The organism is Bhargavaea massiliensis, from assembly GCF_050480245.1.
In the GTDB taxonomy this organism is placed as follows: Bacteria; Bacillota; Bacilli; order Bacillales; family Anoxybacillaceae; genus Anoxybacillus.
The window spans coordinates 1-46,493 of sequence record NZ_JBCNEQ010000044.1 but is presented as its reverse complement, the minus strand read 5'-3'; the positions used below and the strand labels follow the sequence as shown (position 1 = coordinate 46,493).

The window sequence follows — 46,493 nt, the reverse complement described above, 5'->3', positions numbered from 1 at the left end:
CATGCCGAGCACACTAAAAGAAGCGGTTCAAGCCGCTTCTCGTTTTTTTCCTACATAAAGCATCATCGCTATATAACATACTAAAACAATAAAAAACGTCGATAGCATAGTGAAAACGCCATGAACCATATATGCAAGCAAAGCGAAGATAGACGCTTGACTCATCCCAATAGCAAACAATACGCGCATAAATGATCGTTGCGCTTCTATAGGCGACAGAGGATAAAGCAATAAAAGCGGGTGCCCACGATGGTACGAACGAAGCGAGAACAGTTGAACGGCTGTTGCATACGAACATAAAAGCGCAAACCACTCCACACCGCGAGGCAACGTAAAAATGAAAACACCACCAATTGCCGTCAAGCGAACGAACAAACCAAAATAGTCGCCCGCACGAAAAAATGTGCGCACATACAAATACGTATACGGTCGCATATGCCAACGATCAAGCAAATGGAAAACGAAATGAAGCCACATTCGTTTTTTTACCGTGTTTTTGATGTGAGGCACATCAACAAACGCATGCGCCAAGCGATAAAATGTTTGCATCCGTCTCCGTTCATCAGCAAGCAACTGCTCCCATTGAAGCCCAACTTTTTTTCCTCTACGCTCTACATATGACGCAATGACAATCATAAGCAAAATAATGATCGCCATAAATCCGTATTGCTTCACAAGCAAAAAATAAAAAAACAACACGTTCATTAAAAAACGAACGAACAACGGAAAGAGATGGCGCCCTATTCGTGCATCTTCATTCCATTGAATGAACATATTCCACCCTTTCAACGCCATCATCGCAATCATGACGACCAAAGGTGACTGCTCCGAAAACTTTAAATGGAGAGGAAGAAGCGTAACGAATACAATGAAGGAAACATACAAATGAACGAAAAAGCTATATATGCTTGCGCGCCAAAAATACGGACGAAGCTGTTGCTCTAACGGAAGAAGAAACACCGCATCCGCTTCCTTTAATAACGTGCGCACCCCGCTTTGTGTGCTAAATAAAGCGAACATAAACGCAGCAATCACGGCATACGGAAACGATATGAGTTCCTCGACCGCTCGCTTATAAACAACAGCCCCTCCCCCTATCCCGATAAACAAGACGAGCAATAAATGATCATTAAACATATGCCGACCATATCGTCTCACTTCTGCTACATAAGCAATAAACCGCTTTTTCCACAACTGTTTCCCATCAATCATCATTCGACTCTTCCTTCGTTAATTCGATATATATATCATCTAACGTAGCGTGAGGCATATGCAATTGCTCTTGAAGCATTGGTAATGATCCGCTTGCTTTTACTTGGCCGTTATGCAAAATGACAAACGAATCGCAGTATCGCTCTGCTGTCGCTAAAATATGCGTCGACATCAAAATGCCAGCTCCTTGCTTTTTTCGTTCATCAATAAGTTGAAGCAAGGCTTGAATGGCGAGCGGATCTAATCCGACAAACGGCTCATCAATAATGTAAAGCGGAACGTCCACTAAAAAAGCGCACATAATCATCACTTTTTGTTTCATTCCTTTTGAAAAAAAAGCAGGAAACGCGCCTAATTTTTTCTCAAGCCGAAACGCCTTTAGCAATTTAGGCACACGTTGTTCATATTCCTCATCACGTACACCGTACGCCATAGCAGTCAGGCGCAAATGTTCTTCTAGCGTTAATTCTTCGTACAACGCGGGCATTTCAGGAATGTATGTAAATTGTGCGCGATATTGTTTTGGGTTCTGTTGAAACGCCATTCCTTTCATCGTAATCGTTCCTTTGCGCGGTTGCATCAACCCGATGATATGTTTAATCGTCGTACTTTTTCCTGCTCCATTTAGCCCGATTAATGCAACAATCTCCCCTTCATGTACAGTAAACGATACGTCGTCTAAAACGTCTTGTTTCGTATAGCCTCCAGATATATGATCAACTTGTAATAACGCCATCATCGCTTTCCTTTCTTATATCATTATTTTTTATTTTAACAAATGAATAACGAAAAGAAAAACGGGTTATGATAAGTAGCGAAGAGGGACAAACAAGTAGCAAGTCGCAGTGAGCAACAAAGCAAGTTCAAGAACACGATGAAATGAGGTGTCTACGGGCCGCACATAAGCTAGCCTGTAACAACGAAAGCACTCCCTTAAAAAAGGGATGGTCATCTTGAACAACGTCGTACTCACAAACGCGTAACTGATTCTACTCGTAAATGAGGTGTTTCTAAAAGACACGTAATCATGAAGTTCCCTCTTCAATGGGCAGGATGCGATGCGCATCCTGCTCTTTCCGTTTTCCGAACAGCAATCGTGTGGTAAAATAAAGACAAACTGGAAAGAAAGGTGGCGTTATGATGAGCGACTGTATTTTTTGTAAAATTATAAACGGTGACATTCCTTCGGCAAAAGTATTTGAAAATGATCATGTCATCGCCTTTTTAGACATTAGTCAAGTGACGAAAGGGCATACGCTTGTCGTACCGAAAGTACATAAAGAAAATATTTATGAATTAACGCCAGAAATGGCTCAACGTGTATTTGAAGTTGTTCCTACGATCGCTAATGCGATTCGCGAGCAATTTTCCCCTGTCGGCGTAAATATTTTAAGCAATAACGGAGAATTTGCGGGCCAAACGGTGTTCCATTATCATATGCACATCATTCCGCGCTACGGTAAAGGAGATGGATTTGGTGCGGTATGGAAATCACATCAAAGCGACTATACGTTTGACGAGCTGAAAGACATTGCCGCACAAATTAAACAAGCCTTATAAAAAAGAAGGTGTCCAACGCGGACACCTTCTTTTTACACATCTGTTTATTCGCTCTTTAGCGCATCTTTTAACGCTTTGTCTTTAATGTCTACATTTGCGTCTTTCATCAGCTCATCTAACTTCGATTGCACTTTCGATGTATCGAGCTTACTTTTCTTTACTTCGTATTCGATTTCTTCCCTCATTTCATCAAACGACTTTTTCTTTTCTTTATCTGTCACTTTAATGATATGGTAACCAAATTGCGTTTTCACCGGATTGCTAATTTCACCGACGTTTAACGTATAAGCTGCCTTTTCAAATTCTTCGACCATTTTTCCAGGTCCAAACCAACCTAAATCTCCGCCATTTTGTGCCGACCCTGTATCTTTTGAATATTGTTTCGCTAATTTCGCAAAGTCTTCGCCTTTCTCCAATTTCGCTTTAATTTCTTTTGCTGTTTTTTCGTCATCGACTAAAATATGGCTTGCTCTCACTTTCGGCTTATATTCATTGTAATATTTTTTCAATTCTTCATCCGTTACTTTGATGTCGTCCATCGCTGCTTTTTGTCGCAACAAATCGAGTTTCACCATTTTGCGAATCGCTTCTTCTCCGCTTTGTTGCACCGCTAAGTCATATTGAACGCCATACATCTCTTTCAAATTTTCGATTTCTTGGTCGATTTCTTTATCCGTTACTTTAAATTTTTTACTTAGCACTTTTTCATGCACAAGATCGCGCAAAACTTCTTTACCATACCGCTCTTTCATTTCGTTGTACAATTCTTCTTTTGTAATGTTGCCTTCCTTCGTTTCGACGACAACTTCTGATCCGTTATTACAAGCCGAAAGCGCAAGCATCGCTGCTGCCGACATAGCAACTGTCCATTTTTTCATTACCTCACAACTCCTATCTATAAATGTACACAAAACATACTATACCATATTTTTTCCGAAAGCTAAAATAAAGTATCATTGCGCCCATACCTTTTTGCTTCTTTTGACATACAATACATTGTCAAAGCGTTACAACGCCTTCATATATGAAAGGAGGTGTCGTCCATGGGTGCTGGCGTAGGATATACAAACGGATTCGCGTTAATCGTCGTGTTGTTTATTTTATTAATTATCGTTGGAGCTGCTTGGTTATACTAACCGAAAGAAAGCTGACAGGGACACTGTCAGCTTTTTTACGCAAACAATACTTCGATATAAGAAGAAATAAGTAAAATGGTAATAAGGACATTAATCGTGCGAAATACTTTTGGTTGCTTTTCTTCGGGTATTTCTTTTTGAATACAAAGTGAATTCGTGAACTGATTAACCAGAAACAATACGATAGTCGCAAGGGGTATAAAATAAAGCGCCAAACCAAGTCCCCTCCTGTTTTATGTATTTACTCCCCTACTTTACAACGATTTTTTCGATAAATCAATAATGGACATTTCATTTGTGCAACAATTCCTGTAAAATAATACATACAAGTACACAAAAGGAGTTTCGAAAGATGAGTATTGAACAACGCATTGAAAAACTCGAATATTATTGTTCGCTTATGTTGGACATGATTGTTCCTGAAAAAAAGCCGTTTTACGCGCTTGTCATCCGCTATGGTTTAACGAAACAAGAAGTGGAAGACACATTACGTCTTTGCGAACAGTTAAGCGAGCAATATAAGCAACAAAAAGAGGAAGGCTTCGTTATCTTCACCACGCTCTTTACTGAATTTGCGGGTGCGCTTCATCCGAACCTTCCACTTGCTGAAACGATTGATGCGTTAAAACAGCAACAGCTATTTGTTCCGCTTATGACAGAGTTTCAACGCCTATTACATACGCTCAACGAATGAAGTGATTTCTGTTTGTTGCTCATCTTTCTTTTTTAACTTTCCGTTTTCTTCAACAAACTCTCGTTCAATATTTTCAAAGGAACGTTCAAAAATTTCCATAAAATCGTCTCCATACACATTTCGGGTCATACACATCATTTCTAACATTTCTGGAAATTTTCCATACAGCTCGTAAAGTGGTTGAATCCCTTGAAGCACAGACGTCCGTTTCGGATCGTATGACTCTATTAATTTCAATAAAATGTCTTCCCCTTTTTTTGTCAATTCAATATACGTATTTCGTTTATCGTCTTCCTTTTTCGAAAATGACAACAACCCACGCTCTTCTAATTTTTTTGAGAAGTTAAAGGCGGTCGATACATGCATCACTCCAAACTTCGCAATTTCAGAAATGGAAGCCCCTTTCAAATGGTATGCAATCCATAAAATATGATGTTCGTTAATGTTTAAATCAAACGGTTTAATCCATTGCTGCCAATCTTTTTCGATTGACTTCCATAACGCTTTGCTTAGTTGCGCTACCCTTTGACTAAATAACATCGCCTCTTTAACAGAATAATGTCGTTCCGTACTTTTCATCTCTCCACCCACTTTTCATATTTCCTTCTTTTTATCTTTTATTATGCCAGTAAAACAATAAATAATAAAGTATTAAATATTAGAATTTTTTAATAAATTTAAATATCAAATTTTTTAGATTAGGAGGAACAGCTATGGTGATCGCAACGGCAACGCTTGGGCTCATCTTTTTATATTTGACGATTGCCACATTTTCTATGTTGAATAAAGCGCGCATGTATCCACCAAAAAAAGTGTTAAAGCAGCGCATAAGTGTGTTTGGAAGCCTTGCCATTTTTTTTATCGCCATCACCTTTTTACTCGTTCGCCTGCAGTAAGAACGATATAAGGAAAACCCGATCATAAACGATCGGGTTCTTTTTATTGTTGTGGAACGGTGTATGTTCGTCTCATGAGCGACTGCACGATCGGATAAATGACGGTCATCGCAATCGTATTGACAAACGCCGTTGGAACGACAACAGCGACGAACAATCCGCTAAACGTTGTTCCGCCTGGTAAACCAACAACTGCTAATGCGACAGCTAAAAATGTCGCCCCAGAAATCAATGTGCCCACCGCAGTAAGCAATGCGGCTTTCATTGGCGTTGCTTTCGTCTTAAACAACATAAACAATCCGAAAAAGAGCGCGGCTGTCACTACTTTATCAACAACGTTCGGAACAAATCCCCCTGGGAAACTTGTCGTCACCCCAGAAATGATGCCCGTTGCAATGGCTAATAAACTAACAGCCGTTTTGTTCGGGACGAGCATAATTCCTAAAAACATCATTGTCAACATCATATCGGGCTTCATCCCGAAGAAAAATCCCGGAATAACAGCGTGCAACACCGCACCGATCCCAACAAAAAGCGATAATAAGACTAATGTTCTCGTATTCATTTCTCATCTCTCCTCATCTCATTCTTTTCTCTGCTCAGCTTGTAAACAAGTTTAACAATATTATAGCACTTTAGAGTGTCAAGGTAAAATAAAAATTTTCAAAAAATATTTTTCCGGAACGTTTCCATAAATTGTACTAGCGCTTCGCACGCCTCCATGTCAACCGCATTATAAATCGATGCGCGACATCCGCCAACGGAACGATGACCAGCTAACCCGATCAATCCTTTTTCTTTTGCTTCTGCTAAAAATTTCTTAGTGAGTTCTTCATTTGGTAACGTAAATGTGACATTCATATGCGAACGGCTCTCTTTTTTTGCATGTCCTTGATAAAAACCGTCGCTTTCATCAATACAACGATACAACATCGCTGCTTTTTCCGCATTTTTCTTTTCGATCGCTTGAACGCCGCCTTGTTCTTCGACCCACTCAAGTACGAGCGATAACATATAAATCGCAAACGTTGGCGGCGTATTGTACAATGAACGGCTTTCGCTATATGTGCGATAGTTTAACATCGTCGGCAAATGGTCGTCTCCTTTCGCTAACAAATCTTTACGAATGATGACAACCGTCACACCTGAAGGACCTAAATTTTTTTGCGCACCAGCGTAAATGAGCGCAAAACGATTCACATCAATGTCACGGCTTAAAATATCGCTCGACATATCCGCAATTAAATCAACAGACACATTCGGAAATTCGCGCCATTGTGTCCCTGCAATCGTGTTGTTTGACGTAATATGCAAATAAGCAGGGCGTTCGGATAATTCGATATTCGTCGGAATATATGTATATTTCTCCTTTTTCGATGAAGCTGCGACGTGCGTTGCCCCTACTTTTTCTGCCTCTTTCATCGCTTTATCCGACCATGAGTCCGTTAAAACGTAGTTGCCGACTTCCCCTTCTTTTAATAAATTCATCGGCACCATCGAAAACTGCAAACTCGCTCCCCCTTGTAAAAAGAGCACATCATGTGTGTCTGGAATGTTCATGAGCTTGCGCAACAACATCTCGGCACGCCCATGCACCGCATCATATTCTTTGCTTCGATGGCTTAACTCCATGACAGACATACCTGTTTGTTGAAAGTTGAGCAATTCTTTTTGTGCTCGCTCTAAAACAGCAAGCGGCAAAGCAGAAGGCCCTGCATTAAAATTGTACGCTCGTTTCACGATTTTCTCCCCCTCATGTCATGTAATAATATATATCCTAACATGAAACACAAAAAAATGAAGAAAATTTTTTGTGAATTTTTTAAAAAAGAAAAGACCTTGTTTATTCCAAGGCCTTTTGTCGCTGTTCACGCGCTTGCCGAATACGTTCCATATACACTTCCCCTTCTCTTTCTAACAACTTTTCATCTATTTTCTTTTCTTCTCTTGCTGTGCGAATCGCCATATATCCGCTAATAACAATACCTGCAAGAAGCAATGTAATAAGCATGTGCATCCTCCTTTAAGCTTGTCTTACTTTACACATATGCAGACAAGCGAAAAAATAGACGTATAAAAGAAGGAAATGCTCATGAAGGAGCGAATATATGCGAAAGAAAGGGGTGGGGAAGATGAAAACATATACGCTTACTGTTTTTGAAAAGACGGGTGAAAAATTGCTCGATGAAACATTTACTGCCGCAAATGATGAAGAAGCAAAACGAATTGGCGAACAAAAACTAAAAGAAAAACAATTTGAACATAAAACGCATCGCTGTACAACATCGAGCGGCAAACTCATTTTGTTCCATCGTTAAAGCCCCGATCGTCTCGGGGCTAAAATAATTGTTCCATCATTTTTAACTTTTCGTTCGTGTAATGTTCGTAATTTTCGTTATACGCTTTCGGCTCTTTCGGGTTAGCAAAATGCGTAATCGCTTTTGTTTCTGGATGCACAAATTTGCTCGATGCCCCACATCCTAATCCGATGATCGACTGTTGCTCTTCCATAATCATAATGTTATAAATGCTTTCTTGACCTGGTAAAGCGTAACCGACGTTTTCTAAATTGCCGAGAATATTTTTTTGGCGATATAAATAGTACGGCACGTATCCGTTTTCCTTCGTCCACTGTTCCGCTAGCTTCATCATTTCATTAATTTCATCACGATCCGCCACTTTATACTTTTCCTTATTTTTCGTCATCTCGGAAGCGCGCTTAAACGACAACGTATGCACCGTTAACGACTCCGGCATAAGCTTTTCCGTTTGCTCAAGCGCATAGTGAAACTGCTCAACACCTTCTCCAGGTAAGCCGATAATTAAGTCCATATTAATATTGTTCATCCCTGCTTCGCGAGCAAGATGAAACTTTTCAATCGTTTCTTCAACGGTATGATGACGACCGATCGCTCGCAACGTTTCTTGAATGTATGATTGTGGGTTAATGCTAATGCGATCAATGTTCCATTTTTTCAACACCGCAAGCTTCTCCGATGTAATCGTATCTGGCCTTCCGGCTTCAACTGTAATTTCACGCACGCGTTCGATGTTTGGAAACACACGATACATGTGCGCATATAATGCATCCATTTCCTCTGCGGTAATGCTTGTCGGCGTTCCGCCACCGTAATAAATTGTCGTAATCGGAATGTTTCGCTCTTTTAAAAAGCGGCCGATTTGTTCCATTTCGTAATGCAGTCCAAATAAAAATGCATCGACTGATCCTTGTTTTCCTTGAATCGCATATGCCGGAAACGTACAATATGCACATTTCGTCGGGCAAAATGGAATGCCAATATAAATGCTTACTTCTTTCGATAAATCGTAAAGGTCTGGCACGACCGTCAACTGGCGATCAACAATTTGTTGCATTAATTGAATTTTCTCATCTGTTACTAAGTAATCTTCACGAAGCTGACGATGCGCTTCTTCTTTCGTTAAACCAGACCGCAACTTTTGATGCAATAATTTGACCGGACGGACACCTGTTAAAATACCCCATTTTTGCACAAATCCTGTATATTGCTGCATTAACGTTAAATATATATACGAAACCGCATGTTTCACTTGCTTCATGCGCCCTTTTTCTTCTTCTGTGTTCCATGACCGTTCGTAATGAGCGGAATACGTATGGTCATGCTCATCTTGTAACGTCCCATGAACGACAAGTTCGTCCTCTTCTTGGACAGACATAGTTATTCGCACGTTTGCTTCTTCTGTTGGTACAAAAGAGAGTGTCCGCTCTTCAAAAAATAAACCGGTAATCACCTCAAGTGAACGTTGAAAACGATCAACCGGCTCAAGTCCGCAAATGTCAATACGCAATGAAATCACCTTTCGCTTCAAAGTATTAGACTCATTTAAGTGTACAGAAGAAGCGAAAAGCTCGTCAAGAAACGGAAATTATTTTTTCTCGATTGTGCGAATTTGCCGCAAAAATTGCGGACGATGTTGTTTGCGAAAATGCTCTGTAATCATATAGGCAACGCCAAGTTGTTCGTTTGAGCGCGTCACCCAATCGGCAACGGCTTTAACTTCCTTTGGAGCATTTCTCATTGCAACTCCAAGTCCCGCTGCTTCAATGGCTGGGATGTCGTCAATATGATCGCCGATGACGACCATTTCTTTTAACGAAATACCAAGCTCGTTTCCAAGACGAATCAACCCGTTTAGTTTTGAAACGTTTTCTGGCAACAATTCAATTTTCCCCTCGCTAACGGTAAGCAAAAGGTTTGGAAACGCCTGTTCGATCGTTTCGACAATTTCATCACATTCATCTTCATTCGAATAAAAGACGTCGATTTTCATCACATCAATTGGATCATCGCGTAACACATCGCTTAACGAATCAACAAATTGTGCAGGATAAAAAAACGGATCTCCTAAAATCGTTTTTGCAATCATGTTGTTTTTTATTTTCTTTCGATTTCCGATTGAATACCGCTCATGAAGCAGGCGCACGTTGCAGTTAAAATGTTCAAGCACATGTACAATATCAAACGCTTTTTGTGCCGGAATGACAGATTCATGTAATTTTTCATCTAGCGACTTCGCAATGAGCGCACCTTGAAACGTCACTAAATACGAATCTAATTTTAGCGCTTTCGCCACTTTTTTAGCGGACAAAAAATTTCTTGACGTCATTAATGTAATATATACGTCTTTTTTCTTCACAAACTCGATCGCTTCTTTCGTTCTTTTCTCTAATTTTCCATTTGATTTTAATAACGTTCCATCAATGTTTAGCGCAAGCAATTTATACATGGTCGTCCCCCCTTGATGTCGTGTCTTCATTCATACGTATGACAAGGAGATAAAAAAAAGAACACTCATTTTCATGAGTGCTCGTCATATAGCTGTTCAATTGGCTGAATCATCGCAGCCATCGCTTGCGCAAACAATTCGTTTAAACGTTCTTCTGCATGAATGAGCCGCGCAATGTTTTCGTTCATTTCAATGATGTGCAAATGTTGCTGGAGTAACTCTACATCTGCATCGCTCACCGGCAATCCACTTGTTTGTTTTTGTTGTAGCCGTTTTTGCAACGTGCGAAATCGCGCAAATAACTGATGCGCTATCGGATCGCGCTGCACTTGCTCATACGCATGACGAAGCTCCGCAAACGGTTCACTCATGCGAATCGCTGTCGAAAGTTCATGAATGGCTTGAAGGACGTTCATGCGACATGCTCCTCTCATTTTTCCTTTTCTTTTTACGATATGAGCAAAGCGGCCGCTGTATGTCTACGATTAAACGAAAAGCGTAATACATCCTTGAAGAAGTCCGATGATCCCGCCTAACAAGGCACCTAAATACGTAATCATTTTAAACTCGCGGCTCGAAATCGTTAAAATCATCTCCTCTAGCCGTTCAACAGAAAACGATGCGACTTCTTCACGAACGATATCTTGCAAATGAAGCTGTTTCATCCATCGTTCGATGCGTTCGGAAGCAAATTGTAAAAGGAAGCGAACGAGCGTCGGTAATGAATGCCGCACATAAGGTGCAACGAGTGCACCAAGCGGTTTTTGGAGCGGCTCTTGTACAATGAATGTGGTGAGACGTTTCACCCATACGACGATTTTTTCTTGATCGATTATTTGCTCCACCTCATGTATACGCATCTCCTTCACTTTTTCCCATTCGTTTATGAATAGTTGCACAAGCAGCTGTTTTGCTCCTTCACTTTGTAAAAATTTCACGATTTCCGGGCGAATTTTTTCCGCCAAACTAACGTTGCCAAGAAACATTTGAAGCATATTGCCAAACATGCCTCGGCTTTGTAAAAATTCATTGATCATATGCTCAATTTGACGTTCTCCTTGCTCACTCTCAACATACGTGCGCAAACGGAGCAATAAGCGATCGACAATCGAAGGAATAGCATGATCTATTTTTTGTAATACCTCAATTGGAATGATTTCATGAAGCGAACGTTGACGATATTGCGACATGAACGTTTTATATTTCGTTTCTATCCATGTTTCTGCCGTTTGTTTCGGATCTGGCATCCCGAATTGCTTCAGCCATTGTTCAACAGTTCGATCAGATTGTAACCATTTCTCTACTTCTTCCTGCACATAGTTCGTCATATCACGAATAAACGATTCATCGTTTAATTTGCGACGCAGTCCGTCAGCTGTTAATAAATGTTCAACAACCATGCGACCAAGCTGTTCGGCTAACTCTTCTCGCCGCTTCGGAATAAGCCCAGGTGTAAACGGGATCCTTTTTCCTGCGATGTAAATGGGACGATATGGACGAAAAAGCATTTTAATCGCAAGCGAATTCGTAATCCCGCCAATGAATGCTCCGACAGCAATCATAAACAACAAATAAAGAAAAAGCCCCATAACGATCTCCCTTCTGTCAATAAGCTGTTCTAACCATTCATTATAGGGCTTGTCCGTTATGAGTGCAAACACGTGATAACTGCTTATGCAACTGTTTTAGACATTTGCATAACAATAAGCGAAATACTTCCCGTTCTGTCGCCTGTTCAGACGCAAGCCATGCTTCCTTATATATGTTCATTTTCTCAAACTGCTCACGCCATTCAGCTTTTGTTTCTTTCCGTTTTACATCGCATTCCTTTCCGATATGCAATACATATAAATAACGAACAAGCGCTTCTTCTTCCTCGTCTAAAGAGTAATTCATTAATGCATGTAAAAAATAAGCGATCATTTCCCTCACCTCCCATCATGAATATATGTGACAACATGTGACGACATGTGAATCATGCATACTTTTTTTTCGTTCATACAAAATAACGAATAAAGGGGGCGTACATGATGAAAGAACGAGACAATTACGAATGGGACATTGATCGCATGATTAACGAAGGCATGGCGGGCGGTTATGTATATTCGTGCCATCACGCAACCAATATCGAAGAAGCGCGTGATGTGCAAACTGAACAGCCACCACATGAAGCACAGTAAAGCGGCGAGCATTTTCTCGCCGCTTTTTGTATAATGAAAATGAATGTGATGAGAGACGAAAGGAATGGACATACATGTTAGAAAAATTACGATCATATTATCGGGATGCGCTGATTGAACATAGACAAGTGAACGAACGTGATCAATACGAATGGTTTTCGACGGAACATGGCGAGCTTTTTGGCATCAAAAAAGAAGCGCTCACACCAAAAGAACATGCGCTATTAGCGACGTTATTTACACCGCATAAAGCATTGCCTGCTTGGATGAATGACCAGCAACAAGCGTGGCACCGCTTTTTAATTCAAGGCGATGAACATGTATTTGATCAACTGCCTTCCACAACATATACGCGCTTTATTTATTTTTACATACAAAAGGGATCCGTTGAAGCAACTCATTTTGTTGAAGCCATTCAAGCGCTTTTCCCTTATCATGTCACAATTATTTCAGAAACAGAACAACGATTTATTGTCATTGAACAACAAGAAGAAAGTGTTGCCTCTACTCTTCACGAACTTATTGATACGTTATGTAGCGATTTTTACATTCAATTACGAACATACATCGGTCAAAGATGTCCGCACTCTGTTGAACTCACTCGTATATTTGCTGCAGAAAAGCGGTATTTTCATATCGGTATAAAACATAAACCAGAACAACGCGTCTATTGTATCGAAGACGTTTTTCCTTTTTTATTCATCGACGGTGAAGACATGGCGTACGCCATGATATTTTTGCAGCCGGTGAAACAAGATCACGATATGATGAAAACAATGAAGGTGTTTTTCGAATGCAATTTAAACGTTTCGCTTGCAGCTAAAAAGCTTCATATGCACCGCAATAGCTTGCAATATCGCATTGACAAGCTCATCGAAAAAACAGGCATTGATATAAAACAATTTAAAGGGGCGCTTACTGTATATTTAGCTATTTTGCTCCATGAACGCCACTAGGCACATTACCCGAAAACGTTTTCTTTTTTTTGTGCACCATGCCCATTTACGATTTGCTCGTTTTTATATATGCTTGAAACAAATGAAATCGATTGCATAAGGAGGCATATATATGGCTGAGCTTCGTTTAGAGCATGTATATAAAATTTATGATAACAATGTTACTGCTGTAAAAGACTTTAACTTGCACATTAAAGATAAAGAATTTATCGTATTCGTCGGTCCATCGGGGTGTGGAAAATCAACAACGCTTCGTATGATCGCAGGTCTTGAAGAAATTTCAAAAGGCGATTTTTATATTGACGGTAAGCGAATGAATGACGTTGCGCCAAAAGATCGCGATATTGCGATGGTATTCCAAAACTATGCGCTTTATCCACATATGAGCGTATATGACAACATGGCGTTCGGATTAAAATTGCGCAAGTTTCCAAAAGATGAAATCGATCGTCGCGTTCGTGAAGCCGCGCGCATTCTCGGCCTTGAGCAATATTTAGATCGTAAACCAAAAGCGTTATCTGGCGGTCAGCGTCAACGTGTTGCATTAGGACGCGCCATCGTGCGCGATGCGAAAGTATTTTTAATGGACGAACCGCTTTCAAACTTAGATGCAAAGTTACGTGTACAAATGCGCGCAGAAATCGCAAAACTTCACCAGCGTTTAGGTACAACGACAATTTACGTCACGCACGACCAAACGGAAGCGATGACGATGGCAACGCGCCTTGTCGTTATGAAGGACGGAGTCATTCAACAAGTCGGTACACCAAAAGAAGTATATGAAAAACCAGAAAATATTTTCGTCGGTGGATTTATCGGCTCGCCAGCGATGAACTTCTTGCGCGGCGTACTTCAAGACGGCGTATTCGTCATCGGCGATGTGAAAATTGCCGTGCCAGAAGGAAAGATGAAAGTGCTTCGCGAACAAGGTTACGTGGGCAAAGAAGTTATTTTAGGTATTCGTCCGGAAGACTTCCATGATGAGCCTGTATTTATCGAAGCGTCACAAAACACAAAAGTGCGCGCCCATGTTGAAGTAGCAGAATTGCTTGGTGCAGAGATCATGGTATATTCGCAAATTAACGGTCAAGAATTTGTTGCACGCGTTGATGCGCGCACAGACGTAAAAGCAGGTCAAACGATCGACCTTGCGTTAGATATGAATAAAGCACATTTCTTCGATGTCAATACAGAATTGCGCATTCGTTCAAATAGTGAAAAATAAATGGAAAGCCCGTTCGCTTGAGCGGGCTTTTATTCTTGAATAAACCGAACAACATCATCATCGCAATGGCGACAATGAAACAAATGAACACATACGTGTCTTTTTCTCGTATGTGCGTATCCATCGACCATTTTCATTGTATCTGCATCCATATACGGACTGTAATCATCAAAATAATCCGTTAATTTTCCCTCATCTTTTAATTTTCCTCCACATTGATCACAATAAAAAACGATTGTCCGTAAACCGTTGCATAACGGACAAATATGCATCTTCATCATCCCCCGCTTTATGATTTTCCATTATCTTTCCCAATTCATAAAAAATTACCACATAAAAAAAAGAATAATAAAATGTTTTTTCCCCAAAATAGTAGTACAAACAAGCAAACAACATTCGATGGGTTAAGCCAAGTTTGGCAGCGTGAAAATCATCACGCGTTGCTGGTGCAAATCCAGCTAACCCAACCATAAAAAAACTTGTAACGAGGAGATGATTGAACATGGCAAACAAAAATCAATTATTAGTATACGGTGCACAACAAGCAATCGATCAAATGAAATACGAAATCGCTCAAGAATTTGGTGTAAACCTTGGACCAGATGCAACATCACGCGCAAACGGTTCAGTTGGTGGCGAAATTACAAAACGTCTTGTTGCAATGGCGCAACAACAATTAGGCGGATCTCAGACAACTAAATAACATGGCTGAAAAACCCCCAAGCACTTCGCTTGGGGGTTTTACTGAATTCGTTGCAAAAACTGTCGTGTCCGTTGTTGATTTTCTTTATGAACGACAAGAACAGCTGCTGACGTAATATACGGATCGGAAAAATCGTATTTTTCTTGACGATCTGGACGAATGCCCACTTGGTTTGCAATCATATCAAAACGTTTCGCATCTAAACCAGCAAACATCGCATCCCATTGCGTTTCTACAAACACCGGTTTTACACCGAGACGTTTCGCTACTTCTTTGGCAATTTCCACATCAAATCCTGTTAACTCGCCTGTTTCATCATGAAATGTAAATGGCGGATACGTTCCTTCCGCGCCGATTTTTATTCCATAATCGGTTCACGAATGCGGACGAGCACTTTTCGAATGCGCCGATTTTCAACTTGACGAACAGTGACTGTTAATGACTCATATTCAAATGATTCGCCGACGGTAGGGATGCGTTCAAACATTTCAAACACCCAGCCGCCGAGCGTATGGGAAGAACTTTCTAACTCATCAATGCCCAAAATGTCGCAAAACTCATCAAGCGGCAATTCTGCATTAAATTCATATTCGTAATCATTAATTTTTTGAAACGTTTTCACTGCTTCGTCATGTTCATCCCATATTTCCCCAACAATCTGCTCTAAAATATCTTCTAACGTAATTAACCCTGATGTGCCGCCAAACTCGTCGATGACAATCGCCATATGTACTTTGCTTTTTTGCAACTCGGGCAATAATGTTGATATGCGCATCGACTCAACGACAAATAGCGGCGTGCGCAACAGTTCACGAACGTTTACTTTTTTCCCCTGTACGAGTTGACTAAAAAAGTCGCTTTCCGATAAAATGCCGATGACGTTATCAATATCCCCTTCATATACCGGAACGCGCGAATATCGTTCCTGCAAAAAAATGTCGCGAATTTCCTCGATCGGTTGATTGACTTCCACCGCCACTATATCTATGCGCGGTGTGAAAATTTCACCGACTAAAATATCGTTGAAATCAAGTGAACGATGAACAAGCTCTTTTTCTTTATTGTCAATCACCCCTTCTTCTTCGCTTAAATTTATCATCACTTTTAGCTCTTCTTCCGTCACAGAAGGAACATCTGTTTTTTGATTACCAAACAGTTTCGATACGAGTTGTTTTAACATGACAAGCAACGCTGTAATGGGAGTAAATAGTTGAATAAGCATGTACAGCACATCGGAAACAAGGAGTGAAAACGACTCCGCATGTTCTTTCGCAAACGACTTAGGCAACACTTCACCGAAAATTAAAATTAAAATCGTCATACCAACCGTACTAATAACAAGCCCCGTGTTACCACCAAACAAGTCCGTCGCTACTTTAGTAGAAATGGACGCAGCGGCAATGTTGACGATATTATTTCCGACTAAAATGGTAGAGAGGGCACGGTCGAAGTTTTCTGCAATATATAATGCTTTTTTACTTCCTCGCCGCTTTTCATCCACATAATTTTTCAAGCGGATTTTATTGACGCTCGAAAATGCTGTTTCTGAAGCTGAAAAAAAAGCGGATAATAAAATTAAAACAATGAGTAAAAAAATTAAACTCAGAGGCAGATCTCCCAACGAACATTCACGCTCCTAATGAAAAAATGGATTCACTATAAATATATACGTTTATCATACCAAATTTAACTGAAAAAGAAAACGACCGCACATACGCGCAGTCGTTCATTATGACTCGATCAACATTGTACCGATAAAAAAAGTTAAAAGCAATACGTACGTAATATTTAGTGTAATTGAAAGTTCTTCCACTTGTTCGTCCCCTCCATCAATATATTCCCCATTTTTATTTTAACAATGGTAGGAACGATTTTGTTTGTCAATGATGTGAACATTTTTCTGATTCATGAAACGCCCAATGGTTCGTCGGACCATGCCCGCTGCCAATTTGTAACGTTTGTTCAACAGCTGCGTGGATAAATCGTTTCGCCACATCTACTGCTTCATATATTGTTTTTCCTTTTGCAAGTTGTGCTGTAATCGCTGCGGCAAATGTGCAGCCGGTTCCATGCGTATGTTTTGTATCGATCCGCTTGCTTTTCCATTCATAAAATTGTTCACCGTCGTATAAGATGTCGACAAGTTCGTTGCCTTCCCCATGTCCACCCTTCATGACAACGTGCCGAACGCCCATGTCATGAAGCTTTTTCGCTGCTTCTTTTCGTTCTTCTACCGTTTCAATTTGCATATTTGTCAATACTTCCGCTTCTGGAATATTCGGCGTTAATACGTAAGCAAGCGGCAGCAGATGGCGTTGCAACGCTTCCACCGCTTCTTGTTTCAACAGCGGTGCCCCGCCTTTTGCGATCATGACGGGATCGACGACAACGCGCGTCCATTTGTATTGCTTCATTTTGTGAGCAACTAATTCGATAATCTCATTGCTAAATAACATGCCTGTTTTCACTGCATCTGGCGGCAAATCGACAGCAACCGAATCCATTTGTTTTTCAATCGCTTCAAGAGGGAGCGGATATACTCCTTGTACACCGAGCGTATTTTGTGCGGTTACGGCAGTAATTGCTGACATGCCAAACACATGTAATTGATGGAATGTTTTTAAATCCGCTTGAATGCCAGCACCCCCGCCACTATCTGAACCAGCAATCGTCAACGCTTTATATACCATGCTTTTCACCCCAAATATTGATAATATAGCCGCTTAGCTTCTTGAACGTCATTTGTTCCATGGATAAATACACGTCCATCTGAAAAGACGACAAAACGATGTGGATGAATTGTAAATGAAAGTAAGTATTCATTTTGTTCAACGCGAATTCCTTGTTGTTGTAAAAAGGAAATGAGCCTTGTCCACTCTCGCTCCCTGCGCTGAGCAGGTCGGATTTGTACCGTCTCTCTCCCACACAATACCGCAAATTTCGTTTCATTTTCGTATTGGAGGGCCGGATATGTCCGATTTTGCCCACACGACGGACAATCGTCCTTTTTTAACTTTTGTACATCGATCATGCGATATTGTCCATGCCATACGTCAAATGAAACGAGTTTGCGATTCACGTTAGCATGTACGAATATTTTTAATGCTTCCGCCGTTTGATGCGCGACAACCATATGCACGACAGGGCTAATGATTCCTGCTGTATCGCACGTCGCAACACCAAATGGCACATGTTCAAGCAAACAACGAAAGCACGGCGTTTCATGTGGAAGAATCACGTAGCTTAATCCATAACTACCTACGCATGCCCCATAAATCCACGGCACGTTGTATTTTTGCGAAACATCGTTGATGATCATACGGACGTCAAAATTATCGGTGCTATCAATGATGACATGTGGACGCTCATGTGCAACAAGGCGGGCAAGTAAATGCGCATCTGCATCTGCCACAATCGGTTCAATGACAACTTCGCTATTGATTGCTTGCAAATGAGCAGAAGCGGCAATCGCTTTCGGCAATCGTTTCGTCGCATCTTCTTCCGTATATAGCTGTTGGCGCTGTAAATTGCTCCATTCCACATAGTCGCGATCAACAATCGTTATTTTTCCAACCCCTGCTCGTACAAGCGTCTCCGCGTTTGCTGCCCCAAGCGCCCCAGCACCGATAATGAGCACATGTTTTTCACGAATGTGTTGTTGTCCTTTTTCTCCGATTGGGGCAAACAATTGTTGACGTGAATAGCGATTCATGAAACGATGCTCATCCCTTCGATTGGACTGCTCGCTGTGGCATACCGCTTTTTCGGAATGCGCCCTGCTTCATATCCTAGTCGCCCCGCTTCAACTGCCAGTTTCATCGCTTTCGCCATTTTTATCGGATCTTGGGCAGAAGCAACAGCTGTATTTAACAGTACCCCATCAGCCCCTAACTCCATCGCTAACGCTGCATCTGCCGGTCCACCAATGCCTGCGTCAATAATCACAGGGACGGTTGCTTGTTCAATAATGAATTGAATGTTTAACGGATTGATAATTCCTTGCCCAGATCCGATCGGTGAAGCACCAGGCATAATCGCATGACAACCGAGCTGTTGCAACCGTTTCGCCAACACAACATCATCTGACGTGTACGGTAAAACAATAAATCCTTCTTCCAACAACATCTCCGTAGCTTTTAACGTCTCGACGGGATCAGGCAACAACGTTTGATCGCACCCGATCACTTCCACTTTCACCATGTCACAAAGTCCAGATGCTTTCGCTAAACGAGCGATGCGCACCGCTTCCTCTGCTGTTCTTGCCCCAGCGGTATTTGGTAGCAACTTATATTTCGTTACATCTATTTTTTCTAAAAAATTGGGCTGATCAGGGGCAAAAATGTTCATTCGTCGCACGGCAAATGTTAATATTTCTGCTCCTGACGCTTCAACTGCTTCTTTTTGAATGTCGATGTTCGGAAACTTTCCTGTGCCAAGCAATAAACGAGAGTGAAATGTATATGGCCCGATTTGTAACATATTATCCTCCCCCTACAAAATGAACGATTTCAATGCGATCACCATCTGCAATTGTTGTTTTCTCATAGGCCTCTTTCGGAACGATATCCATGTTGATTTCAACAATCGCAATCTTTTCATGAATGTGAAAATGGCGTAACAATTGGGCGACCGTACGCACATGAGACGGCAAATGGATTGTCTCGCCATTAATGATGCAATGCATGAGCCCCCCCCTTTCTTGTAAGCGAAAACGGCGTCATATCAAATGGAACTTCTTTTCCTTCTAGCATATCGCCCACGCATCGGCCTGTGATGGCGCTTAACAAAATGCCGTTTCGATAATGCCCCGTCACAACAAACACGTTTGAATACTGCGGATGAGCCCCGATATAAGGGTTTCCGTCTTTTGTTTGTGGCCGAATGCCTGCCCAAGCTTTCTCAAATGTCGCTTGAGCGATATGCGGGACAAGATGCATCGCACGGGCTAACAAATGATGTACGCTACATGCTTGCACTGTTTTCGCAAACGAATGAGCAATCGCGCTAGCCCCGATCACAAGGCGATTGTTTGCTTTCGGCACGATATAGCAACCGTTTTTTGCAAATACAGTCGTTTGTAAAAGCGATGTTTCTGTCGTGACTGCCACGCACTCCCCTTTTACCGGATACATATGTAACGATAATTGCAATTTTTCCGCGAAAGAGGGCGTCCATGCACCGCAAGCCACGACAATATGTTCAGCATATAGCGTGCCGCTCGTTGTTTTCACTCCCGTTACACGCTCACCGTTAATAACAACATCATACGCTTCCGTATACGGTAAAAATCGTGCTCCTTTGGACATCGCTGCATGAGCAAAAGCAAGCGAAAGCTGTTTTGCGTCCACTTGTTGATCGATCGTATACATCGCCCCATATTCACTTCGTACGTGCGGTTCGAGTTGCGTCACTTCATCGGAGGTTAGCCAGCGAACGTGTTGCGGTTGAATTCGCCTCCAAAATTCATAATGTTTCGTTAATTCGCTATACTCTTCCGATGTGGTTGCCATTTTTAACATTCCCGCTTCATTCCATCCAACGGTTATATTTGTTAACTCCTGCAACTCAGCGATGACGCTCGGAAATAACGCCTGACTCGCTAAAGCAAGCGGAATGATGGGATGATCTGTCGAAAATTCAGAGTGCGCACCGAGCATACCAGCTGCCGCCGATGATGCTTCTTGTGCCAATTCCCCTCGTTCAATGACGACAACACGCGCTCCTCTTTTTGCTAGCTCAAAAGCGATGCTACTGCCAATAATGCCTCCCCCAACAATTAAAACGTCCATGTATTCTCCCCCATTTGTTCTCGGTATAACTGAACGATAGACAGCGGATGATCAGCATAAAATACCGTCGACATGACCGCAATCCCTGTTGCTCCAGCCATGAACACATCGCGAACATGCATAGGCTTAATGCCTCCAATTGCAATGACAGGAATGTGTACGTTACATGTCAACTGACGCAACGATGCAAGCCCGCGCGGCTTCATTCCGTCTTTACAGTTCGTTTCGTATATATGTCCGAAAATGACGTAATCCGCTCCTTCGTTTTCCGCTTGTTTCGCTTCTGCAAACGTATGAACAGATCGACCGACGTGCAAAAACGGAAACCGTTCTTTTACTCGTCTTGGCGATAAACTATGATGGGCAAGCTGAACGCCGCCAACGCCATAAACGACAGCGACGTCCACCCGATCATTGACGACCACTTTTTGCGCTGGAACACCTGCTTTAAGCAATTTTTCCACGATGATACCAATCTCTTTCGCTGAGCGATGTTTTTCGCGAACATGAATGTAATCCACATATGAATGAACGAGAGATGAAATTTGAACAAATGTTCCAATCGACTGATTGCCTGTTGAGATGAGATGAAGTTCTTTCATCTTACCGCACATCCTTGATCGCAACGTATGGGAACACATCTGCCATGTAGTAGCCAACAGCAACAATGACACACATGGCAACAAATAAATACACATCATATTTTCCGAGCGTCACTTCATAATAAAACGTCCGTGTCCGCTCATTCGTAAACCCTTTCGCTTCCATCGCCACCGCAATGCGTTGAGCGCGGCGAATGCTTTGCGATAAAAGCGGAATGGCATATCGTTTCATGAGTTCAAGTTTGCCGCGAAATCCTTTCGCTTTTGCGGCTCGCCGTACTTTTAACGCTTGATGCACCGTTTGAAATTCTTCCAACATGATCGGCAGCAAACGAATGGCTGCTAAAAAACTATACGCATATTTCGGCTTCAATCTCGCTTGTTGCATGAGTGAATAAAATAAAAGCACAGGCTTTGTCGTAAGCGCAAACATTAACCCGAAAATTGCAAACAAAAGGGTGCGAAATCCGAGATGAACACCGCGATAAAAACTTTCTTCTGTAATGTGAATGAGTCCCCAATGAAACCACGTCGTCTCTCCCTTTCCAAACAAAATCATCGACGACGACGTAGAAATGAAAATAAACAAAAACGGCACGAAAAATAAAAGCACATGCTTTATCCGATAACCGCTAAACAGCATAAATAACGCGGTAAACCCAATCGCCCAATTGATCAGCACGTTCGGGTTGTGGACAAAAACAATCACAACAAACATCGGCAAAAATAAGAATAGTTTCGCTGTCGGATTCGTTTGATGCAGCCACGTTTCTTTATGTTCGATGTTCCATCTCATCCCATTCCACCTCGCACAAGCATACGAGGAGCGATCGGTTCATCGGCGGCAAGCTTTCCGTTTTCAATGACCCATCTTCGCGTTGCAAATTCCGACACGATGCGCTCATCGTGCGTCACCATCACAATCGCCTTCCCTTGTTGCCGATACGATTCAAGCCATTCGAGCAATGCAAACGTATTTTTCGCATCTTGCCCAAACGTCGGTTCATCAAGCAGCAATAAACGATGCCGCTCCGTCACCGATGCGGCAACACTCAACCTCCGTTTTTGCCCCATCGACAATTGATACGGGTGCAAATGACGCTGCGCGCTCAAATGAAACCGTTTAAGCAATCGTTCGACTTCCTCGGCTACTTCATGCTCCGGACGTTTTTCAAGACGGAAAGAGTACGCTAGCTCATCATCCACGCGATTTGTGACAAATTGAAATTCTGGATTTTGAAAAACAAAGGCAATGTTGTCGTACAACAACTCGTCATTTATTAACGGCTGTTCTTGCCAATACATATCTCCTTTTGTTCGGATTAATTTCATCAAGCTTTGCAGCAACGTACTTTTGCCTGCGCCGTTTTCACCTGTAATCGCAATCCATTCCCCCGCATGAATCGTTAACTGATCGATGGCTATTTTTTCTTCTTTTTGTCGAAGGCCGCGGAGCGATTGCACATGTAAAAGAACATCCCCATGTGCATACGGTTGTTGCGCTGTTTTTGGCTTTTTATACGTTTCCCACACGTCTGGATGCCAAATCCCTTGTTCTGTAATAAACGAACGATACGTTGAAAAAACAACATGGGTTGGACCGTCAGCAATGATGTCACCATGTTCATCAAATAAAATGATGCGTTCAACAAAATCGAGAACGTGCTCAATTTTATGCTCGACGATCACAATCGTTCGGTCCTCTGCCACTTCTTTTAACGTTTCCCATACCGTTTTTGTGCCTTCTTCATCAAGAAGCGCTGTCGGTTCGTCTAAACATAACACATCAGGTTCAAGCGCTAAAACCGATGCAATCGCCAACCGCTGTTTCATTCCACCTGATAACGTTTGAATCGGCACATGAACGCGTGGAAGGCGAAGGCGCACACGTTGAAGCATGTGCGCGATTTTTTCTTTCATCTCTGCACGTGGCACACCGAGATTTTCGAGCACAAACGCCATTTCCTCATCCACGTATGGCATACAAAACTGGGCATCGGGATCTTGAAACACGTATCCTACACGTTTTGGAATATGCAGCTTTTTCGCTTTCATCGGCACATCGATCGAGCGCGGAATAATGCCGGCCATCACTTGCAAAAGCGTGGATTTTCCGCATCCCGATGGGCCTAAAAGCAACACTTTTTCCCCTTTTTTAATCGAAAGCGATACATCGGTAAATAGCCGCTTTTCCGCCCCAGGAAACTTTAATCGCAATTGTTCGATGTGGATCAATGATGTCACCTTCTATTTATCAAGTGAGTCGTAATCTTCTTTTGTCGTCGGACGCAACAATTGCGTCACACCTGTCGCTTCGAGCGCTTTCACAAGCGAATAAGCAAATACACCAGCAATGATGATCGCTCCAACGAAACGCGCACCGATAAATAACGTTAAATTCCACCATGCTAATTGGTCAATATACCCTTTATAAAAATCAAGCACTAATGAAGCGATCGTTGAACCAACCGCTGCAAGCGATACAACCGCCACATCAAAACGTTTATAGCGGAAGGCAGCGAAAACAAGTTCAGCGAGCAACCCTTGCACAAAGCCGTAAAATAGTACCTCAAGCCCCCATTCAGAACCAGCTAAAAACTCTCCTGATGCCGCAGCCACTTCTGCAAGTAGCGCCACTCCTGGTTTACGAATTAATAAATAGGCAACAGTTGCCGCAATAAACCACATGCCATAAATGAGTTGATCAAGATGAAGTCCAAGCGGTTTTACCGCATAGTAAAGCGGTCCCCACACTTTATACACAATCCCAAACACAATCGCCACCACAACGGTCGTTAATACGTCTGTTAATTTAAGCCCTTTCGTTTGCATCAACATCCTCCTCTTCAATTGGCCAACGTTCTAATTTGTACGCCATGTCCCAAAATAAATATTCATATTGACTGCTGATCACAAAGTGTTGCTTCATCCGCTCTAACTCTTTTTCGCTAGCTGTTTTTGCGATGTCGTTTAAACGCGCAATTTGTTGTTCGACAAGCTGTTTGAACCAGTCAGAGCCGTATGCTTCAATCCATTGTGCATAAATTGGATGATTCGGCTTACAATGTTGTAACCGCTCACCAATTTCGTAATACAACCAATAGCACGGTAAAATGGCAGCTAATACATCGCCAAAACGTCCTGCAAACGACGCGCGATACATGTGGGACGTGTACGCATACGCAGTTGGAGCAGGAACAAACGAAGCCTTTTCTTCTTCTGTAATGCCGAGCTCTTTCATAAACGTTTCATGTAAACGAAGCTCAGCCTCATACGTATTTTGCGCATGATGAGCCATGCTTGCGGTCGTTTGTAAATCATCAGCCATCGCACCACCAAGCGCTTGCACTTTCGCAAAGTGTGTCAAATAATATGAATCTTGTAATACATAATAACGAAAACAACGTAAATCAAGCGTTCCTTCCCCGAGCTCCTTCACAAACGGATGATGAAAGCTCGCTTCCCAAATCGGATCGACAGCCTTGCGCAACTGCTCTGAAAACAACATATCCTCTCCCCCTTAAGAAAAAAATAAAAAACCACTTTCTTTGCGCAAAGAAAGTGGTTGTAAACGATGGAAATTGACATATAGACACACTTCGCACCGTTTCCACTTCCCTACGCTGGTATAATCCAGATCAGGTTCTAAGGGTCTCAAAGGCACACTTTGATCTCAGCCTATCTAAAGGCCCCCCTAGTGGAATACAATGGCATGATTCACTTTATCACTAATATTAGCATATTTTATTGAATTGTCAAATATTTTTATCCATCATTTGCGCACATCGTTTTCTTCCTGTATGCTAAAGTAGCGAATATATAGTCAGGAGTGGGATGTATGGCAAATGTATTTTTAAAGCGAAAAAGAAAAAAGCGGCTTGAACTTGGACACCCGTGGGTGTTTCAGAGCGAAGTCGATTATATTGAGGGAGATTTTGAACCGGGTGATTTCGTTAACGTATATAACCATCAACGCCACTTTTTAGCCAAAGGATATATTAATCCAAAATCACAAATGATCGTGCGCGTGTTGACGCAAAATCCAAATGACGAATTAGATGCGCAATTTTTTATGAATCGCATTCGTCAAGCGTGGGCGTATCGCGAGCGTATGATTCCTGGCGTCCGTTCATGTCGCGCCATTTATGGAGAAGCGGATTTTTTACCTGGGCTTATCGTGGATAAGTACGAAGATGTGCTCGTCGTACAAATTTTATCGCTCGGCATGGAAAAACGGAAAGAATGGATTTTACAAGCTCTTCTTGACGTTTTTCAACCGAAAGCTATTTATTTGCGCAACGACGTTCACGTGCGCGAATTAGAAGGGCTAAAACAAGAAAAAGGATTCTGGTACGGCACGTGCGATACGAACGTACAAATTGAAGAAAATGGCGTAAAATACATCGTCGATATTGAAAACGGACAAAAAACAGGATTTTTCTTCGATCAACGTCAAAATCGTGCTGCGATCAAGCCACTTATCACAAGCGAATCGACCGTGCTTGATTGCTTTACACATACAGGCTCATTTATGTTAAACGCCTGCTTATACGGAGCAAAACATGTGACCGCTGTCGATATTTCCGAACACGCGATTGAAACTGCAAAACGAAACGCCGAGTTAAACGGATTTACAAATGTGGATTTCGTCGTTGCGAACGCGTTTGACTATTTACGCGAATGCGTGCAAAAGAGGAAAAAATGGGATGTTGTCATTATTGACCCACCAGCGTTTGCAAAATCCGCGCATGCGGTGCCAAAAGCGCTCGCTGGCTATAAAGATATTAATTTAAACGGCTTAAAGCTAGTGAAAGACGGCGGCTTTTTCGTGACCGCAAGCTGCTCGTACCATGTGCATCCTGATATGTTCCAAGCGATGGTTGCGGAAGCGGCATTTGATGCAAAGAAAATTTTGCGTCAAATTCATTGGAGCGGTGCAGGGTACGACCATCCGAAACTGCTTGCGGCTGACGAAGGCGATTATTTGAAGTTTGCGATTTATGAAGTACATTCTCGTAAATAAAACAGGTTGGTATACGCCAACCTGTTTTAAAATGGACAAAATTGCGATGCACATATCGCACAAAAACGGGGTATACTATAATCGAAAACGTTTTCTTTTTTGTGAGGTGATCACGATGGCATTAAAAACGATTTGCCCAAAATGTTTTGGGAAAAAGAAAATAAAAGTTTGTTTGTCCCTTTATAAAACATGTTCGATTTGCAATGGAACAGGGAAAATTCAACAATCACCAACAAAACGAATTAGTTAAAAAGCACTTCGCACCAACCATTAATGCGAAGTGCTTTTTTCCCCTATGCAGCCGTTTTTCGTTGTTTCGTTTTCGCTTGTGCGCGCAAAATTTTTACAGATAAATAAATGCCCGTCCCTGTTAGAATAATAATAGAAATGGCAGCTGCATCAATGATTAAACGATTCCAAAGACCAAGTTTGCCAACGTGAATGGCACGCACAAACGAGGCAAATTGATTTGCTTCTTTTTTCACAACTGTACCGTCTGGCGCAATCGTCACTAGCGTCCCGTCTTGATCGTTTAACCGCACCATATACATGCCATGATTCATTACTACGCCAACTTCATCCATTGAAAACGCACCAGATTCACTCGCTTTTTTCACCGCATCAATCATATTTAACTGCGCATGTCCATGCCCATCACCATGAGCATGGACATGGCTTCCATGCGAATGTCCGCTCACTCCCATTAACCACCGCTCTGTTAACAACAATCCTGTCACCGCTTCCAAAAGTAAAAATACCGAACAAATAAGTCCAATCCATAAGTGCAAATTGCGCGTTTTTTTCATAATCCATTCCTCCAACCAAATTCATATCTTACAAATGTAAATGTAAATGTAAAACATGAATTTGGGAGAAGTTTGAAAAGTAAGTGAAAAAAATGTGAAACCCCCCTTTTCCATAGCGGAAAAGGGGGGGTTTTATCATTTCATCAAATATACGCGCGCTTCATATGGGCGCAATGTAAAGCGCGTCGCATGTTTATGCGGTTTCACATCGTAATTTGTTAATACAAGATGCTCGCTATTTAATTTCAACGAATCGTAGCGATACATCGTTTTTCGGTCTGTTAAGTTGACGATGACGACCGCTTTCTCATCGCCTAACGTACGCGTATACGCGTAAATCGCTTTATGGCTTTCTAATATTAAATCGTATGTTCCGTAAACAAATACATCATGTTGTTTCCGAAGCTGGATCATGCGCTTGTAAAAGTTTAACACAGAGTTCGGGTCGTTCAACTGCTTTTTGACGTTAATTTGTTTATAATTTTCATTGACGCCAATCCAAGGTGTCCCTTTCGTAAATCCAGCGTTTTCTTCATCGGACCATTGCATCGGTGTGCGTGAATTATCGCGACCGTTTTTCCAAATCCACTGCATCACTTCTTCGTGTGAACGACCTTTGGCACGCTCAATGCGATAATAATTTTTAATAGCTACATCGTCATATTCATCAATCGTTTCAAACCGTACATTCGTCATGCCGATTTCTTGTCCTTGATAAATAAACGGCGTCCCTTGCATAAGGAAATATAATGCCCCTAACGCTTTCGCACTTTCGACAAGATACTCCCTGTCATTTCCCCATGTCGACACCGAACGCGGTTGGTCATGGTTTTCAAGAAATAGCGCGTTCCATCCAATGCCTTCTAATCCTTTTTGCCATTTCGTTAATACGCGCTTGAGTTTGCGAACATCAACACCGCCATCCGTTCCTTTTTGCCAAAGACCGAGATGTTCAAACTGAAAAATCATATTAAAGATGCCGTTTTCTTCACCGACCCAATCTTCCGCTTCTTCAACAGTTACCCCATTGGCTTCTCCGACTGTCATAATGTCATAACGCGCAAACGTTTGCGCTTTCAGCTCTCGAAGATAGTCCATAATCCCTTCTTGATTCATATGTCCGTCAAATGAAGGAACATAGTCAAGCCCTTTTGGATTTGGCAAATCAGGGAGGCCTTCTTTTTTCTTAATATGTGAAATCGCATCGACACGAAATCCATCAATGCCTTTATCAAGCCACCAGTTAATCATATCATATAGCGCGCGACGAACATCTTCATTCTCCCAATTTAAATCCGGTTGCTTCGTTGCAAACACGTGCAAATAATATTGATCCGTCGCTTCATCATATTCCCACGCTGAACCACCAAAAATACTTTCCCAATTGTTTGGCTCCTTCCCGTTTTTCCCATCACGCCAAATGTACCAATCACGTTTTGGATTGTCGCGTGATGAGCGCGATTCAATAAACCACGGATGCTCATCGCTCGTATGGTTAATGACAAGGTCTAAAATAACTTTCATGCCGCGCTTATGAATTTCTTCAAGCAATTGATCGAAATCTTCCATCGTACCAAACTGCTCCATAATATCTTGATAGTCACTAATGTCGTAGCCATTATCTGCGTTTGGCGATTTATAAATTGGACAAATCCATATGACATCGATTCCAAGGTCTTTTAAATAATCAAGCTTTTGAATGATGCCCTGCAAGTCACCGATGCCATCTCCGTTTGAATCCATAAAACTTCTTGGATATACTTGATATGCAATCGCTTCTTTCCACCACGCTCTTTTCACGTAAAATCCCCCTCAATCCTCTCAAAATAAATCGCTTTCAATCTTGTTCACTCTTTCATGTTAATATACAAACGCTTTTGTTTAAAGAGAAAATTGCACTTTTTCATAAAAATTTTCGTTTTTCTTGTGCAAACGTTTCACTTTTTATAATTAAAAAAGCAAACAATCGCATTGGCGATCGTTTGCTTTTATGTTTATTCCATTGGAACCGTTTTATTCTCCGAACGAGAAATCGTCATTCGACCGATGAATAGCGCAAAAATAAAACCGATGCCAACAAAAATCAAACCATATAAAAACACATCGCTTAATGCATCAACGAGCGTTTGTTTTAATACAGGCACAAACAGTTGTTGCATTTGTTGCGGGATTGTTTTTAACGTATCTGGGTTTAAAATGACCGAATATACGCTTTGTGGATTCGACTCAATTAATTGCTTAAACGAATCCATCATTGCATGCGCTTGTGCCGGCAACTGTTCTAGTAGCGGAAGAAACTTCGCTTCTAATAAATCTTTTGAACGATGGTTCATAATCGCTCCTAACAACGTCGCCCCAAACGTTCCCCCGATTTGACGGAAAAACTGGCTCGATGATGTCACAATGCCAAGCTGCGACTTCGGAAAAACTTCTTGTAGCGCAAGCGTAATAACCGGGTTCACAAATCCTAACCCAAAACCGAGCGTCGCCATAAATGACATCGCCGTCCATTTATTTGTATCAACATCCATCGTTGACAATAAAAAGAAGCCTAGCGCCACAAGCACCATGCCACCAATGACTTGCGTGCGAACACCGATTTTTTGTACAAGCCGGCCGCCAATCATGCTGGCAATAATGAGCGCAAACATCATCGGAAACATCATTGTTCCTGATTCGGATGGGCTCATGCCGATAATGCCTTGCATAAAGAGCGGCACAAACATAATCGCTCCAAACATGCCGACAGACATAAAAAAGCCAACGCTATTGAGCACAACAAACGTTTTATTTTTTAGTAAATGAATCGGCATAATTGGCTCTTCTGCTTTTCGCTCTACAAATACAAATAAACTAAAGAAAACGACCGAGCCAGCTAGTAAAGAAATAATTTGCCACGATAACCAATTGTATTTATCGCCACCAAACGTTAAAGCAAGCAATAACGAAACAACGGCAACAACCATCGTAAACATGCCGGCTAAATCAAGCTTTACTCGCTCAACCATACGGTGATTATGCAAACCGAGCGAAATGAGAACAATCGCTAATATACCGACAGGAAGGTTAATGTAAAACACCCAACGCCAATTTAACGAATCAACAATCCATCCACCGACTTGCGGTCCAAGAATAGATGCTAATCCAAATACACCGCCGAACACGCCTTGCCATTTCGCACGCTCTGCTCCTGTAAACAAATCACCAATGACAATCATCGCCATTGGCATCATAATCCCGCCGCCAATTCCTTGAATAGCACGGAAAATAATGAGTTGGGTCATCGTATCCGCCATGCCGCATAGCGCAGAACCAATGATAAAAATCGCTAGTCCCGAAATATAAATCGACTTTCGACCAAACAAATCGGCAAGTTTTCCCGCAATGGGAACAATCGTTGTTGATGTGAGCATGTATGCCGTTGTTAGCCATGCCATCATGCTCAACCCACCAAGTTCTCCGACAATGCGCGGCAACGCTGTGCCAACGATCGTTCCATCGAGTGCACCAAACAACATGGCAACAAGTAATCCTGTAATCAAAATCCCTCGTTTCGCCTGCATATCAGCCACATTCGCTTGTATCGTTGCTTGTTCTTTCATGTATATCACTTCTCCTCTTTTTCGTTTGTCGCAACAATTTTTTCGATAATATGGACAAACTGTTCAAGCTCATCTAATCGTAACTGACGTAAATAACGTTCAATAATTTTTCTTCGCTCCGCTCGTGCATGCTGAAGCATTTCTTTCCCCTTTTCAGACAATTGCACATACACGACACGCCGATCCTCTTCATCTCGATCACGCAATACAAATCCGCTTTTATATAAGCGGTCAATCATCGTTGTAATCGCGCTCGGCTTCACAAACATTTCGTCCGCCAATTCGCTGACAGTACATTTCCCGCGCTTCGACAACAAGTTTAAAATAAAAAACTGCGGTTTCGTTAGGCCAATTTCCTCTTTTGCTAAGTCGGCTGCTAACTTGCGAACGGCTAACGAAAACGCATGCTCTAATCGCTCAACAAGCAAAGTGAACGGTGTTTGTCCCATACACATCCCACCTTTTTTAACGATATAAATATTTAACATATTTAAATATATACGAAAGAAAATATAAAGTCAACGAATGATTCCTGACGTATCAAATGGCGCGCTCGTTCATACATTGTCATAAGGAGGGAATGTGATGAAACGTGATGAGCAAAAAGCGTTAGAAAGAGCGATTGCGGAAATTACGGAAATTGCCGAAGGATTTGGGCTTGATTTTTATGAAATGCGCTATGAAATTTGCCCAGCTGATATTATTTACACATTTGGGGCATATGGTATGCCAACACGCTTTTCCCATTGGAGCTTTGGAAAACAATTTCATAAAATGAAACTCCACTATGACCTCGGATTAAGTAAAATTTATGAACTTGTCATTAACTCCGATCCGTGCTACGCATTTTTATTAAATACAAATACGCTTATTCAAAATAAATTGATTGTCGCACACGTACTTGCTCATAGTGACTTTTTTAAAAATAACGTTCGCTTCAGCAACACAAAACGCGATATGGTCGAAAGCATGGCGGCAACTGCGGAGCGAATTACACGTTATGAGCATGAATATGGAAAACAAGAAGTCGAAAAGTTTTTAGATGCTGTGCTAGCTATTCAAGAACATATCGACCCTTCACTCCTTCGCCCAAAACTTTCATGGACGCTTGCTGATACAGAAATATACGAAGAAGATGATGAAACACCGAGACAGTCGCCATACGACGATTTATGGTCGCTTGATGAAAAGAAAAAAGCACCGTCTACTCGAAAAAAACGGAGAAAATTTCCTCCGCATCCAGAAAAAGATTTGTTGTTGTTTATTGAAGAATATAGCCGCGAACTCGATGAATGGCAGCGCGACATTTTAACGATGATGCGCGAAGAAATGCTTTATTTTTGGCCACAACTCGAAACAAAAATTATGAACGAAGGCTGGGCTTCGTATTGGCATCAACGCATTTTACGCGAAATGGATTTAACGAGCGATGAAGCGATTGAGTTTGCCAAATTAAATGCCGGAGTTGTCCAACCTTCTCGTACCGGCATTAATCCGTATTACTTAGGATTAAAAATTTTTGAAGATATTGAAAAGCGGTGGGACAATCCGACAGACGAAATGAAAAAACTTGGCGTCAAACCAGGTTCGGGGCGTGCGAAAATATTTGAAGTACGCGAACTAGAATCTGACATCTCCTTTTTGCGCAACTATTTAACGAAGGAACTCGTCATGCGCGAAGATATGTATTTATTCCAAAAACAAGGAAAAGACTATAAAATTGTTGATAAACATTGGGAACACGTGCGCGATCAACTCGTAAACATGCGCGTCAACGGTGGCTTCCCATATATTACAGTGAACGATGGCGACTATATGCGCAATGGGGAACTATATTTAAAACATTGGTACGAAGGCATTGAACTAGACGTAAAATATTTAGAAAAAGTGCTTCCTTACATTTATCAACTTTGGGGCCGAGCCGTTCATATGGAAACGATCATTGAAAACAAACCGACGCTATTCACATACGACGGAAGAAACGTACAGAGAAAATATATATGAGCTACTGAGCACATCAGTAGCTTTTTTATTGAAACTTTTTTCTGTTTTTTCCGTACATACATATAAATAACAAGAAAGGTGGATTTATATGGGTAAGCGCTCTATTACAGGCATCGTCATCGGGTCGATTGCTGGTATTTTTCTTCTTGTTGCCGCACTAACATCATGGTACACCGTCGATGAGTCAGAACAAGCCATTATTTTAACATTTGGTAAAATTGATGAAGAAGTGACAACACCCGGACTACATTTTAAACTTCCTTGGCCGATTCAAACGGTCGAAACGTTGTCGCGAGAAACGTTTAGTTTACAGTTTGGCTACAAAGAAGAAAACGGAAAAGTTGTCGCTACAAACCAAGGCGATACGAAAATGATTACAGGTGATGAAAATATTGTTCTTGCCGATATGGTTGTTCAATGGAAAATTACTGATCCTGCAAAATTTCTTTATCGCTCATACGAACCGGAACAAATTTTATATAATGCGACGTCTGCTTCTTTGCGTAGCGTCATCGGCAGTTCAAAAATTGATGATGCGTTAACATCAGGTAAAGCAAAAATTGAAGCGGATGTGCGCGAATTGCTCACCGCATTAATGAAAAAATATGATATCGGCATTTCCATTTTAGCTGTGAAATTACAGGACGTTGACTTACCGAACGACGAAGTGCGCAAAGCATTTACAAATGTCACAGATGCGCGCGAAACAATGAACACAAAAATTAACGAAGCGAATAAATATCGCAACAAACGAACGAAAGAAGCCGAAGGGGAAAAAGACGCCCTCATCTCCCAAGCGGAAGCTGACAAAGTGGCACGCATCGAAAAAGCGTATGGAGATGTCGCTAAATTTAATGCCTTATACGAAGAATATAAAAACGCAAAAGACATTACAAAACAGAGGTTAATGATTGAAACGCTTGAACAAGTCCTACCGTACACACGCATTTACATTATGAACGACGATGGCAATACGTTAAAATATTTACCAATCCAACCGATCGAAAAACAAACGACAGAGAAAAAGAAAGAGCAAGGGAGTGGTAACGAATGACAAACTTCCAAGATGATCAAAACGTCATTAGCTTGAAAGATAAACTGCCAACGAAATGGTTTCGTTTTTTTGTCGGGGGAGTCATCGGACTTGTTTTACTCGTTATCGCTTTAACAAACGTCTACATTGTTCATGAAAATGAATATAAAGTTGTACGTCAATTTGGTGAAATTGTTCGCATTGATCAAACGCCAGGATTACGCTTTAAAATTCCTTTTATTCAAAGCGTAACATCGTTGCCAAAAGCCCAAATTTTTTATGACGTCGCCGAAGCAGAAATTAATACGAAAGATAAAAAACGCATTCTCGTCAACCATTACGCCATTTGGGAAATTACAAACCCAAAAGAGATGATTCAAAACGCGCGCACGTTAGAAAATGCAGAATCGAAAATGGACGAATTTATTTTCTCCATTGTCCGCACCGAGCTTGGACAGTTAAATTACGATGAAATTATTAACGACGAAAAATCATCACGCGGTAGTTTAAATGACGAAGTAACAGCGAAAGTAAACGACCTACTACAAAAAGACAGCTACGGCATTCGCGTTGTAGATGTGCGCTTAAAACGTATTGACTTACCGGAAGAAAACGAACAGTCCGTTTATAAACGTATGATTTCCGAGCGTGAATCGAAAGCACAAGAATATTTATCAATGGGGGATGCCCAAAAACAACGTATTATCGCACAAACAGATCGCGAAGTGAAAGAAATGCTCGCTAAAGCGCAAGCAGATGCGGAGCGCATTCGCGCAGCAGGTGAACAAGAAGCAGCACGCATTTATAACGAAACATTCGCAAAAGATCCTGAATTTTACTCATTTTACCGTACGCTCGAATCGTATAAGACAACGATCGGCGAAGATACGGTTGTCATTTTACCAGCCAACTCACCGTATGCGAAATGGCTATTAGGACAAACGCGCTGAGCTTTCAGCGCGTTTCATGCGCAAGTAACCATTTTTTTCTTTCGATTCCCCACGCATATCCACCAAGTCCCCCACCCGTACGAACGACGCGATGACAAGGAACAACGATAGTTATGGGATTGTTGCCGACAGCGTTGCCAACCGCCCGTACCGCTTTCGGTTGCCCAATTTGTTTGGCAATATCGGCATATGAAACCGTTTGTCCATAAGGAATCGTTTGTAATGCTTCCCATACACGCAGTTGAAACGGAGTGCCCACGAGCTTTAAGGGCATCGAAAACGACGTCCGTTTCTTTTGGAAGTATTGTTCAAGTTCTTCTAGCGATTGCATGAGAGGCTCCGCCACTTTTTCGTTCTGATCTTCACCTCGTTCAACGACATCGATCCGCTCGATTCCTTCATTCGTTCCAACGATTTGTAACCAACCGATCGGTGATTCATAATACACAACGTGTTTCTCCATGTCCAACTCTCCTCTGCCAAATCGCACAACATTTACAGCGAGAAAAATGACCGTTTTTTCATAAACTACATATAGCTCCTCACGATAAGGAGGGTTTGCGGTGCATACAGCCGATTACGACAAAGCGCTTTACTATACGTACCGATCGGAATGGGATCATTTACTTATTCTTATGGTACGCACAAAAGACGATTTACTTTCAAAAAAAATTGAACAGTTTCTTCATGCATACAACTTCGAAAAAGATTATACCGTCGTCCAAAAGCGATTAAATGCATTGTTGCGTTACATCGACCACGCGTTGGATGTGTACGAACAAGAGCCAGCACTTACGATGCAATATGATTATTAGAGCGAAAGGAACGATCTCCTTTCGCTTTTTATACGACCGGATACGTTTGAATAAGCGGATGTAATACGATTTCATCGACCAACATATGTTTCGGTGCGCTTGCCATATATACAACGGCTTCGGCGACGTCTTCTGCCTTTAACCATTCTGCTTTTTCAGGCAATCCTTGCGTCGAGTTAGCAAAGTATGTATCAACCATCCCTGGATTGATCGTACCGACACGAATGCCGTATGGGCGCACTTCTTGAGCCACACTTCCTGAAAATCCTTGAACCGCATATTTTGTCGCTGTATATGCGGAACCGTTTGCAATCGTGTAGCGACCAACGTCAGATGAAATCGTAATAATCGTTCCCGAACGTTGCTTTTTCATGTGTGGAAGCACCGCTTTTGTGCCGATAAATACGCCTTGTACATTCACTTCGAATAGCCGCTTCCATTCCTCTACAGTCGTTTCTTCAACCGATTTAAATACACCAATGCCTGCATTGTTTACAAGCAAATCAATGCGACCAAATGTGGCAACAGTTTCCGCGACGACCTCGTTCATTTGTTGTTCATTACATACGTCCGCTTGAAATGTTTTCGACCCTTTCAATTGTTCGCCAACACGGTGAATATCGGGTGAACTCCCAATTAATACAAGTTTCATTCCTTGCTTAGCCAACGCATGTGCGATTGCCAAACCGATGCCGCGTGACGCCCCCGTCACAATCGCAACCTGCCCTTGTAACATGTTGAACACACCCTTTCTATGTTGTCGCTTTTATGTTACCCTCACCCTATACAAAAAAACAACCGATAAGGTATTACACCTTATCAGCTGTTAATGCATATACACGCTCCATGACTGCCGTTTCTAACTGTTCTAGCTTCGTTTTCGCCTCCGTCAATGTTTGCCCTTTCACCCCAAAATAAAACTTCATCTTTGGCTCCGTTCCAGACGGACGCACACAAAACCATGAACCATCCTCTAATACGTATTTTAATACGTTCGACTTCGGTAAATCGATTGTCTCTTTTTTTCCTGTCTCTACATATACTCGTTCATTCGTTTTGTAATCTTCGCGAATAACAACCCGGCGATTAGCGATAACGTTTGGCGGTTCAGAGCGAAACGTAGCTAATAGCGATTCAATGCGCTCCGCTCCCTCTTTCCCTTTTAGTGTGAGTGAACGCAATCCTTCTTGGTAATACCCGTATTGTTCAAACAGTTGCATAAGCGCCTCGTATAGCGATCGGTCCTGCTTTTTATAAAACGCGCATACTTCAACAGCGAGCAATGCTGCTTGAATCGCATCTTTATCACGCGCAAAGTCGCCAATTAAATAGCCGTAGCTTTCTTCGTAACCAAACTGAAATACATACTCTCCTGTTTGCTCGTATTGTTTAATTTTTTCGCCAATAAATTTAAACCCTGTCAATGTATCCATCGTTTCGATTCCAAACGACTTGGCAATCGCACGCCCAAATTCAGATGTGACAATCGTTTTAAATACAATCCCGTTTGGTGGCAATATCCCTTTTTCTTTCTTTTGTGAAAGAATGTAATGAAGTAACAATCCACCTGTTTGATTGCCTGTTAAAACGATGTATTCTCCTTGTTCATTTTTTACCGCAATGCCTAAACGATCCGCATCGGGATCTGTTGCAATTAACACGTCCGCATCAACTTGTTTGCCAAGTTGAATCGCTAATTCAAACGCAGCATGTTCTTCTGGGTTCGGTGATTTTACCGTTGAAAAATTCGGGTCCGGTTGTTCTTGTTCCTTTACAACAAACACGTGTTCATAGCCGAATTCCTTTAATCCACGTTGAACGAGTTTATTTGCTGTGCCATGAAGCGGTGTAAATACTACTTTCACGTCGACTTCATTCGCTAGTTCAGGGCGAAGGGAAATCGTTTTTAACTTCTCTATGTATGCATCATCAATCTCAGCACCGATGATCTGAATGAGTCCTTTTTCTCTCAATACATCTTCTTGTTCAACCGCAAGCTCCCATTCATTTTCAATCGCATTGACATATTCAATGACAACATCGGCAATACGTGGCGGCAATTGCGCGCCATCTTCTCCGTATACTTTATAACCGTTATACTCCGGCGGATTATGGCTTGCCGTAATGACGATGCCAGAAAAAGCACGTAAATGACGAACAGCAAATGAAAGCTCTGGCGTCGGACGAAGCTCGTCAAATACGTACGTTTGAATGCCATGGGTCGCCAATGTTTTTGCTGCCTCCATGGCAAATTGTTGCGATTTATGGCGCGAATCATATGCGATTACAACTCCTCGCTTTTTCGCTTCCTCTCCAAACGACTCAATATATCGCGCTAATCCTGCCGATGCTTTTCGTACGGTATAAATGTTCATGCGGTTCGTTCCTGGTCCAATTTCTCCCCGCATGCCTCCTGTGCCAAATTCTAACGTTTTGTAAAAGCAATCTTCTAACAGCTTTTCGTCTTTTTCTAGTTGTTTCAAGTGTGAGCGCAATTCTTCATCTAATTGTGCTTCTTTCCAACGCTCATATATGATTTTCCACGTCATGTTTATCCCTCCATACCCGTTGTTTCTAACAGCTTTTCGTCTTTTTCTAGTTGTTGCAAGTGTGAGCGCAATTCTTCATCTAATTGTGCTTCTTTCCAACGCTCATATATGATTTTCCACGTCATGTTTATCCCTCCATATCCGTTGCCCATTGTAACTTATTCTCGCTTTTTTATACAAATTCCTTTTTCGTAGTTAAAAAGGAGCTTCTTTAAAAGAAGCCCCTTGTCGCTTAATGGTATGAAGGTTCAGAAATCTCGGATAGCGCTTGTCCTGCCGCTTCATCATACGTATGATTTGTGGCAATATCTCCAAGCGCAACAATGCCGCAAAGCTCGTTATTTTGTACGATCGGTAAACGACGAATTTGATTTTTCGCCATCACTTTCGCTGCTTCGTTAACGCTCATATTTGGTGTGCCTGTAATAACATCGCTTGACATCACTTGCGAAACAGCTGTCGAAGGAGTTAGCCCTTGCGCTGTTGTGCGAAGGGTAATATCGCGGTCAGTAACCATCCCTTTGACCTTTCCATTTTCAACGACAGGAATGGCACCAACATTATGTTCCTTCATTAATTGCGCGGCCTCTTGAACAGATTGTTTTGGTGTAACCGTTGCCACTTGGCGCGTCATAATCGATTCAACAGTATGATTCAATATCATCCTCCCCTTTCGCTTTTTATTGTGTACGTTCAACCGTTCATTATGTAAGTAAAATATCGTCGGAATTTACATCATTTCTTTCTATGTACTATAATGAACAAAGAATAAGAATAAGAAGGTGAAACGATGGTGCGGAAAGAAAATTATTTATTAGCCGCTTGGAGCGTGGCACTAATCGCTACACTTGGCAGCCTTTATTTTTCTGAGGTAATGAAATTTATCCCATGTGAACTTTGTTGGTACCAACGCATTTTTATGTACCCACAAGTGTTTTTGCTTGCCATGGCTCTCGTGCGAAAAGAATTTATGATCGCACGTTATACGCTTATGTTATCGGTCATTGGCGGCACAATTTCTTCATACCATTATTTAATTCAAAAAGTAACGTTTTTCCGCGACACTGCTCCATCATGCGGCATTGTGCCATGTACAGGGGATTATCTGAACTGGCTTGGGTTTATTACCATTCCTCTTCTAGCGCTAATTGCCTTTATTTTCATCGGCATTATTAGTTATCAAGTGATCCGAATGGAGAAAGAAGGGAAATACATATGAAAAAGTTGCTTATTTTCGGTGGCATAATTATCATTTTATTTGGTGCAATGGCTTGGATAACATCATATAGCCAAAAGCAAAAAGCCGAAGGAAACCCGTTTAAAAAGGAAGAGTTGCACCCAGCTACGATCGATCTGCTTGATGATCCGAATTATCAAAACGTTATTTTACCTAATGAGCTAAAAGAAGCATTAAATAATAAGGAGACAATGACCATTTACTTTTACAGTTCAACGTGTGAATTTTGTAAAAAAACGACGCCTGTCGTTGCTCCGCTAGCGAAAGAAATGGGAATCGATTTAAAACAATTTAACCTTCTTGAATTTGAAGAAGGATGGGACGAGTATCATATTGAAGCGACACCTACGATCGTTCACTTTAAAAACGGGGAAGAAGTCGCACGCATCGAAGGATATTATGAAGAAGACGTGTTCCGGAAGTGGTTTGAACAAATAAAATAAAAAGCCTTCATGATGAAGGCTTTTTTACATCACCCAAGCATGAACAGGCTTCATATACATGCTTACATACTCATCTTTTTCATGCAAAAAATGTTCAAGAGTGAGTGGAAAACTAATCCCATGCTGTTCTAGCCGTTCGATATTGCGCTGAAACAGATGTTCATAATGAGCTGAAAGATGATGGGAGGAAACACATTCAATAATGGCTTGTAACGATTGTAATGCAGAAATAATCGTAAACGCCTCTTTCAACGTTCCGTCATATGTGGAAGCTTCAAACTGTAATATGCCGAGCGATTGAAATGTTTCAATCTCATCATCTGTAAAATACTTTGGAAAAATGCCTGTATAAAATTGTTCAGTAAGCGAATGAATATATTGCTTTTGTTCTTCCGTAGCAGCATAGACGGTTTTCAATTGGCCTCACCTTATTCCATTTCACTTCCTAATCTATAACGAAATTGTAACACACCAACCCGCTTTTTTGTGTTGGTAATTTATTGTATAAAGAGAGTGAGACGAATGAATGTACAAAAGAAAGGAAATTGGCTGATGTTTGAAGCGCCACAATCATGGGTTGGCTTACCACTTGAACAAGCATTACAAACGAAATGGTTCGTTCCGAAAAAAATGTTGCATGAGTGGCGAATGACAAAGGCAGTGGCTATAAATGACAAAATCGTTTCTTTTCGAACAATCATTTCACCGCATGATCGCATTCGCATTCATATGAAAGAAGAAACGATTGAACCGACTCCAACACCGCTCCCGCTTCATGTTGTGTTTGAAGACGATCATGTGCTCGTCATTAACAAACCTGCACATATGGATGTTCATCCGACGCAACCGAATCAAACGAATACATTAGCGAATGCAGTTGCTTTTTACTTTCAATGTGAAGGAATTCATAGCAAAGTTCGCCATGTACATCGGCTCGATCGCGATACAAGCGGCGTCATTTTATTCGCGAAACATGCGCTTGCTGGCGCCATGCTCGACAAATATTTAGCCAAGCGAATGATTCACCGCACATATATTGCTCTTGTTCACGGGTATATGAAAAAGGAAAAAGGAACGATTCAAGCACCAATCGGACGCGATCGTCATCATCCAACGAAGCGGCGCGTATCGAGAACAGGTGATATCGCCATTACTCATTACGAACGTATACAATATGACAAACAAAAAAATGTGTCGCTCGTTCGCCTCACCCTCGATACAGGACGAACGCACCAAATTCGTGTCCATATGAGCTATATCGGTCATCCATTAGTCGGCGATACATTATATGGAGGAAAACCTTGGATTGATCGGCAAGCGTTACATGCGATCTCCTTATCGTTTCCTCACCCGTTTACAAAAGAGCTCATCACATGCTCCGCATTACCTGATGAAACGATTTTCGGCGATATAATATAAAAAGAGGCGCGTTATTATAACGCGGCCTCTTCATATACATCCTCTACTTGCGGACGACGTGTCACCTCAATTTTTTTCACATGGTGACCGTCCAATTCTATAACGGTAAATACGCAATGACCAAACTCAATTTGCTCCCCAGGACGAATGTTATAGCGCTCTGTTAACACCCATCCACCGATTGTATCGACGTCTGTATCGTCAATTTCTAAGCCGAATAAATCATTAATTTCACTAATGAGCACTTTTCCATCAACAATCGTACGATTTTCGTCAATTACTTGAATAAGTGGAGCTTCATCCGTATCGAACTCATCTCGAATTTCTCCAACAATTTCCTCTAAAATATCTTCGACTGTCACTAAACCAGATGTTCCGCCATATTCATCAACTAAAATGGCCATATGAATGCGCTCTTTTTGCATTTGCACAAGCAAATCTTGAATAGGGACCGTTTCGATTACTTGAATAATTGGACGAATATATTCACGCAGCTGCTTTCGCTCCTGACAGTTCACAACAAGATCAGTAAACAGCTCTTTCACGTTCAATAATCCGAGTATATGGTCTTTATCTCCATCAATGACTGGATAGCGCGTGTACTTTTCTTCACGAATCGTTTGTAACACATGTTCCATCGAATCATTGACATCTAACGCAACAATCTCTTTTCGTGGAACCATTATTTCTTTTGCGACACGGTCATCAAAACGGAAAATGTTATTGACATATTTATATTCCGCGTGGTTAATTTCCCCGTTTTTGTAACTAGCTGATAAAAGAAGGCGCAATTCTTCTTCGGAATGAGCCAATTCTTGCTCACTAGACAACTGGAAGCCAAATAAACGAACAACTAAGCGGGCAGATCCGTTTAATAACCAAATAAATGGATACATGACACGATAAAATAACATGAGCGGACGCGCTGTCCACAATGTGATAGCTTCCGCTTTTTGAATCGCAATTGTCTTCGGCGCCAATTCCCCAATAACGACATGAACAAACGTAATTGTTGCAAATGCAACAATAAACGAAGCGCCGTGCGCAAATGATGGAGATACGTTAAACTGATCAAAAAGTGGATGGAGCGCTCGTTCCACTGTCGGTTCCCCGAGCCAACCAAGACCGAGCGATGTCATTGTAATTCCGAGCTGATTTGCAGATAAATACTCATCTAAATGCGTAATGACATGTTTCGCTGCTACCGCTTTTTTGTTGCCTTCTTCAATCAGCTGATCAATGCGCGACGGTCGCACTTTTACAATCGCAAATTCCGAAGCGACAAAAAAACCAGTAAGCGCAATAAGAAGTACAATCATCCATAAACTAAATATGTCCAAGGAACGCCCGCACGCAATCATGCGTGCGGATGCCACCTCCTATTGATTAATCTTCATCGTTTCCTTGTAGAAAAATAAGCACATACTTAATTAATTCTAACACTGAAATAAGCGCTGCTGCAACATACGTTAATGCCGCGGCGTTTAATACTTTGTTTACCCCTCGTTCTTCTTCATTACGAATAATCCCTTCCGCGATCATAAAGTCTTTTGCACGCGAACTAGCATTAAACTCCACAGGCAACGTAATGACTTGGAAAGCTACTGCAAACGAGAATAAAATGATCCCTAAACCAATTAAAGAAAATTGTTGCATCAAAAACCCGCCAAGAAGAAGGAATGGAGCAATTCCTGATGTAAAATTCACGAGCGGGAACATACGGTGCCGTAAAACGAGCGCACCATACGCTTGTTGATGTTGCACCGCATGGCCAACTTCATGGGCAGCCACCGATACAGCAGCAATCGAACGACCGTAGTACACAGGCTCTGATAAACGAACCGCACGCGCAATTGGATCGTAGTGATCCGTTAATGTGCCTGGAACAAGCTCAACTGGCACATCATATAACCCATTTCTGTCTAAAATGAGTCGCGCAACTTCCGCTCCTGTTAAACCAGATGAAGCTGGAACATCCGACCATTTGCTAAAGTTTCCTCTTACTTTGAATTGCGCCCAAATCGATACCCCGAAGGCAATTAAAATGAGAAAATCCATTGGATGAAAAAACATAGTACATCCCTCCATCATTTTATATTGTAATGAAAAATGAACGAAAATAAAAGAGAATACCTTCCTTCACACACATTGTATACGACTATTGTGTCCAAAAAGTTTCGCAAAATCGAAAAAAAAACTCGCAAATCGTGAGGTTGAATAAAATTCCTTTTAATACATGAAACAAAAACGTTTTAATGTGTATGGTGAACGGCACAACGGTTTGGACCAATTTCAAGTTCTTGTTGTTGCTCCGGCGTTGCATATTTTACACCACGGTTGATGGCAACAATGTCTTCAAAGTTTGGTGGTGTTTCAGAAGATACAGATTGTGCCACCTGTTCAACGAACTCTTCTTCCGTTTTCCCTTGCATGATTTCGTTCATTTGACGAATGTTCCCTAACGTATTGCCGATATATCCTTGTTCATTGACTTCTTGATCAAAGTTTGCGTAGTGTGCAGGAAGCACGATGACATCATCAGCAATTTGTGCTACTTTGTTATACACTGTGTCGTATAAATCTTTCGCCCACTCGCGCGCTTTTCCGCCTAAGTCTGGTCGCCCGAGACCGCTAACGAAAATTGTATCGCCAGAGAACAACAATCACGAATAAATTGATATACTTTCACATTTTCATCTTCGTATGCAACAACCGGATATAAGTATTCGCCCCACGCCTTCATGCCTCCTTTTAAATAAAACACTTCCAAACCTTTTTCAGCAAGCATATCAGCAACCGTCGTTGAAGATCCCTCTTTGGCAGAAGATCCTTCTTTGGCGCAAACGACAACGATTTTCTTATCTTTTGGCAAACGTTCTAATACGTGCTCAACGCCATCAATTAATTCAAAATAAGGAACGTTTAAATATTCAATATGTTCTCCTTCAATTTTTCAATCAGCAAAATCAGATTGATTGCGAACGTCAAATAAGAAAAACGGCTCCTTTATATTGATGGCCCGTGTTTTTCGCCCAACCTTGAATATCAGCAAGTGACCCTTTATCTGTCGCTTGCACTTCAAGTACTTGGCCAGGCTGTAGCTGTTCCATCGCCTTTTTCGTGCGAACAATCGGCATCGGACACGATAAACCACGCGCATCAACGACAAGATCGACGTGAATCGTCATTCCATTCCCTTCTATCATTCAATCTCTCCTGTCCACTCAAGCATACCGCCTGTCATATTTACAACGCGGTATCCGTAACTTTCTAACAATTGACAAGCCATGCCACTTCTGTTTCCTGAGCGGCAAACGAGAATATGCCCTTCGTTTTTGTCAATTTCATTCATCCGCTCAAGCAGTTGACCAAGCGGGATGTGGCGCGCACCTGGAATTTTACCTTGGGCCACTTCTCCATGTTCGCGGACATCAATAATGCTTAGCGCACGACCTTCTTTTAATTGCTGCTCAACTTCTTGCGGCAATATATGTTTCATTTTTTCACCCCTTATATACTCATAAGGGTATTTTTAATCTCAAAAAAATAATTTATTACCATTACCTCTATGAGTATATTACAAAAACCCCCACCCGTTTGTCAACTGTTTTTTCTCCAAAAAAAAACCTTGCATGACACAAGGATTTAAACGAGTGTTTTCAATTCTTCTTTCCGGAAAAACGACCTCATTGCCTGTAACACATCCGACTTTTGTTTCAAAATGTAGTAGCGAAACTTTTCATCTTTAATATGCTTATATGCGGACATAAGCGTGGAATGGCGATTGTACTGATACAACTATAAACGCTGTACACTTCTGCGTATTAAAGTTTAATTTATAATATCTAATAAATATTATACACTGTGGGAGATGTATCCTCTACTGTAATACAGATTGATCTTTAGGAAGCATTTAAAAAAGGCATCATATTAATTGATTCCTTGTAATTTTAAGATTCTTAGTGTTCTTGGTTTACCGAGTTCCCATGTAATATAACCTGCTCTTCGTAATTTTTCTAGATGAGCGAAGTTTCTTACCATTTTTTATTCCTATAAATAACCTGCTTTCACCAAAGCTTCCAAATACTCATCCAAAATAGGGTTCCCTTCTACACAATCTGCTGGATCAATTCCTTTAAATACCTTTAGTTCATGATATAATTTCTCACACATTGCACCTTGCATTTGAAAACCACTGACATATTGTCTATCTATACTTTCTAAAATAACTGCTATTAGTCTTCCCTCTGCAAAATTAGTATATCTAACCTGCAAATCATAATCTTCATCACTCGGTTGCGGAAGAAGAAGTTCACCAGCCGCCCTCATCTCTTGAATACACTCTCTCATTCTATCAATGTCCGCTTTCTCTTTCTCACTATACAAACTATTCAAAATCTCCTCATTTTGAATAAAGTAACTTTTCACAAATGTTGAATAATCAACAAAAGGATCTTTTTTAAACTCTATAAACTCATTGACAGGAACTTCAACCGCTTTATATTTCTTTTTTAATATATTGTCTACCTCAGTTACTAAAAACTTATGAGGCATATTTAATTGTTGGTATTTTTTAAGTAAGTTATTTTTCAAGTGATTTTAACCTCCCTATTAATAGAATGAGTGCCCTCCACTTCTATTATAGTAACTATTCACCCCGATAGTAGTATGTAAAGGAGCGCAACACAAATAGGGCATCTCCGTGATAGAAAATGCCCTAAGTGGTAGAAAGAACACGATCGAGCGTTTCGCCTGTCAACAGAAGACATAACGAATCCCACACGTTTTTTTCGTGTTTCGTCAGTGTGGAAACGATGCTTCTTGTGATACAAAACGACTGGGCGAATGTTTCTTCGCGAAATGTACCCGAGATGTTCTCTTTGACTTTAACC

Annotated in this window: 56 protein-coding genes, 5 pseudogenes and 1 riboswitch; of the genes and pseudogenes, 17 read left to right on the top strand and 44 right to left on the bottom strand. The window is 41.4% G+C overall.

The features are described from left to right. Positions 1 to 27: 27 nt before the first annotated feature. Together ABEV15_RS09065 and ABEV15_RS09060 are read right to left on the bottom strand one after the other, a co-directional pair. A complete protein-coding gene (locus tag ABEV15_RS09065; protein ID WP_498853000.1) occupies positions 28 to 1,215 on the bottom strand; it encodes an ABC transporter permease in 1,188 nt (395 codons plus the stop codon). After that, the gene (locus ABEV15_RS09060) at positions 1,205 to 1,948 is read right to left on the bottom strand and encodes an ABC transporter ATP-binding protein (RefSeq protein WP_498852999.1); all 744 of its coding nucleotides are present in this window, start codon (positions 1,946 to 1,948) and stop codon (positions 1,205 to 1,207) included. The genes ABEV15_RS09065 and ABEV15_RS09060 overlap by 11 nt, the downstream gene beginning before the upstream one ends. A gap of 404 nt (positions 1,949 to 2,352) precedes the next feature. Here ABEV15_RS09060 and ABEV15_RS09055 point away from each other — a divergent pair, with 404 nt between their 5' ends. After that, the gene (locus ABEV15_RS09055; protein WP_498852998.1) at positions 2,353 to 2,772 is read left to right on the top strand and encodes an HIT family protein; all 420 of its coding nucleotides are present in this window, start codon (positions 2,353 to 2,355) and stop codon (positions 2,770 to 2,772) included. A gap of 44 nt (positions 2,773 to 2,816) precedes the next feature. On the opposite strand, the gene ABEV15_RS09050 is transcribed toward ABEV15_RS09055, so the two are convergent. Further along, positions 2,817 to 3,650 carry a peptidylprolyl isomerase gene (locus ABEV15_RS09050; RefSeq protein ID WP_498852997.1) on the bottom strand — a complete coding sequence of 278 codons (834 nt, stop codon included), beginning with the start codon at positions 3,648 to 3,650 and terminating at the stop codon, positions 2,817 to 2,819. Positions 3,651 to 3,815: 165 nt separating this feature from the next. Between ABEV15_RS09050 and ABEV15_RS09045 the strand changes: the two genes are divergently transcribed. Next, complete coding sequence (locus ABEV15_RS09045) at positions 3,816 to 3,908, top strand: YjcZ family sporulation protein (RefSeq protein ID WP_429631248.1); 93 nt, start codon at positions 3,816 to 3,818, stop codon at positions 3,906 to 3,908. Positions 3,909 to 3,943: 35 nt separating this feature from the next. Here the strand turns inward: ABEV15_RS09045 and ABEV15_RS09040 are convergent, their stop codons facing one another. Continuing rightward, a complete protein-coding gene (locus ABEV15_RS09040) occupies positions 3,944 to 4,123 on the bottom strand; it encodes a hypothetical protein (RefSeq protein WP_429631246.1) in 180 nt (59 codons plus the stop codon). Positions 4,124 to 4,260: 137 nt separating this feature from the next. On the opposite strand from ABEV15_RS09040, the gene ABEV15_RS09035 reads away from it, so the two are divergent. Next, on the top strand, positions 4,261 to 4,602 hold the full coding sequence (locus tag ABEV15_RS09035; RefSeq protein WP_429631244.1) for a YhaI family protein: 342 nt from the start codon (positions 4,261 to 4,263) through the stop codon (positions 4,600 to 4,602). On the opposite strand, the gene ABEV15_RS09030 is transcribed toward ABEV15_RS09035, so the two are convergent. Further along, on the bottom strand, positions 4,582 to 5,181 hold the full coding sequence (locus ABEV15_RS09030) for an HTH-type transcriptional regulator Hpr (RefSeq protein WP_429631242.1): 600 nt from the start codon (positions 5,179 to 5,181) through the stop codon (positions 4,582 to 4,584). The two genes, ABEV15_RS09035 and ABEV15_RS09030, sit on opposite strands and share 21 nt — an antisense overlap. A gap of 134 nt (positions 5,182 to 5,315) precedes the next feature. Here ABEV15_RS09030 and yhzF point away from each other — a divergent pair, with 134 nt between their 5' ends. Next, positions 5,316 to 5,498, top strand: a complete 183-nt coding sequence (yhzF, locus tag ABEV15_RS09025; RefSeq protein ID WP_429631240.1) for a membrane protein YhzF — start codon at positions 5,316 to 5,318, stop codon at positions 5,496 to 5,498. Between the two features lie 43 nt (positions 5,499 to 5,541). Here the strand turns inward: yhzF and ABEV15_RS09020 are convergent, their stop codons facing one another. The 3 genes from ABEV15_RS09020 to ABEV15_RS09010 form a co-directional block, all read right to left on the bottom strand. Further along, on the bottom strand, positions 5,542 to 6,063 hold the full coding sequence (locus ABEV15_RS09020) for a tryptophan transporter (protein WP_429631238.1): 522 nt from the start codon (positions 6,061 to 6,063) through the stop codon (positions 5,542 to 5,544). A gap of 98 nt (positions 6,064 to 6,161) precedes the next feature. Further along, positions 6,162 to 7,238, bottom strand: a complete 1,077-nt coding sequence (gene serC, locus ABEV15_RS09015) for a 3-phosphoserine/phosphohydroxythreonine transaminase (RefSeq protein WP_429631236.1) — start codon at positions 7,236 to 7,238, stop codon at positions 6,162 to 6,164. Between the two features lie 103 nt (positions 7,239 to 7,341). Beyond that, on the bottom strand, positions 7,342 to 7,509 hold the full coding sequence (locus tag ABEV15_RS09010; protein ID WP_429631234.1) for a sporulation YhaL family protein: 168 nt from the start codon (positions 7,507 to 7,509) through the stop codon (positions 7,342 to 7,344). A gap of 121 nt (positions 7,510 to 7,630) precedes the next feature. On the opposite strand from ABEV15_RS09010, the gene ABEV15_RS09005 reads away from it, so the two are divergent. Next, on the top strand, positions 7,631 to 7,816 hold the full coding sequence (locus tag ABEV15_RS09005) for a YhzD family protein (protein ID WP_035018868.1): 186 nt from the start codon (positions 7,631 to 7,633) through the stop codon (positions 7,814 to 7,816). 19 nt (positions 7,817 to 7,835) lie between these two features. Here ABEV15_RS09005 and ABEV15_RS09000 read toward each other — a convergent pair whose 3' ends face one another. The 5 genes from ABEV15_RS09000 to ABEV15_RS08980 all read right to left on the bottom strand — a co-directional run bounded on the left by ABEV15_RS09000 (position 7,836) and on the right by ABEV15_RS08980 (position 12,188). After that, on the bottom strand, positions 7,836 to 9,335 hold the full coding sequence (locus ABEV15_RS09000) for a coproporphyrinogen III oxidase (RefSeq protein WP_498853002.1): 1,500 nt from the start codon (positions 9,333 to 9,335) through the stop codon (positions 7,836 to 7,838). Positions 9,336 to 9,404: 69 nt separating this feature from the next. Beyond that, positions 9,405 to 10,265, bottom strand: a complete 861-nt coding sequence (locus tag ABEV15_RS08995; RefSeq protein ID WP_429631232.1) for a Cof-type HAD-IIB family hydrolase — start codon at positions 10,263 to 10,265, stop codon at positions 9,405 to 9,407. 71 nt (positions 10,266 to 10,336) lie between these two features. After that, the gene (locus tag ABEV15_RS08990) at positions 10,337 to 10,681 is read right to left on the bottom strand and encodes a YlbF family regulator (RefSeq protein WP_498852996.1); all 345 of its coding nucleotides are present in this window, start codon (positions 10,679 to 10,681) and stop codon (positions 10,337 to 10,339) included. A 69-nt stretch (positions 10,682 to 10,750) separates the two neighbouring features. Next, the gene (locus tag ABEV15_RS08985; protein WP_498852995.1) at positions 10,751 to 11,854 is read right to left on the bottom strand and encodes a DUF445 domain-containing protein; all 1,104 of its coding nucleotides are present in this window, start codon (positions 11,852 to 11,854) and stop codon (positions 10,751 to 10,753) included. 40 nt (positions 11,855 to 11,894) lie between these two features. Further along, positions 11,895 to 12,188: a hypothetical protein gene (locus ABEV15_RS08980; protein ID WP_429631226.1), complete on the bottom strand. Its 294-nt coding sequence runs from the start codon at positions 12,186 to 12,188 to the stop codon at positions 11,895 to 11,897. A 107-nt stretch (positions 12,189 to 12,295) separates the two neighbouring features. Between ABEV15_RS08980 and ABEV15_RS08975 the strand changes: the two genes are divergently transcribed. From ABEV15_RS08975 to ABEV15_RS08965, 3 genes are all read left to right on the top strand, one after another. After that, entirely contained in the window at positions 12,296 to 12,445 is a 150-nt protein-coding gene (locus ABEV15_RS08975) for a hypothetical protein (RefSeq protein ID WP_429631224.1), read from the top strand. Between the two features lie 74 nt (positions 12,446 to 12,519). Further along, positions 12,520 to 13,401, top strand: a complete 882-nt coding sequence (locus ABEV15_RS08970; protein WP_429631222.1) for a PucR family transcriptional regulator — start codon at positions 12,520 to 12,522, stop codon at positions 13,399 to 13,401. A 112-nt stretch (positions 13,402 to 13,513) separates the two neighbouring features. Beyond that, a complete protein-coding gene (locus tag ABEV15_RS08965) occupies positions 13,514 to 14,626 on the top strand; it encodes an ABC transporter ATP-binding protein (RefSeq protein ID WP_429631220.1) in 1,113 nt (370 codons plus the stop codon). A gap of 29 nt (positions 14,627 to 14,655) precedes the next feature. Here the strand turns inward: ABEV15_RS08965 and ABEV15_RS08960 are convergent, their stop codons facing one another. Further along, positions 14,656 to 14,898, bottom strand: a complete 243-nt coding sequence (locus ABEV15_RS08960; protein WP_429631528.1) for a hypothetical protein — start codon at positions 14,896 to 14,898, stop codon at positions 14,656 to 14,658. 230 nt (positions 14,899 to 15,128) lie between these two features. Between ABEV15_RS08960 and ABEV15_RS08955 the strand changes: the two genes are divergently transcribed. Continuing rightward, positions 15,129 to 15,329, top strand: a complete 201-nt coding sequence (locus tag ABEV15_RS08955) for an alpha/beta-type small acid-soluble spore protein (RefSeq protein ID WP_429631218.1) — start codon at positions 15,129 to 15,131, stop codon at positions 15,327 to 15,329. A gap of 71 nt (positions 15,330 to 15,400) precedes the next feature. Here ABEV15_RS08955 and ABEV15_RS08950 read toward each other — a convergent pair. The 12 genes and pseudogenes from ABEV15_RS08950 to tenA form a co-directional block, all read right to left on the bottom strand. Beyond that, positions 15,401 to 15,691: pseudogene (locus tag ABEV15_RS08950) on the bottom strand (transporter substrate-binding domain-containing protein); the annotation flags it as partial. After that, the gene (locus ABEV15_RS08945; RefSeq protein ID WP_498852994.1) at positions 15,688 to 16,950 is read right to left on the bottom strand and encodes a hemolysin family protein; all 1,263 of its coding nucleotides are present in this window, start codon (positions 16,948 to 16,950) and stop codon (positions 15,688 to 15,690) included. The pseudogene ABEV15_RS08950 and the gene ABEV15_RS08945, both read right to left, overlap by 4 nt. Positions 16,951 to 17,209: 259 nt before the next feature. Next, positions 17,210 to 18,019 (bottom strand): bifunctional hydroxymethylpyrimidine kinase/phosphomethylpyrimidine kinase, encoded by an 810-nt coding sequence (gene thiD / locus ABEV15_RS08940; protein WP_498852993.1) that lies wholly within the window; start codon positions 18,017 to 18,019, stop codon positions 17,210 to 17,212. A gap of 5 nt (positions 18,020 to 18,024) precedes the next feature. After that, a complete protein-coding gene (locus ABEV15_RS08935; protein ID WP_498852992.1) occupies positions 18,025 to 19,041 on the bottom strand; it encodes a MoeB/ThiF family adenylyltransferase in 1,017 nt (338 codons plus the stop codon). Beyond that, positions 19,038 to 19,808: a thiazole synthase gene (locus ABEV15_RS08930; protein ID WP_429631204.1), complete on the bottom strand. Its 771-nt coding sequence runs from the start codon at positions 19,806 to 19,808 to the stop codon at positions 19,038 to 19,040. Before ABEV15_RS08930 ends, ABEV15_RS08935 begins: the two co-directional genes overlap by 4 nt. A 1-nt stretch (position 19,809) precedes the next feature. Continuing rightward, the gene (thiS, locus tag ABEV15_RS08925) at positions 19,810 to 20,013 is read right to left on the bottom strand and encodes a sulfur carrier protein ThiS (RefSeq protein WP_004892168.1); all 204 of its coding nucleotides are present in this window, start codon (positions 20,011 to 20,013) and stop codon (positions 19,810 to 19,812) included. Further along, positions 19,997 to 21,118 carry a glycine oxidase ThiO gene (thiO, locus tag ABEV15_RS08920; protein WP_498852991.1) on the bottom strand — a complete coding sequence of 374 codons (1,122 nt, stop codon included), beginning with the start codon at positions 21,116 to 21,118 and terminating at the stop codon, positions 19,997 to 19,999. Before thiO ends, thiS begins: the two co-directional genes overlap by 17 nt. Next, positions 21,106 to 21,720, bottom strand: a complete 615-nt coding sequence (gene tenI / locus ABEV15_RS08915; RefSeq protein ID WP_429631202.1) for a thiazole tautomerase TenI — start codon at positions 21,718 to 21,720, stop codon at positions 21,106 to 21,108. Before tenI ends, thiO begins: the two co-directional genes overlap by 13 nt. Position 21,721: 1 nt before the next feature. Continuing rightward, positions 21,722 to 22,516: an energy-coupling factor transporter transmembrane component T family protein gene (locus ABEV15_RS08910; RefSeq protein WP_429631200.1), complete on the bottom strand. Its 795-nt coding sequence runs from the start codon at positions 22,514 to 22,516 to the stop codon at positions 21,722 to 21,724. Further along, a complete protein-coding gene (locus ABEV15_RS08905; protein ID WP_498852990.1) occupies positions 22,513 to 23,964 on the bottom strand; it encodes an ABC transporter ATP-binding protein in 1,452 nt (483 codons plus the stop codon). The genes ABEV15_RS08910 and ABEV15_RS08905 overlap by 4 nt, the downstream gene beginning before the upstream one ends. A 3-nt stretch (positions 23,965 to 23,967) precedes the next feature. Further along, positions 23,968 to 24,558, bottom strand: a complete 591-nt coding sequence (locus tag ABEV15_RS08900) for an ECF transporter S component (RefSeq protein WP_429631196.1) — start codon at positions 24,556 to 24,558, stop codon at positions 23,968 to 23,970. Continuing rightward, complete coding sequence (gene tenA, locus ABEV15_RS08895) at positions 24,533 to 25,228, bottom strand: thiaminase II (RefSeq protein ID WP_429631194.1); 696 nt, start codon at positions 25,226 to 25,228, stop codon at positions 24,533 to 24,535. Before tenA ends, ABEV15_RS08900 begins: the two co-directional genes overlap by 26 nt. Positions 25,229 to 25,318: 90 nt before the next feature. Beyond that, positions 25,319 to 25,426, bottom strand: a riboswitch (TPP riboswitch). A 132-nt stretch (positions 25,427 to 25,558) separates the two neighbouring features. On the opposite strand from tenA, the gene ABEV15_RS08890 reads away from it, so the two are divergent. Then, entirely contained in the window at positions 25,559 to 26,743 is a 1,185-nt protein-coding gene (locus ABEV15_RS08890; protein WP_498852989.1) for a class I SAM-dependent rRNA methyltransferase, read from the top strand. Positions 26,744 to 27,036: 293 nt separating this feature from the next. Here the strand turns inward: ABEV15_RS08890 and ABEV15_RS08885 are convergent, their stop codons facing one another. From ABEV15_RS08885 to ABEV15_RS08870, 4 genes are all read right to left on the bottom strand, one after another. Further along, entirely contained in the window at positions 27,037 to 27,549 is a 513-nt protein-coding gene (locus ABEV15_RS08885; protein WP_429631188.1) for a PepSY domain-containing protein, read from the bottom strand. A gap of 135 nt (positions 27,550 to 27,684) precedes the next feature. After that, positions 27,685 to 29,349: a glycoside hydrolase family 13 protein gene (locus tag ABEV15_RS08880; RefSeq protein WP_498852988.1), complete on the bottom strand. Its 1,665-nt coding sequence runs from the start codon at positions 29,347 to 29,349 to the stop codon at positions 27,685 to 27,687. Between the two features lie 194 nt (positions 29,350 to 29,543). Continuing rightward, entirely contained in the window at positions 29,544 to 31,151 is a 1,608-nt protein-coding gene (locus ABEV15_RS08875; RefSeq protein WP_498852987.1) for an MDR family MFS transporter, read from the bottom strand. Between the two features lie 5 nt (positions 31,152 to 31,156). Beyond that, complete coding sequence (locus ABEV15_RS08870; RefSeq protein WP_498852986.1) at positions 31,157 to 31,600, bottom strand: MarR family winged helix-turn-helix transcriptional regulator; 444 nt, start codon at positions 31,598 to 31,600, stop codon at positions 31,157 to 31,159. A gap of 136 nt (positions 31,601 to 31,736) precedes the next feature. Between ABEV15_RS08870 and ABEV15_RS08865 the strand changes: the two genes are divergently transcribed. The 3 genes from ABEV15_RS08865 to hflC all read left to right on the top strand — a co-directional run bounded on the left by ABEV15_RS08865 (position 31,737) and on the right by hflC (position 35,138). Then, positions 31,737 to 33,155, top strand: a complete 1,419-nt coding sequence (locus ABEV15_RS08865) for a SpoVR family protein (protein ID WP_498852985.1) — start codon at positions 31,737 to 31,739, stop codon at positions 33,153 to 33,155. An 88-nt stretch (positions 33,156 to 33,243) separates the two neighbouring features. Beyond that, a complete protein-coding gene (hflK, locus tag ABEV15_RS08860; protein WP_171699905.1) occupies positions 33,244 to 34,209 on the top strand; it encodes an FtsH protease activity modulator HflK in 966 nt (321 codons plus the stop codon). Further along, entirely contained in the window at positions 34,206 to 35,138 is a 933-nt protein-coding gene (gene hflC / locus ABEV15_RS08855; RefSeq protein ID WP_339170999.1) for a protease modulator HflC, read from the top strand. The genes hflK and hflC overlap by 4 nt, the downstream gene beginning before the upstream one ends. Before the next feature lie 4 nt (positions 35,139 to 35,142). Here hflC and ABEV15_RS08850 read toward each other — a convergent pair whose 3' ends face one another. Further along, positions 35,143 to 35,601 (bottom strand): methylated-DNA--[protein]-cysteine S-methyltransferase, encoded by a 459-nt coding sequence (locus ABEV15_RS08850; RefSeq protein ID WP_339171001.1) that lies wholly within the window; start codon positions 35,599 to 35,601, stop codon positions 35,143 to 35,145. A 100-nt stretch (positions 35,602 to 35,701) separates the two neighbouring features. Between ABEV15_RS08850 and ABEV15_RS08845 the strand changes: the two genes are divergently transcribed. Continuing rightward, the gene (locus tag ABEV15_RS08845) at positions 35,702 to 35,953 is read left to right on the top strand and encodes a YhdB family protein (protein WP_498852984.1); all 252 of its coding nucleotides are present in this window, start codon (positions 35,702 to 35,704) and stop codon (positions 35,951 to 35,953) included. A gap of 28 nt (positions 35,954 to 35,981) precedes the next feature. Here ABEV15_RS08845 and ABEV15_RS08840 read toward each other — a convergent pair whose 3' ends face one another. The 4 genes from ABEV15_RS08840 to ABEV15_RS08825 form a co-directional block, all read right to left on the bottom strand. After that, positions 35,982 to 36,689, bottom strand: a complete 708-nt coding sequence (locus tag ABEV15_RS08840; protein ID WP_498852983.1) for an SDR family oxidoreductase — start codon at positions 36,687 to 36,689, stop codon at positions 35,982 to 35,984. Between the two features lie 73 nt (positions 36,690 to 36,762). Then, positions 36,763 to 38,502 carry a phospho-sugar mutase gene (locus ABEV15_RS08835; RefSeq protein ID WP_498852982.1) on the bottom strand — a complete coding sequence of 580 codons (1,740 nt, stop codon included), beginning with the start codon at positions 38,500 to 38,502 and terminating at the stop codon, positions 36,763 to 36,765. Positions 38,503 to 38,504: 2 nt separating this feature from the next. Then, entirely contained in the window at positions 38,505 to 38,627 is a 123-nt protein-coding gene (locus ABEV15_RS08830) for a hypothetical protein (RefSeq protein ID WP_498852981.1), read from the bottom strand. Positions 38,628 to 38,734: 107 nt separating this feature from the next. After that, positions 38,735 to 39,166, bottom strand: a complete 432-nt coding sequence (locus ABEV15_RS08825) for a CBS domain-containing protein (RefSeq protein WP_498852980.1) — start codon at positions 39,164 to 39,166, stop codon at positions 38,735 to 38,737. A 126-nt stretch (positions 39,167 to 39,292) separates the two neighbouring features. Between ABEV15_RS08825 and ABEV15_RS08820 the strand changes: the two genes are divergently transcribed. Continuing rightward, a complete protein-coding gene (locus tag ABEV15_RS08820; RefSeq protein WP_498852979.1) occupies positions 39,293 to 39,721 on the top strand; it encodes a disulfide oxidoreductase in 429 nt (142 codons plus the stop codon). Beyond that, the gene (locus ABEV15_RS08815) at positions 39,718 to 40,182 is read left to right on the top strand and encodes a thioredoxin family protein (RefSeq protein WP_498852978.1); all 465 of its coding nucleotides are present in this window, start codon (positions 39,718 to 39,720) and stop codon (positions 40,180 to 40,182) included. Before ABEV15_RS08820 ends, ABEV15_RS08815 begins: the two co-directional genes overlap by 4 nt. A 24-nt stretch (positions 40,183 to 40,206) precedes the next feature. Here the strand turns inward: ABEV15_RS08815 and ABEV15_RS08810 are convergent, their stop codons facing one another. Continuing rightward, complete coding sequence (locus tag ABEV15_RS08810) at positions 40,207 to 40,599, bottom strand: YhcU family protein (protein ID WP_429631166.1); 393 nt, start codon at positions 40,597 to 40,599, stop codon at positions 40,207 to 40,209. A gap of 105 nt (positions 40,600 to 40,704) precedes the next feature. Between ABEV15_RS08810 and ABEV15_RS08805 the strand changes: the two genes are divergently transcribed. Then, positions 40,705 to 41,601, top strand: coding sequence for an RluA family pseudouridine synthase (locus tag ABEV15_RS08805; RefSeq protein WP_498852977.1), 897 nt, complete (start codon positions 40,705 to 40,707; stop codon positions 41,599 to 41,601). A gap of 14 nt (positions 41,602 to 41,615) precedes the next feature. Here ABEV15_RS08805 and ABEV15_RS08800 read toward each other — a convergent pair whose 3' ends face one another. The 8 genes and pseudogenes from ABEV15_RS08800 to ABEV15_RS08765 form a co-directional block, all read right to left on the bottom strand. Continuing rightward, positions 41,616 to 42,941, bottom strand: coding sequence for a hemolysin family protein (locus ABEV15_RS08800; RefSeq protein WP_498853001.1), 1,326 nt, complete (start codon positions 42,939 to 42,941; stop codon positions 41,616 to 41,618). Positions 42,942 to 42,987: 46 nt separating this feature from the next. Continuing rightward, positions 42,988 to 43,674 carry a zinc metallopeptidase gene (locus ABEV15_RS08795; protein WP_429631524.1) on the bottom strand — a complete coding sequence of 229 codons (687 nt, stop codon included), beginning with the start codon at positions 43,672 to 43,674 and terminating at the stop codon, positions 42,988 to 42,990. 179 nt (positions 43,675 to 43,853) lie between these two features. Continuing rightward, a pseudogene (locus ABEV15_RS08790) lies at positions 43,854 to 44,653 on the bottom strand (rhodanese-like domain-containing protein). Continuing rightward, positions 44,598 to 44,789, bottom strand: a pseudogene (locus tag ABEV15_RS08785) (sulfurtransferase TusA family protein); the annotation flags it as partial. The pseudogenes ABEV15_RS08790 and ABEV15_RS08785, both read right to left, overlap by 56 nt. Before the next feature lie 14 nt (positions 44,790 to 44,803). After that, positions 44,804 to 45,100 (bottom strand): rhodanese-like domain-containing protein, encoded by a 297-nt coding sequence (locus tag ABEV15_RS08780; protein ID WP_498852976.1) that lies wholly within the window; start codon positions 45,098 to 45,100, stop codon positions 44,804 to 44,806. Positions 45,101 to 45,246: 146 nt separating this feature from the next. Then, positions 45,247 to 45,393, bottom strand: a pseudogene (locus ABEV15_RS08775) (sporulation protein YhbH); the annotation flags it as partial. Positions 45,394 to 45,651: 258 nt separating this feature from the next. Continuing rightward, positions 45,652 to 46,194: a hypothetical protein gene (locus tag ABEV15_RS08770; protein WP_498852975.1), complete on the bottom strand. Its 543-nt coding sequence runs from the start codon at positions 46,192 to 46,194 to the stop codon at positions 45,652 to 45,654. 124 nt (positions 46,195 to 46,318) lie between these two features. Next, positions 46,319 to 46,493, bottom strand: a pseudogene (locus ABEV15_RS08765) (IS66 family transposase); the annotation flags it as partial.

What these genes read in the sequence shown, in the direction of transcription:
- ABEV15_RS09065 (WP_498853000.1), bottom strand. Translation starts at nt 1,215, where the DNA reads ATGATGATTGATGGGAAACAGTTGTGGAAAAAGCGGTTTATTGCTTAT.
- ABEV15_RS09060 (WP_498852999.1), bottom strand. Translation starts at nt 1,948, where the DNA reads ATGGCGTTATTACAAGTTGATCATATATCTGGAGGCTATACGAAACAA.
- ABEV15_RS09055 (WP_498852998.1), top strand. Translation starts at nt 2,353, where the DNA reads ATGAGCGACTGTATTTTTTGTAAAATTATAAACGGTGACATTCCTTCG.
- ABEV15_RS09050 (WP_498852997.1), bottom strand. Translation starts at nt 3,650, where the DNA reads ATGAAAAAATGGACAGTTGCTATGTCGGCAGCAGCGATGCTTGCGCTT.
- ABEV15_RS09045 (WP_429631248.1), top strand. Translation starts at nt 3,816, where the DNA reads ATGGGTGCTGGCGTAGGATATACAAACGGATTCGCGTTAATCGTCGTG.
- ABEV15_RS09035 (WP_429631244.1), top strand. Translation starts at nt 4,261, where the DNA reads ATGAGTATTGAACAACGCATTGAAAAACTCGAATATTATTGTTCGCTT.
- ABEV15_RS09030 (WP_429631242.1), bottom strand. Translation starts at nt 5,181, where the DNA reads ATGAAAAGTACGGAACGACATTATTCTGTTAAAGAGGCGATGTTATTT.
- yhzF (WP_429631240.1), top strand. Translation starts at nt 5,316, where the DNA reads ATGGTGATCGCAACGGCAACGCTTGGGCTCATCTTTTTATATTTGACG.
- ABEV15_RS09020 (WP_429631238.1), bottom strand. Translation starts at nt 6,063, where the DNA reads ATGAATACGAGAACATTAGTCTTATTATCGCTTTTTGTTGGGATCGGT.
- ABEV15_RS09010 (WP_429631234.1), bottom strand. Translation starts at nt 7,509, where the DNA reads ATGCTTATTACATTGCTTCTTGCAGGTATTGTTATTAGCGGATATATG.
- ABEV15_RS09005 (WP_035018868.1), top strand. Translation starts at nt 7,631, where the DNA reads ATGAAAACATATACGCTTACTGTTTTTGAAAAGACGGGTGAAAAATTG.
- ABEV15_RS08995 (WP_429631232.1), bottom strand. Translation starts at nt 10,265, where the DNA reads ATGTATAAATTGCTTGCGCTAAACATTGATGGAACGTTATTAAAATCA.
- ABEV15_RS08990 (WP_498852996.1), bottom strand. Translation starts at nt 10,681, where the DNA reads ATGAACGTCCTTCAAGCCATTCATGAACTTTCGACAGCGATTCGCATG.
- ABEV15_RS08985 (WP_498852995.1), bottom strand. Translation starts at nt 11,854, where the DNA reads ATGGGGCTTTTTCTTTATTTGTTGTTTATGATTGCTGTCGGAGCATTC.
- ABEV15_RS08980 (WP_429631226.1), bottom strand. Translation starts at nt 12,188, where the DNA reads ATGATCGCTTATTTTTTACATGCATTAATGAATTACTCTTTAGACGAG.
- ABEV15_RS08975 (WP_429631224.1), top strand. Translation starts at nt 12,296, where the DNA reads ATGAAAGAACGAGACAATTACGAATGGGACATTGATCGCATGATTAAC.
- ABEV15_RS08970 (WP_429631222.1), top strand. Translation starts at nt 12,520, where the DNA reads ATGTTAGAAAAATTACGATCATATTATCGGGATGCGCTGATTGAACAT.
- ABEV15_RS08965 (WP_429631220.1), top strand. Translation starts at nt 13,514, where the DNA reads ATGGCTGAGCTTCGTTTAGAGCATGTATATAAAATTTATGATAACAAT.
- ABEV15_RS08960 (WP_429631528.1), bottom strand. Translation starts at nt 14,898, where the DNA reads ATGCATATTTGTCCGTTATGCAACGGTTTACGGACAATCGTTTTTTAT.
- ABEV15_RS08955 (WP_429631218.1), top strand. Translation starts at nt 15,129, where the DNA reads ATGGCAAACAAAAATCAATTATTAGTATACGGTGCACAACAAGCAATC.
- thiD (WP_498852993.1), bottom strand. Translation starts at nt 18,019, where the DNA reads ATGGTATATAAAGCGTTGACGATTGCTGGTTCAGATAGTGGCGGGGGT.
- ABEV15_RS08935 (WP_498852992.1), bottom strand. Translation starts at nt 19,041, where the DNA reads ATGAATCGCTATTCACGTCAACAATTGTTTGCCCCAATCGGAGAAAAA.
- ABEV15_RS08930 (WP_429631204.1), bottom strand. Translation starts at nt 19,808, where the DNA reads ATGTTACAAATCGGGCCATATACATTTCACTCTCGTTTATTGCTTGGC.
- thiS (WP_004892168.1), bottom strand. Translation starts at nt 20,013, where the DNA reads ATGCATTGCATCATTAATGGCGAGACAATCCATTTGCCGTCTCATGTG.
- thiO (WP_498852991.1), bottom strand. Translation starts at nt 21,118, where the DNA reads ATGGACGTTTTAATTGTTGGGGGAGGCATTATTGGCAGTAGCATCGCT.
- tenI (WP_429631202.1), bottom strand. Translation starts at nt 21,720, where the DNA reads ATGAAAGAACTTCATCTCATCTCAACAGGCAATCAGTCGATTGGAACA.
- ABEV15_RS08910 (WP_429631200.1), bottom strand. Translation starts at nt 22,516, where the DNA reads ATGAGATGGAACATCGAACATAAAGAAACGTGGCTGCATCAAACGAAT.
- ABEV15_RS08900 (WP_429631196.1), bottom strand. Translation starts at nt 24,558, where the DNA reads ATGTTGATGCAAACGAAAGGGCTTAAATTAACAGACGTATTAACGACC.
- tenA (WP_429631194.1), bottom strand. Translation starts at nt 25,228, where the DNA reads ATGTTGTTTTCAGAGCAGTTGCGCAAGGCTGTCGATCCGATTTGGGAA.
- ABEV15_RS08890 (WP_498852989.1), top strand. Translation starts at nt 25,559, where the DNA reads ATGGCAAATGTATTTTTAAAGCGAAAAAGAAAAAAGCGGCTTGAACTT.
- ABEV15_RS08885 (WP_429631188.1), bottom strand. Translation starts at nt 27,549, where the DNA reads ATGAAAAAAACGCGCAATTTGCACTTATGGATTGGACTTATTTGTTCG.
- ABEV15_RS08875 (WP_498852987.1), bottom strand. Translation starts at nt 31,151, where the DNA reads ATGAAAGAACAAGCAACGATACAAGCGAATGTGGCTGATATGCAGGCG.
- ABEV15_RS08870 (WP_498852986.1), bottom strand. Translation starts at nt 31,600, where the DNA reads ATGGGACAAACACCGTTCACTTTGCTTGTTGAGCGATTAGAGCATGCG.
- ABEV15_RS08865 (WP_498852985.1), top strand. Translation starts at nt 31,737, where the DNA reads ATGAAACGTGATGAGCAAAAAGCGTTAGAAAGAGCGATTGCGGAAATT.
- hflK (WP_171699905.1), top strand. Translation starts at nt 33,244, where the DNA reads ATGGGTAAGCGCTCTATTACAGGCATCGTCATCGGGTCGATTGCTGGT.
- hflC (WP_339170999.1), top strand. Translation starts at nt 34,206, where the DNA reads ATGACAAACTTCCAAGATGATCAAAACGTCATTAGCTTGAAAGATAAA.
- ABEV15_RS08850 (WP_339171001.1), bottom strand. Translation starts at nt 35,601, where the DNA reads ATGGAGAAACACGTTGTGTATTATGAATCACCGATCGGTTGGTTACAA.
- ABEV15_RS08840 (WP_498852983.1), bottom strand. Translation starts at nt 36,689, where the DNA reads ATGTTACAAGGGCAGGTTGCGATTGTGACGGGGGCGTCACGCGGCATC.
- ABEV15_RS08835 (WP_498852982.1), bottom strand. Translation starts at nt 38,502, where the DNA reads ATGACGTGGAAAATCATATATGAGCGTTGGAAAGAAGCACAATTAGAT.
- ABEV15_RS08830 (WP_498852981.1), bottom strand. Translation starts at nt 38,627, where the DNA reads ATGACGTGGAAAATCATATATGAGCGTTGGAAAGAAGCACAATTAGAT.
- ABEV15_RS08825 (WP_498852980.1), bottom strand. Translation starts at nt 39,166, where the DNA reads ATGATATTGAATCATACTGTTGAATCGATTATGACGCGCCAAGTGGCA.
- ABEV15_RS08820 (WP_498852979.1), top strand. Translation starts at nt 39,293, where the DNA reads ATGGTGCGGAAAGAAAATTATTTATTAGCCGCTTGGAGCGTGGCACTA.
- ABEV15_RS08815 (WP_498852978.1), top strand. Translation starts at nt 39,718, where the DNA reads ATGAAAAAGTTGCTTATTTTCGGTGGCATAATTATCATTTTATTTGGT.
- ABEV15_RS08805 (WP_498852977.1), top strand. Translation starts at nt 40,705, where the DNA reads ATGAATGTACAAAAGAAAGGAAATTGGCTGATGTTTGAAGCGCCACAA.
- ABEV15_RS08795 (WP_429631524.1), bottom strand. Translation starts at nt 43,674, where the DNA reads ATGTTTTTTCATCCAATGGATTTTCTCATTTTAATTGCCTTCGGGGTA.
- ABEV15_RS08780 (WP_498852976.1), bottom strand. Translation starts at nt 45,100, where the DNA reads ATGAAACATATATTGCCGCAAGAAGTTGAGCAGCAATTAAAAGAAGGT.